This window comes from Chryseobacterium sp. JJR-5R (assembly GCF_034047335.1).
In the GTDB taxonomy this organism is placed as follows: domain Bacteria; phylum Bacteroidota; class Bacteroidia; order Flavobacteriales; family Weeksellaceae; genus Chryseobacterium.
Genome location: NZ_CP139137.1, coordinates 1268767 through 1326437 on the forward strand (window position 1 = coordinate 1268767; position 57671 = coordinate 1326437).

Below are 57671 nucleotides of genomic sequence, written 5' to 3' on the forward strand. Positions count from 1 at the left end.
GGATCCGGACCTGTCGATGACCCTCTGGGAAAACGGGTACACCACTGCTTTTTTTGATACTATTGCGGTCTATCATAAGCGGAGGGTAGATTTCGGGAAATTTTCAAAACAAATCTACCAGTTTGGCTGCGCAAGACCGATCCTTAACCAAAGGCACCCCGAATATGTAAAAATTTCTTTCGCTTTTCCCACGCTGTTCTTTTTAGGCTACCTGATGGGCTTTCTGGAGTATTTTATTATGGGAAGAGGGCTGATCCTTGCTTTTTACGGATTGTATACTTTTATGGTGCTGTTCCATGCTTTGTGGGTTACTAAGAATGTAAGTATTGCAGGAATGGCGGTTATTTCCACTTATATCCAGATGTTTTCCTATGGGTACGGCTTCTTAAAATCATGGATTTTACTGAATGTATTCAGGATGCGGCCGGAAGAAGCATTCCCGACGCATTTCCATAAAAAATAAAAAGCTGTTGAATTTCAACAGCTCCTGAATAATCACGATATAGAGATGGTCTCATGGTTGAGAATGCCTGTTTTGAGCATGCATTCCTTCATCTTTTCATAGGTTCGCCGGATATCATGGTCCAGGCCGATGGAAAACCGGATCAGTCCGTCTGAAATTCCCATCGCGGCACGTTCCTCTTCCGGGATTTCAGAGGATGTGGAACTTCCTGAGCAGGAGAACAGGGTTTTATAAAAGCCCAGGCTTACAGCAAGGTAGCCCAGATTTTCCTGCTGCATCAGTTCCATCAGCTCATTGGCTTTATCCGTAGTTCCGGCATCTAAAGTCAGCAGTCCGCCAAATCCGTATTCTTCATGCATCATGCTTTTCATCAGTTCATGGTTTTTGTGGGACCGTAACCCGGGATAAGAAACTTTTAAACCGTCATTTTCAAATCTCTCCGCCAGATACATGGCATTATGGCTGTGCTGTTTCATCCTGATGTGAAGTGTTCTCAGGTTCTTCAGGATGCTCGAAGAGCGGAGGCTGTCCATGGTAGGGCCTAAGAGCATACAGGCTCCTGTATTTACATTTTTGGTGTCATTGATGAATTCCTGGGTTCCGCAGTATACGCCGCCAACGGTATCGCTGCTCCCATTAATGAATTTTGTTAAGGAGTGGATTACAATATCTGCTCCCAGCAATGCCGGCGAAATGGATAACGGTGAAAAAGTATTGTCTACGATCAGTTTGATATGATGCTTTTTACACAGGGCAGACAGGGTTCTCAGGTCGGCTACTTCAAGAAGCGGATTACTCACGCTTTCACAGTAAATCACTTTGGTATTGGGCTGTATCGCTTTCTCTACCGCTTCAAAATTATTGATATCCAGAAACGTAGTATTGATCTGAAAAGAAGGAAGGAAATTCTTCATAAAAGCATACGTTCCACCGTAGATGGTCCTGCTGGAAACAATATGGTCTCCGCTTTTGCAGACCTGCATCAGAACGGAAGTAATGGCACCCATTCCGGATGCGGTAACATTTGCCGATTCTGTGTTTTCCAATTTTGCCAGAGCTTCGGAAAGGTACAGGTTCATGGGTGATGAATGCCTTGAATACAGATAACATCCTTCCGCATTGCCTTCAAAAGTATCAAACATGGTTTTCGCAGAAAGGAAAGTATACGTGGAACTGTCTGAGATGGAAGGGTTGACTCCTCCGAATTCACCGAAGTACTGTAAATCCTGAATTTCATTGGCTGCACTGAATTCTTTCATAAGCTTTAGATTTTTACAGGGTAAATTTCAATGATCTGCTTATTTTTTACAATATAAATCGTCATTACAGGAATATAAATCTACTATATTTTAATTCAGTAGAAAAAATGTTTTATATATTTGATGATCATTAACTTTTAACAAAAATTTATCTATGAACTTTGATGGGATTGATAAAAAACTGCTGCTTTATTTACAGGAAGATTCAAAACAAACGACAAAAGAGCTGTCCTATAAGCTCGGCCTTTCTGTGACTGCAGTTTACGAACGCATCAGAAAAATGGAAAATGCGGGTGTGATTTCAAAATATGTGGCACTTTTGGACCGTCAGAAAATCAACAGGGATTTTATTGTGCTGTGCCATGTAAAACTTACACAGCATAAGAAACAGCATGTACTTCAGTTTGAAAGGGAAATTATGACCCTGGATGAAGTTACGGAATGTTTCCATGTAAGCGGGGACTACGACTACATTTTAAAAATCGGAGTTAAAGATATGCCGGATTACCGTAACTTTATGCTGACCAAGCTCACTACATTAGAGCATATTGCCAGTACCCACAGTTCGTTTATGATCTCGGAAGTTAAAAATACCACGGCAATTGTTTTGTAATTATACCAGAACCCCGTTTTTAGAGGCAATCGGGTCAGGAAGATCAGTTTCGCCGGTCATCTGCAGAAGATCGATTTCAATGGTCCGGCAAATGGAAAGCATCGGAACATCGAACATTAATCCGGCAAAAGGGTTTTCAGAATAATCCCCTACAAGTTCCATGATAATGTAGATCCATCCGACAACGATACAGAATGGTATGCTTATCCAGATTCCCCAGTCGCCAAGCTTAGCAAATTCACTTATCAGTCCTAGCGGAAGCAGGGTAATGAACAGGATATTGAATATAAATGCCGTACTGGCAAACTGCCTTGGCGAAGGGAACTTTTTAATCCTTTCCGCCTGGCCCTGATAGCCGTAGAATTCATTCAGGCAGGTCTGTAACTGAAGCTGGTTAAATTCTGAAATTATTTCATCATTCTTCAGCTCATTGATATCTTTGGCCTGCTGGGAAATGAGATAGGTTGCGAAATTTTTATAAGTACCTTGTAGCTCAACCTCTTCTTCAGAAAGGTATTTATTAAGGAAAATCGGTGTTCTTGTATAATCCGGAAATCCTGCTTTGATCAGCCGGTTCCGTTTATGGTCGATATTTTTAAACTGGTCAGTTTCCTCGGCTTTGATATGTTCCCATTCGGTGGGAACCAGAAGCTGCTCGCGGAAGGCATAGAGCCATGCAATATGCCGGCAAATGATTTTTCTCCTTCTGCTTTCCAGATCGGCTGGGTCTAGTTCTTCATGATCTGTGCTGAAGGCATAGACCATAGCGGCAAAAGACCGGCTGGAATTAACGATTCCGCCCCATATTTTCCGTGCTTCCCATAACCGGTCATAGGCCTGATTGTTTTTAAAACCCACCAGGAATGCTTCTGCAGTACCGATAAGTGCCACCGGAACCCAGGGAATAATCATCCATTGCCAGTCCAGGAAATAAAAAACCAGCGCAATGAGTGTACACCAGATCGTTATAATGATAAGATGCTTGCCTGATAGATTCAGGATCTGCTTGGCATTGATGTATCTCGTTGTAATCATGAATAGGCTGTGACGGCTAAGGTCAACGAATGGATAAGCAAAATAAATACCAAGACAGGATGGGATATCAAAATAGATAAATATACGTTAATAAAACAAGGTGTAAAAAACAGCCTCCGGGTTATCCGGAGGCTGTTATATTGATTACTGTGTAAGTATTTCTTCAATTTTCTTCGCAAGCTTTTCAGCATTCGGAAGCATTTCTTTTTCCAGTATCAGGTTGATCGGGACGGCCGGGGTATCAAGCGACCCTATGGTCTCAACCGGAAGATCAAGGTACCGGAAGCAGTTCTTGGAAATTCTGTGGGCAAACGCTTCGGCAAAAGAATTGTTCAGCTGTTCTTCCGTCAGGACGATACATTTGCCGTGGACTTTCACCCTTTCGAAAACGAGTTCTTCATCCAAAGGTATTATGGTCCTCAAATCAATGACTTCAACTCTTCCGTTAAAGTTTTTCGCGGCTTCTTTTGCCCAGTAAACGCCCATTCCGTAAGTTACTACCAATAAAGTCCTGCCTTTTTCGGTTTCTTCTTTATCTGCTTCGATAATTACTTTTCCTTTTCCGAACGGTAAAATATAATCTTCCGCAGGCTCTATGGTTTTGGCATCTTCAGTTCCCGGAACTTTGCTCCAGTACAGGCCTTTATGTTCCAGCATCACCACCGGGTTAGGATCATAGTAAGCTGCCTTTAACAGGCCTTTGAAATCTGCTGCGTTGCTTGGATAAGCAATTTTGATACCTTTGATATTCGCTAAAATACTTTCAACGCTTCCGCTGTGGTAAGGTCCGCCTCCGCCGTAAGCTCCGATCGGGACACGGATAATATTGCTTACAGGGAATTTCCCCTGGCTTAAATAGCTTGATTTTGAAATTTCCGTAATCAGCTGGTTGATACCCGGGTAAATGTAATCTGCAAACTGTACTTCAACGATCGGTTTTAAGCCCACTGCACTCATGCCTGTCGTAGAACCAATGATGTAGGCTTCCTGAATGGCTGTATTGAATACCCTTTTGCTTCCGAATTTCTTCCCTAAAGTCACTGTTTCACGGAACACCCCGCCGATTCTTTCCCCTACGTCCTGTCCGTAAAGCAATGCTTCCGGATGTTTCCACATAATCTCCTGAATCGCATGAATGGCGGCATCTACCATTACAATTTTTTCTCCGCCTTCCGGTTCCCGGGTTCCCGTTTCCTCTGTAATGGGAGTAGGTGCAAAGATATGCTGCATGACCGTTTCAGGTTTCGGGTCTTCCGCTTTCTGTGCTCTTTCAAATGCTTCTTCGGCCTCCAGACGGGCTTTTTTGGTGATCTGTTTCAGAAGTTGCTCATCAGTGCCGGCATCAAGCAGGTAATTCCTGAGGATTTCCCCAGGGTCTTTAGCCCTGTGTTTGGTTAAGTCTTCTTCATCCCTGTAGAATTCCCTCCGGACTCCGGAAGTGTGATGGCCGATCAGTACCGTTTTGGCACAGACTACCAGAGGCTTTCTTTCGCTGCGTACAAAATCAACCGCCTTTTTCATCACCTCAAAACTTTCCACGAAATCGGTACCGTCCACTCTCATTCTGCTTAATCCGGTAAATCCGGCTACGAAATCATAGGCATCGCATGTCCTGGCTTCATCCTTTGTTACAGAAATTCCCCATTCGTTATCCTGAACCAGGAAAATAATCGGAAGCTGATGCAGAGCTGCAAACTGAAGTGCTTCACTCACTTCACCCTCGGTTACGGAATTGTCTCCAAGGCTGCATACCACAACAGGGTTGTTTTCAAAATCCTGTAACTCAAAATCTTGGATATATTTGATTCCCTGTGCAACACCCGTTGTCGGGATGGTCTGCATTCCAGTTGCGGAACTCTGGTGAATAATTTTAGGTTTGTTCTCATCCCTGCTGGAAGGATGGGAATAGTAAGATCTTCCTCCTGAAAAAGGGTCGTCGGCTTTTGCAAGCAGCTGCAGCATCAGTTGATAAGGCTCAAAACCTATTCCTAAAAGAATGCTTTCATCCCGGTAATAAGGGGAAACCCAGTCTTCTTTTTTCAACTGGTATGCGGTAGCCAGCTGAATGGCCTCATGGCCTCTTGAAGTACTATGAACGTATTTGGTAATATTTCTGTTTTCTTCGTAAATGTCTGCCATTGCTTTGGCAAGCATCATGTGGTTGTAAGCTTTAAGTAAAATATCCTGTGAAACTTTTTCGTGAAGTGTATTTTCCATAGAAAGCAAAGATAAACATATTTTGGATTTTTAAAAATTATTGCCTAACAATTGATAGGTTGTTTTGTTTTAATGCAGAATTTCTCAATGAAATGTGCAAGTAAAATAAGGATAAAGCTTAAAAATGCAGTCTGAAGTATTTCATTTTTATATCCTGTATATCCTGATAGTAAGCGCAGTAACTTAATTCTGCCAGCGCTCAAAATACTGGCAGAATTGTAAGGTTACAGTTGGTATCATGTAATCGTTTAATTCCAAGTTATTGTTTGATGTATATATTTTTTTATTAAAATTTGGTTTTCCTTTTTGAGAGTGACTTTTTTAGTTTTAACAGTAAAGTTATCAGAAAATAAAATGTCATACCCAATACAATGGTCGTCGGAATAAACCAGTTTCCAAGTATTTCATACTGTTGAATATTTTTATTGGTCAAAAACCCGCCGTATTGAATGATTTCTCCTCTTTTATAATAAAATCCGACATGATCCGGAAAGAATATTTTGCCAAATATCAAGGCCACAAACGAAAAAAGAAATAGATACAAAATGAAGAATATAAAATAAATTATTCCGTAAGAAAAATTTAGAATGAGTGCCTGAAAAATATGGACCGGATTGAATGTTTTCGTTGCCTGGTTTAATTTCTTTTCAGCAATTAAAGGTTTTAAAACCTCGTTTGGAATACCAATTTTGCTCAATGTATTTGTGAGGTTTTTCACTTCGTCACGATGATCACCTGATTGATTTAAACTTTCATAAATATGGCTGTTCAATTCCATCAGAATGTCATTTTGATCTGCTTTGCTGAGTGTTTTTGTGGCTGACTGAATTTGCCTGAGGTATTCCTCATATATTTTTTTTGCAGCAGTATCGTTGAATTGTATTTTTTTGAATTCCATTTTTTTAAATTAATTTGTTTAATGTTTTTTGTAAGCCAGTCCATTGAATTTTCATTTCTCCAAGAGTTTTTTGTCCTGTTTCTGTAAGGAAATAATATTTTCTTGGGATCCCGGTTTCTTGTTCCACCCATTTTGATTCCAGCAGATTTTCATTTTTTAACCTGTTCATTAACGGGTATAAGGTGCCTTCGGCAATTTCAATATGGGTAAGCAGTTTTATTTTCTCTATCAGTTCATATCCGTAAAGCTCAGTTTCTTTCAGTACAAGCAGAACAATGAATGATAAAGTTCCTTTCTTAACCTGTGACTGCCATTTTTCTATAAATTCTTCGTTCATATGGCAAATGTAAAACAAAATACATAGTATAACAAAGTATTTTGTTTTGATTTTTTAAAAATTTTCGGATGGTGTTTTAAAATCTGATGATGAATCTGTTCAGGTGAGTCTGGCTGTGATATAATATATGAATGAATATTTCTTTTTTTTCTTTTTTAATGCGGGTTAAATTATTGATTTTGTAGATTTTTAATACTCCCATTTTCATTCAAAACAATTTCAAAACAGAAAAATTTACCCTAACTTTACATTCTTTTTTAAACAAAAGTCAGACAGGATTTATGTATTTAGTTTTTGACACAGAAACCACAGGGTTACCGAAGAATTTCAATGCTCCGCTTTCAGATTCAGACAACTGGCCGAGAATGGTACAGATTGCTTGGCAGCTGCATGATGACAACGGATCATTAATTGAAAATCAGGATTATATTATAAAGCCGGAAGGGTATGACATCCCCTTTAACGCAGCTAGAATTCACGGGATCACTACGAAGATTGCCAATGAAGAAGGGCGTGACCTTGAAGAAATTTTAAATGAATTTGCCAAAGTATTAGAGAAGGTAAGAGTTGTCTCAGGACACAATGTTGAATTTGATTACAATATTGTCGGTGCGGAATTCTACCGTAAAAATATAAAAGACCATCTTCAGGAGAAACCGAAAGCCGATACCATGATCTTAGGGACGGATTACTGCCAGCTGGGAGGTGGCCGCGGCGGAAGGTATAAATCTCCGAAGCTTGAGGAGCTGTACGAAAAACTGTACGGCCATAAATTCGATGAAGCCCACAATGCGGCGGCGGACGTGAATGCCACTGCCCAGGTTTTCTTTGAAATGATGAGAATCGGGATTATTCCTGCCGAGGTTTTGAAAACTTCGGAAGATCAGCTGGCGTATTTCAAAACGCTGCATCCGGATCCGATAAAGCCGTTCAACATTGTTGTCAGAAGGCAGGTGGCGGATTTCAACAGCAAGAAAAAGCAGGTCGATGCAGGAAATATTGACGATATTGATCTCGGAAGATATTTCAATTTTAATAACCACAGTGTTTTTTCAACTTTATCCGCTACTTCAAGCATTAATGACCTGATTAAAAAAGCATCGGAAGACCGTTTCCCTGCCGTCGGAATGGTAGACCTCGGAAATATGATGGGCGCCTTCAAGTTTGTGTCTGCAGTAGAGGGTGCCAACAGTGACCGGGTAAAAAAACACAAGGAATATCTATCCAAAAAACAGGAAGCTGAGGAAAAAGGGGAGCCGTTCAGTGAACAGGAACCGGTTTCAGAACCTTTGATTCCCGTGGTAGGCTGTGAATTTTATATTTCAGACCGTTACGAGCAGAAACAGTTTACCAAAGACGATCCCGACAGAAGGACACAGGTGGTTTTGCTGGCGAAAGATTTCAACGGATATAAGAACCTGGCAAAGCTTTCAAGTATCGGGTTCTTAAAAGGCTTCTACTTCGGTGTTCCGAGGATAAGCCGCGACGTGATTGCCCAGTATAAGGAAGGGATTATTGCATTGACGTCAGGAATCCACGGGGATATCCCGGATGCTGTTTTAAATACCGGTGAGCAGAAAGGGGAGGAGCTTTTCAGATGGTGGAAAGAAACTTTTGAAGATGATTTCTATGTTCAGATACAAAATCATAAGCTTCCTGAAGAAGAACACTTAAATGATGTCCTGCTTCATTTTGCTGATAAGTATAACGTGAAGATCCTGGCGCAGAACGAGACTTTTTATACCAATAAGGATGATTCCAACATACAGGATATTGTAAGCTGTATCAAAGACGGTGAAAAGCTGACAACCCCTGTCGGAAAAGGGTTCGGCAAAAGAAGGGGCCTTGCGACAGGAGAATACTATATTAAAAGTTCAGATGAGATAAAAGAGACGTTTTTAGCATATCCTGACGCCTTTGAAGCCTATGATGAATTTACGGCGAAATTTAAACCATATACGTTAAAGCGGGATGTTTTGCTTCCTAAGTTTGATATTCCGGAAGAATTTATCCATGCTGAAGATGATGCTGACGGCGGGAAACGCGGCGAAATGGCCTATCTTACCTATCTTACGTACGAAGGTGCGAAAAAAAGATATGTTGCTACCGGGATTACCGCAGAAATTAAAGAACGTCTTGATTTTGAACTGGAAGTTATTGCCAATACAGGATACCCGGGGTACTTCCTCATTGTTCAGGATTTCTGTAACGAAGCCCGGAAAATGGGAGTCTGGGTAGGTCCCGGAAGGGGTTCTGCCGCAGGTTCCGCAGTAGCTTACTGTATCGGGATTACCAATGTAGACCCGATTAAATATGATCTCCTTTTTGAGCGGTTCCTGAATCCGGAAAGGGTTTCCATGCCCGATATTGATATCGACTTTGACGATGAAGGAAGGGATAAGATTATTAAATGGGTAGTGGATAAATATGGTAAAAACCAGGTAGCGCAGATTATAACGTACTCTGTACTGGGTGGAAAATCTGCCATTAAAGACGCCGGAAGGGTTCTCGACCTCCCGATTCCTGACACAAACAATATTGCCAAGCTGATTCCTTCCACACCGGGAATGAATATTGCGAAAGCACTGTCGAAATACGATAAATTGAGGCCGGAAGACCAGATGCTGGTCGACGAAATGAGATCGGTGCTCGACAGTCCTTCAGATCCCCGTCATGACGTTCTGGCAAGTGCGAAGAAAATGGAAGGCTGCATCCGGAATACCGGGATCCACGCCTGCGGGGTTATTATTACGCCCGAAGATGTGAGTAACCTGGTTCCCGTAACCATCGCAGCAAAAGATGCAGATATCCTTGTTTCGCAGTTTGATAACTCAGTGGCGGAAAGTGCCGGTCTCCTTAAAATGGATTTCCTGGGGCTAAGGACGCTGACCATCATTAAGGATGCACTGAAACTGGTTAAACAAAGACACGGAATTGATATTGACCCTGATGAAATAGGGCTTGAAGATACGAAGACCTATCAGCTGTTTAAGGAGGGAAGGACCATCGGGATTTTCCAGTATGAAAGTCCGGGAATGCAGAAATACATGAGAGAGCTTAAACCAACTGTTTTTGCCGATCTTATTGCCATGAATGCACTGTACCGTCCGGGCCCGATTAAATACATCCCTAACTTTATCAACAGGAAACACGGGATTGAGGAAATTGTATACGATTTGCCGGAAACCGAGGAATACTTAAAAGAAACCTACGGAATTACCGTTTATCAGGAGCAGGTAATGCTTCTTTCCCAGAAGCTGGCCAACTTTACAAAAGGGGAAGCCGATACGCTTAGAAAAGCGATGGGGAAAAAGCAGATTGACGTTCTGAATAAAATGTACCCTAAATTTATTGAAGGAGGACGGAAAAATAACCTGAACGAAGAACGACTAGAAAAAATCTGGAATGACTGGAAAGCCTTTGCAGAATATGCTTTCAACAAATCACACTCCACCTGTTATGCGCTGATTGCATATCAGACCGCTTTCCTGAAAGCCAATTATCCGGCAGAATATATGGCCAGTGTAATGAGCAACAACATTAACAATACCGAATCCATCACCATGTTTATGGAAGACTGTAAAAGTATCGGGGTGGATGTTCTGGGACCGGATGTGAACGAGTCCCAATATAAATTCTCCGTAAATGAAAAAGGACAGATCCGTTTCGGCCTCGGGGCTATTAAAGGAATCGGAGAGGGCCCGAGTGAAGCGATTACCCGGGAAAGGGCGAACGGAAGGTTTAAAAATATTTATGATTTCTTTGAGCGCATTCTGCCTTCACAGATGAATAAGAGGGTGGCGGAAAGTTTGGTACTGGCAGGCGCTTTTGATGAACTTGATAAATTCCACAGAGGCCAGTATTTTGATATTGACATGGCGGGAAGAACCAATCTGGAACGGCTCATCAGATACGGGCAGAGCTTTCAGGAAAGCAGGCATGAGATGGAAAATTCGCTCTTCGCAGACTTTGCGGATGAGGTTCAGATCGAACAGCCGAAGTTACCCCCTTGCCCGGAATGGCCCAATATGCAAAAGCTGAATAAAGAAAAAGAAATTATTGGGTTTTATCTTTCTGCACATCCGCTGGATGAATTCAGGTATCATTTCAGGTTTATGCAGGGGCAGCTTTCTAAAAAGTCAGTCCTTGAGAAAGAAGAAGAAGTAAAGCCCGTAACGGATGAAGCGCCGGTTCTTGAGCAGGAAACGCCTGAAGATGCAGCAGACCTGGTGGAAATTGTTTCCGATGAATTGCTGACGGGTGAGGAAATCATTGAAGAAGTAACCAAAAAAGCAGAGCCGAAAGGCGTGTTCCAGTTCCTGAACCTGGATGAGGTGGATGCCTATAAAGAGCAGGCTTTTGCCAATAAGCAGGAAGAGCTTTTTGAGGAAAAGAAAAAAGACTGGAAAACCATACAGAAAGAACGTGAAAACGGCGGTGGCGGAAAAGAATACACCGTTGCCGGCCTGATTACGGAATACGTAGTGAAAGACGGTTTCAGAAGCGGTGAGAAAGTAGCTTTTGTAACCCTGGAAGACTATTCCGGGTCTTATTCTTTCAGGTTGGGGGACCGGGATTATATGAAGCTGAAGGAAAAGCTTGAAGTCCAGCGGTTCGTTATTTTTAAGATCAAGTTTGCCCAGGTAAAAGACGGTCGGGTTTTCGTAAATGTGAACGAAGTAATTGAACTTCAGGAAGCATTTGAAAGATTTGCAAAAAGCATCTCTCTGGTAATGGACGTGATGGATTTCAGGCCGGAAGACCTTGGCTTTTTCAGGAAAGTTCTGGAGAAAAATCAGGGGAACCAGAAAATAAAATTCTATATCAAACATATGGATGATGATTCTCAGGTTGAGCACCTGGAAGTCCAGTCGATGAAACATTCGGTTGATCTCAATGGAGACCTTATCAAAGAGATTCAGCTGCTCAACAAATATGAGTTCTACCTGAATTAAAAAGAATTGAATTATTAAAGTGGCTACGGCCACTTTTTTATTTTCAGGACTTAAATATCTTATGCTTGAATACATAAGTTTATATTGTTTCGCACCGCCGCTTAACAGGATAACATATCAATAATGGCAAAACAGTGAAAGATCGTTAATTATTTATAAATATAATCATCATTATTTTAAAATTAATATTATGTTAAATAGAATAACTCTACTAAATCCTATTTGAGTGATAAATATGTAATGTATTGATTGTTAAATTTTTGTAAAATAAATTTTAATTATGTTTTTATCAATGATATCAAATGATTGTTTGATTTTTGTAATTAGTTTTAGCATAATTAATGGTTTTGTAGTAAAAATTATATCTTTTTAACATTTTAACTGTTATTTATTCTATCTTTACAGTCCTAATTAATTTTGCTATTATTATGACGAAAAACTACAGGATTTTGAATAATCGGGAATACCCGGTTTTCAATACCCAGGATAGCCGGGCAATAAAGGATACGCCGGGAGCTACGGGTACGAGACAAAAAAGCTGGCTTAAAGGCATGCTTGTGGCTGCAGCTTTACTGGCAACAGGCAGCAGTGCGCTGGCACAGACCAACGTTGCAGCCTATTCTTTTGCCAAAGGCACAGGAGCACCTTATACTTCAATTACAGGAGGAACGAAAGTATTTCCTACAGGAACCGGAACTTCCTATGATAATGAAGTTTCAGCTGCTATTGCCTTGCCTTCACCTTTTACTTTTGGCGGGGTTGCAGTTAGCAGTATCTACATAAGCGCAAATGGATATATAGCATTTGGTGTCGCACCTGCTGGAACGAATTATACACCGCTGTCTACTTTGGGGAGTACCACGGGAGCTGTTGCTGCTTTCGGACAGGATGGGGCTTCGTCTACAGTTGCCGGGGCAGCTCCGGAAGTCAGGTACCAGGATCTGGGAACTGAATTTGTTGTCCAGTATCAGGATCACGCTGATTATTCTAATAGAAGTAATGAAAAATTAAATTTTCAGATCCGATTGGTTTATGCTACCGGTGAGGTAAAAATTGTATATGGAGCCTGTACAGATCCTGGTACTAGTTTATCCACGTATAGCCCTCAAGTAGGAATAAGAGGGAACAGTGTAGTTTATGCAACCAATGTAAGTCCGTTAATGATTGGCAATGTACCGGCAGGAACGACTTGTGATTGGTCTAAAGCCGTAACAGGAAATGCGAATTCAAGCACAATGCTTTTCACTGCTGCCACCAACGTAAATGTTAAAATTCCAAACGGACTAACATACATATGGACTCCAGGTACCCAGCTGCCGGTAAGGACTTTCGCTGCTACCAATGCAATCACCAATACAGCAGCAACGGTAAGCTGGACAGCACCGACAGGAGCAACGGTTTACAATGTTCAGTACAGGGCGCTTGGAAGCTGTGACTGGACTGACTTCAGCGGGAATCCTGTATCTGCAACTACGGCTTCACTTACCGGTCTGATCCAAAATACAACCTATCAGGTCCAGGTTCAGGCTTTAAATGGTAATGCGGTGTCAACATATTCCCACATTCCAAACTTGGCAGGGACAGGTAACGGATATACTACCGCAGGTTCCTTTACAACACAGGCTAACTGTGCCAGTACGGTGACAGGGCTTACTTCTTCGGCATTGACTCCGGATACGGCAACCATCAGCTGGACTGCTTCTACAACGGCACCGGGTAACGGATATGAATATTATTACAGTACCTCGTCTACAGCACCTTTAAATACCACAACTCCTTCAGGGGCAACTGCTGCCGGTGTGGTTACGGCTAACTTAACAGGATTGACTCCGTCCACTACTTATTATTATTGGGTACGAGGAAACTGTAACGGAACTGATAAAGGGGTTTGGTCCAGTTCTGCTAATTTTGCGACACTTTCCACATGTCCTACCGTATCACTTCCTGCAGCAAACGCTACAGGTGTGAGCACAACGCCAACAATAACATGGACAGCGGTTAACGGAGTTACCGGATACAGACTGAGAGTAGGAACTACAGCGGGCGGAACAGATATTGCGAACAATATTGATCTTGGGAATGTAACCTCTTACACTTTCCCTTCTGCACTTAATACATCCACCAAATACTATTATGCAGTTAGCGGATATACTTCAAACGTATCTTCAGTGGCTTGCAGCGAAAGAAACTTCACTACCGTTTGCGGGGTAGAAAATGCACCAACGATGGTCCAGGCTTTTTCTTCCTTCCTGCCGGTATGCTGGACTGCAGCTAAAGGAGATGTAGCTGCTTCATCCACATTAGTATACGGTACCAGTAAATGGTCTGCTGAAGCAGGTTTTGGAAATACCGGAACTAACGCTGCAGTAAGAATCAACCTGTACGGAACAAATACAGGTGACTGGTTGGTTTCTCAGCCAATAAACCTGGGAAGTACTCCAGGTGCATACAGAGTGAAGTATAGAATGGCTGTAACAGGTTATTTGTCTACTACTTCACAAACTACGCTAGGAACGCACCTTCTCAGAATAATTATTTCTACGGACGGAGGAACGACATGGAGTAATGCAAATGTATTGAAAACATACACCGGTGCAGGAACATATTCCAATACAGGACAGACCGAGACGATAAATCTTACAGGATATTCAGGAAATATTAAAATAGCTTTTGTAGGAACTACAAGTTCTACTTCGCCTGATATCGATTTCCATATTGATGATTTTTCCGTGGAAGCGATTCCTTCATGTGCAGAGCCTACTGCATTGGCAGCTGGTAATGTAACAACCACCAGTGCCGATATTGCATGGACTGCTCCTGTAACCGCACCGGGTAATGGATATGAACTGTATTACAGTACCTCAAATACAGCTCCTGCAAGTTCTACTACTCCGACTATAACGGGTATCACAGCAACTTCACAGTCATTAAGCGGTCTTTCTCCTGCATCAACATATTATGTATGGGTAAGATCAAAATGTAGTACTACAGAGACAAGTGCCTGGTCAAATGCATTTAGTTTTGCTACAGCGTGCGGTTCGTTAACTACATTAAATGAAAACTTTGATTCATCCAATGTAGGAAGTCTTCCTGCCTGCTGGACCAGTATCGGAACTACCGCAAGTTACGGAGCAATTAATGCAAGTACGGCTATCAGCTCACCAAATGCATTATACATCTATACCAGCGGAACTTCTACCGGAATGGTGGCTACACCGGAAATCTCCAACTTACAATCCGGCAACTATACCCTTAAATTCAAGGGAAGAGCTAATTTTACTGCCGGAGGAATCGTACAGATCGGATATTTAACAAATCCTTCTGATACTTCAACGTTTGTGGTTTTAGGAACTTATACTTCTACGAGTACAACTGTCATTGATAACTACTCATTGGATATTACAGGAGTTCCTGCGGGAGTAAATAAACTGGTATTCAAACATACCGGAACACCTTCCAACAGTGTTTTGATTGATGATGTAAGCTATGCGCTGAATCAGTCATTATCAACAACTGAAACTTCTGTTACCAGAAACAGTATAAAAGTATACCCTAACCCATTCTCTGATGTATTGAACATTTCAGATATCAGCAATGTTAAAAATGTATTGGTAACTGACATTTCAGGAAGATTGGTTAAAACAATTGCAGCTCCTTCTTCGGCTCTTCATTTGGAAGAACTTAAGCAGGGAATGTATTTAGTGACTTTAGAAATGAAAGACGGTTCAAGACAGACTGTTAAGGTAATTAAAAAGTAAAACTTTTAATAAAATAAGTTAAATAGCGGCTGATTTTCAGCCGCTATTTTTTGTTTTAAACATAACCCAGGTTATTTTTCATAAAAAATTTATTATGTTAAGTTTTATACCATGTTATTTCCCTGTATTATGACTAAAATATAAAACACTGATTGTCTATATTTTATAATTAGTCACTGTTTTGAGTTATTTCTAAAAAATTAAATGATTGTTTGTTTTAATGATAAATATTAGAGTTATTTGATTGTTTAATCTATATAATTTGGCTTTTTTTAGTATTTAAAATAAATTTATTAATATATTTAAGTTTTAAAATTATGTTGAAAGCGTGAAGCATTTTCCCTGTATTTATAATGGTTTTTAAATTTTAACTCTACTTTAATTAAAGTAAGTAAACGGGTGCTTTATCTATTCATTTTATCCGACTGCTAACGCGGTGATCTTATTGTTAATCTAATTTAATTTAATATAAAAATTTTAAGAATGAAAAAAATTTTATCAGTTGGTCTTTTTTCTTTAGCACTTTCAGCATATGCACAGTCTTACTGTGTTCCTGAGTTTGCCAGCGGCTGTGCCTACGGGGACCAGATTAACAGTTTTACTATTCCGGGAGCTGGGTTCAGTCATCTGGATACAGGCTGTTCTTCCGGATCATACGGTGATTATACTTCGCAGACCATCAATCTGAATGCAGGTGTTAACTATCCGTTTACCGTAACACATAATTTTTCAACCCAGAATGTAAAGATGTGGATTGATTTCAATAATGACGGAACCTTCGATGAAACTACCGAATTGGTAGCATCCGGCAGCAGCGTTTCCGGGTCTGTAATCGCTACGGATGGTACAATTACAATTCCTGCAACCGCACCGTTAGGTGTACACAGGATGCGTTTGGCAGACAGGTACAGTTCACAGCCCATCCCGTGTAACACAGACGGATATGGGGAAGCCCATGATTATACCGTGAATATCGGTGCGGTACCCAGCTGCCTGGCGCCGACCGGCGTGTCAGTTACAGGCGTAGCGGATACCACCGCTACCTTATCATGGACAGCTCCTTCGGTTGCCGTAGGGACAGGATATGAATATTATCTTTCCACCAGCAATACGTCACCGGTAAGTACTACTGCAGCTACAGGGTCTGTAGCAAGTCCTGCGGTCAGCAAGTCGCTCACCGGTTTATCACCTATTACTACGTATTATGTATGGGTAAGATCGGTATGTACCGCAACTGATAAAAGTGGATGGTCTTCTTCTGCAACATTTACCACATCGTGTTCTGTCATAGTACCTAGCTATACTTTTGATTTTGCTGACGGTACCAACGATTGCTGGAGCAGAGCTGACAGCGGCACGCCTGCTACAACACCTTCGGGAACAACTTCCAACTGGAATGATGACGGGTTTTTAAATAACGGGTATGACGGGGCTGTTAAACTGAATATTTATACAAGCATTTTCTCTCCTACTGCTTTCAATGCATGGCTGATTACACCTGCTTTTAATCTTTCTGCAGGAGGATACCGTGTGAAATTCGACTATGGCCTTACTGAATATGGCAATACAACACCGGGCAACCTGGGGTCAGATGACCTGGTTCAGTTTGTGGTTTCACAGGATGGCGGAACTACATGGACGGTCCTTCAGACCTGGGATACCAATACATCGCCTTCAAACAATTCAAACCAATATGTATTCAATCTTACAGGATATAACAGTGCCAACACCAGGTTTGGATTTTACGGGACAAACGGCAACGTTGCCGATGCAAGCGATGTAGAATTCTTTGTAGACAATTTTGTAGTTGAACAGAATGTTTTATCGACAAATGAAACCGTAGCAGCTAAAAACTCTGTTAAAGTATATCCAAATCCATTCTCTGACGTATTGAATATTTCTGATGCAGCAGATGTGAAAAATGTTCTGGTAACGGATGTTTCCGGCAGATTGATCAAAACACTTGCAAATCCGGGCTCAGCAATTCAGCTTGGAGACCTGAAACAAGGGATCTACCTGATCACTTTAGAAATGAAAAACGGGTCAAGGCAAACGGTAAAATCAATCAAAAAATAAACTTTAATACTTTTTATCGATTATATAAGCAGCTATTCATATTAGCTGCTTTTTTTATTAAAATAATGTAATTATTAATACAGATTTAACAATTTTATGACTAATTTAGCATATAACGAATAAAAATATCGATTATGACAAGATTTTTACTTTCATGCCTGTTGTGCATAAGTATGGCGCTCAGTGCCCAGGTCAGTTTAGGGGCCGGAAGTACAGAGGTAGGCGTTGCTCCTATCAGTACGTATTATGGATATTCCTATACCCAGCAGATTTTCACGAAACAGGAGATCAATGCCAATGCAGCGGGGAATATTACAGGGCTTAAGTTTTATATGGATCCTTCCATGTCTATCGCCAGTTCTTCAGAATGGGTAGTTTATCTGGGGCAGACTGCAAAAACATCATTCGCATCAGATGCAGACTGGATTCCTGCTACCCAGCTTACACAGGTTTTTTCAGGAACCGTTACCCTCGTAAACGGTGTTATTGAGGTTGTGTTTCCAACACCTTTCCCTTATAATAACACCTCTAATCTGGTAGTTGCTGCCGAAGAGAATTCTGCCGGTTACGATAATAATGATTATGAAGAAGCCATGTATGTATACACGGGAGCTGCCAACTCCACCATATACTATAAAAACGATTATACCAATCCGGATCCCTTTGCTCCGCCGGCAAGCGGAAATCTGGAAAATTACAAATCGGTAATCACAATAGACGGATTGGCGCCAAACCCTATTCCGGCATGCCCGCTGATTACATATCCGGCTAATAATGCTACATTTATTCCTCTATCACCTGTTATTACATGGAACAATTCTTCAGGAGCCACAGGGTACAAAGTATCTATCGGGACCACTCCCGGAGGAACGAATGTTGTAAATCAGGCTGCAGTAGCAATAAACAGCTTCACGCCTTCCGCACCTCTTACCCCCAATACAAATTATTATCTCAGGATAACAGCAGTAGGTGCCGGAGGCGAATCTACAGGATGTACGGATGTCATGTTTAAATCAGCGCCGCCTGTACCTTCAAATGACGAATGTGCAACAGCACTAACTTTAACCGTTAACCCGGATACTAACTGTGGTACGGTAACTGCCGGATATACAATCGGAGCGACAGATTCCGGAACGGATCCGGATCCTTGTTACGGAACGGCCGACGACGACGTATGGTTTAAATTTGTAGCCACAGCATCTACTCATAAAATTTCCCTTCTCAACGTCCAGTCTGTAGGAAGTACTTCCGATACGGATACCTATTTCCAGGTATTCAGCGGAGGATGCGGGGCACTTCTCAATGTACTGTGTTCAGACCCGAATTCAGGGGTAGCAACAGGCCTTACAGCAGGACAGACCTATTGGGTAAGGGTATACAGCTACAGCGGTGCAGGGAGCAATCAGAGTTTTGATATCTGCGTGGGAACATTCCCGCCGCCGCCTGCCAATGATGATTGCGGCGGTGCATTATCGGCAACGGCTTTTCCTTATACCTATGTTCAGAGTGACGGCAGCGGAGCTACAAACGGAGGCGGAATGGTAACTGCATGCAGCAGTAATGACATGAATGACGGAACCTGGTTTAAATTTGTAGGAGATGGAGATACTTTCAATATTACGGTTACCCCGCCTGCAGGAAGCGATTTTGATTCCCAGATCGGAGTATACAGCGGGAACTGTTCGGCTTTATCATGTGAAAATACGGTAGATAGCACCGGTGAAGGGATGGCGGAAGCAATTTCGATCCCTACAATGTCAGGAAATACCTATTACGTAAACGTGGGCCATTACAGCGGCTGGTCAGATGAACCGGAAGGAGCATTTACCATTACCATAACCAAAGGTGTACTGGCAACTTCTGAAGTAAAAGCTGATAAAAATAAGATCAGGCTATATCCGAACCCGTTTACTGATGTGCTGAATATTTCAGATGCAGCCAATGTAAAGTCGGTTTCTGTATCTGATGCTGCAGGAAGGCTGGTAAGGGTAATTGATAATCCAGGAGCAGCCATTCATTTGGAAGAACTGAAACAAGGCATGTATATGGTGACATTGCATATGAAAGACGGTTCTAAACAGACGGTTAAAACGATTAAAAAATAGTCTGTCGCTGAGTGAAAATCAGCGTGTAGTATTTTACAATGCAGGATTTATTCTTAATGATCCTGTAAACCAATAAGAAAGGCGGCCGTTAATTCGGCCGCCTTTTTATATTCAGTATTGCTTTTTAAAATGGTAGTAATTTTCTCATAATGTACCTGTTTTACCTGTCATTTACCGGCTGGATTTCAGAAGTGTTAAGGCCGGAAAAAACGGCCGGGAAAAACATCACAAGGATAAGGTAGCCAATTACCATCAATGCAATTAGAGAAAACAGGATAACAATGGAGATGTGCGGTTTATTTTTTTTTGTCGGTTCCATGATTTTGCAGTATTTATTAATAGATTATAAATTATGTTGATAGTTTTACTAAGCTAATTTCTTGCCACACTGTTTACAGTACCGCGCGTCGTCATCAATATCCTCATTTCCGCAACGCTCACAGATTTTTTCCAGGTTCTGTCTTTTGTTGCGCATTTCAGCAGTTACAATACCCGTAGGTACGGCAATGATGGAGTAACCTGCCAGCATCAGGATTACGGCAAAGAATTTCCCCATCGGCGTAATCGGCGATACATCACCGTAACCTACCGTGGTAACGGTAACCACGGCCCAGTAAATGGCCTGCGGAATCGTTTCAAAACCCGGCCTCCCGCCTTCCACCATAAACATAAGGGAGCCTACAATTACGGAGAAGATAATCAGGAACAGAAGGAAAATATAGATCTTTCTTGAGCTGTTTTTCAAAGCCCTTACAATCACCGTGCCGTCGTTCATGAAATCCAGAAGATTAAACACCCTGAATACCCTCAGCATCCTCAGCATCCTGAAAATGAGGAAGTATTTGGTTACCGGGATAAAAAAGCTCAGGTAAAAAGGAACCAGTGCCAGGAAATCAATAATCCCGAAAAAACTGAAGATGTAGTTTTTCTTATTTTTGATCACTGCAATCCTGGACCAGTATTCAGCAGTAAAAAACACGGAAATAACCCATTCTAAAATGATAAACGTATAATGGAACCGCTTATCAAGCTTCGGAACACTTTCCATCATTATAATAAACGTGCTGATGAGAATCAGGGATAGCAATGTAATATCGAACAGTTTCCCTAACTTCGTGTCCGAGCGGTAAATAATCCTGTAGAGATGTCTTTTCCAGAGCGCATCCCCGGGAATAAGATTGTGCTCTTTTTCCATGATAAATCTTTTTTTAAAATTAATAAATTATCCCTACTTTCGTAAGCAAACATACAGAATAAAATGAAAATTAGAGAAGTTATTTCAAAGATTGAAAAGCGGATTCCTCTACAGCAGGCAGAAGATTTTGATAATGTGGGGCTGCTGTGCGGGTCCTGGGATCGTAATGTAAGCGGAATCCTGATCTGCCACGATGCCCTTGAAAATGTGGTGGATGAGGCCATTCAGAAAAACTGCAACCTGATTGTATGTTTCCACCCGATTATTTTTTCAGGGCTGAAATCATTAACCGGAAAAAACTATGTGGAAAGGGCGGTTTTGAAGGCCATTGAAAATAAAGTTGCCATCTATGCCATCCATACCGCCTTTGATAATGATTTCTTCGGGGTCAATTACGGAATCTGTAACCGGCTGGGATTGAAAAACCTTAAAATTCTTCAGCCTAAGAAAAACAGTTTAAAGCAGCTGACGGTCTTTGTGCCTAAAGAGCATGCGGAAAAAGTAAGAGAGGCACTGTTTGCAGTAGGGGCGGGAAGTATCGGGTTCTATGACGAATGCAGCTTTACGGTTAACGGGGACGGGACTTTCAGGCCGGTTGAAGGGTCAAACCCATTTTCAGGCCAGCAGGATGTCAGGGAAAATGCAGATGAAGACATGATCTCGGTAATTTTTGAAGATTATAAGCAGGGGCAGGTGGTTTCGGCTATGAAAAATGCACATCCGTATGAAGAAGTTGCCCATCAGGTGTACAGCCTGGATAATACCAACCAATACGCAGGCCTCGGGATGTACGGTGATTTTGAAGAACCGTTGGATGAAAAGGATTTCCTGAGAATGGTTAAGGAAAAATTTAATCTGGAAGTCATCAGGCATTCGGATTTTAATCATAAAAAAATCAAAAGGGTAGGGGTACTGGGAGGTTCAGGAGCAGGCGGGATCCGGTCTGCCGTGTCTAAAAAATGCGATGCCTACCTTACGGGAGACGTAAAATACCATGATTTTTTCCTGGCAGAATCAAAAATGCTGATCTGCGACATCGGGCATTTCGAGTCAGAACAATTTGTAACTCAACAATTATTTGAAATTTTTTCACAAAAATTCACTACCTTTGCAATCTCAAAATCTATTGAGAAAACAAACCCGGTAAATTATTTTATTTAAAAATATGGCAAAAACCAACGATATTTCAGTTGAAGAAAAGTTAAGAGCTTTATACGATTTGCAGATCATTGATTCTAGATTGGACGAAATCCGAAATACAAGAGGAGAATTGCCAATCGAAGTAGAGGATCTTGAGATTGAAATCGAAGGTCTTGAAAAGAGAGCTGAAAAATTCCATGCAGATATCAAAGAGCAGGATGACCAGATCAAAACGAAGCATGAAGTTATCAGTCATGCAAAAACTTTAATTGAAAAGTATAAGTCTCAGCAGGATAATGTAAGAAACAATAAAGAGTTTGAAGCATTAAGCAAAGAGGTTGAATATCAGGAACTTGAAATTCAGCTTGCTGAAAAAAGAATCAAGGAGTTCGGGGCTAAGATCGGTCACAAAAATGAAACGCTGGATGAGCTGAATGAAAAGATCGATGATCTTAAGAATCACCTTAAATTCAAAAAAGAAGAACTGGAAGGCCTGGTCTCCGAAACGCAGAAAGAAGAGGAATACCTTATCGAGCAGTCTAAGGAATATGCATCCAAAATCGATGAAAGACTACTGGCTTCTTACAACAGGATCAGAACCAATTCTCCGAACGGACTTGCCGTAGTAGGGTTGGAAAGAGGGGCTCCTAAAGGGTCATTCTTTACCATTCCGCCTCAGAAGCAGATGGAAATCGCCCAGAGAAAGAAAATCATTATTGATGAGCATTCAGGTAAAATCCTTGTTGATGATGAGTTGGTAATGGAAGAAAACGAAAGAATGAAATCTGTAATTAAGTTTTAGTATCAATTAATTACGGTTTTAAAATACAGAAGCTGTCTCTATTTATTTGAGACAGCTTTTTTTATGACCGAGGGGGAAGGAAAAACCGCTCCGGTCTGTATGAAGCGGTTATCTTTTTTACCCGTGATGCTCATACATATGATTGTACAGATCAATAAACTTTTCTTTAATCGCTTTTCTTTTGAGCTTCAAGGTCGGGGTAAGCAGCCCCGCGTCAATACTCCATACTTCCGGGGTCAGCTCGATCTTTTTGATCTGTTCCCAGTTTCCGAGGTGTTCATTCATGCTGTCGATTTCTTTTTTTATCCGCTCCTTTAGTTCAGGGCTCTTTGCAATTTCCTGCGGGGTAGAACCGATAGTAAGGTTGTTTCTCATAGCCCAGTTTTTAGCAAACTCAAAATCAGGCTGAACAAAGGCGCACGGCATTTTTTCACCGTCTCCCACCACCATGATCTGCTCAATAAATTTGGAGGCCTTGGCTAAATTTTCTATGGTCTGCGGCGCGATATATTTTCCGCCGGAGGTCTTGAACATTTCTTTTTTCCGGTCGGTGATCTGTAAAAATCCGTCACTGTCAACATGCCCGATATCGCCGGTCCTGAAATAGCCGTCTTCAGTAAAAACCTCCTGGGTCATCTGTTCATTTTTAAAATACCCTTTAAAAACAGAAGGGCCTTTCACGGTAATTTCACCGTCTTCCTGAATTTTTACTTTCAGGTTGTCCAGTGGCAGGCCAACCGTTCCCACTTTCATTTTACCGAAGGTATTAACGGAAATTACCGGCGATGTTTCCGTCAGTCCATAACCTTCCAGGATAGGGATCCCGGCATTCTGGAACATCAGGTTAAGCCTTGTGGACAAAGCGGCGGAACCTGAAACCAGGGTGACAATTTCACCGCCCAGGCCTTCTCTCCACTTTTTGAACACCAGTTTGTCAGCAATAATTTCCTGTAGTCCGGACGGCCTGGAAACCGTTTTTTTCCTGGAGATCAGGTCAAGTGCCCAGAAGAATATTTTTTGTTTTAAGCCTCCTGCAGACGAACCGGTGGCATAAATTTTATCATATACTTTCTCTACCAGCCTCGGTACAACGCTCATGTAGTGTGGTTTCACTTCTTTCACGTTTTCTCCCATTTTATCAATGCTCTCCGCAAAATAAATTGAAAAACCGTTGTACTGGAAAAGGTAGAACAGCATTCTCTCAAAAATATGGCAGATCGGAAGGAAGCTTAAGACCCGTGTGTCTTTGTAATCCAGGCTTTTCTTTTTCGGGATCCTTGGGATAGACCCCAGGACATTTGAAACAATGTTGTGGTGCGTCAGCATCACCCCCTTCGGTTTGCCTGTAGTACCCGATGTGTAAATAACCGTTGCCAGATCCTCAGGATTAATGGCATTGGACAGGTCTTCCACTTCAATCTGGGTAGAATCATCTTCACCGAGATCCAGGATTTCCTTCCAGTAGGCGGCACCGCTGATCTGGTCAAAAGTGAAGATACCCTGGAGGGATGCAATATTGTGTTTTACCTTCATCACCTTCTGGAGAAGATCTTTATCCGAAACAAAACAGTATTTAATTTCGGCATTGGTAAAAATAAATTCATAATCTTCCGGTGAAATACTTGGGTATACCGGCACGGAAACCACGCCGATCTGTGAAAGCCCCAGATCCATAATAGCCCATTCCGTACGGGAGTTGGTGGTAATCAAAGCAATTTTATCACCCGGTTTGATGCCAAGCTTCAAAAGACCTCTTGATATTTTGTTGGCTTCATTTATGAATTCCTGGGTAGAGGTCTTTTTCCATTCGCCCTGATGCTTCGTAACGAACATATCCGATTTCGGATATTGATCTAAAGCATAATGAGGTATATCGAATAATCTTTTAATAGTCATGATTTTTTAAAATACGGGTTAGGATTTTAAATATAAGCATTTTTTTTAATTGTCCGGATGAAAACTGAAAATTAGCATTTACAGCCTTATGCGCAAAAGATTAAAGATGCTTCCCAATATGATGAACTATATTTTAACAATACTTTAATTTATTAAATAATATGTTGAATTTTATTTAATGGATAATTTTTGGATTTTACTGACGAATCTTTAATTCTGTTTTCAGGTTTCATCAAAAAGTGTAAATTAGCGACCATCTAATTATTCGATTTTTATGGACTTTAATTTATCAGAAGAACAGCTGATGATTCAGCAGGCGGCAAGGGATTTTGCACAAAACGAACTGTTACCCGGTGTAATAGAAAGGGACCGCGATCAGAAATTCCCTACAGAGCAGGTAAAGAAAATGGGGGAAATGGGACTGTTGGGAATGATGGTAGACCCTAAATACGGAGGAGCAGGGATGGACAGCGTGTCTTATGTTCTTGCGATGGAGGAGATTGCAAAAATAGATGCTTCTGCGGCTGTTGTAATGTCTGTAAACAATTCATTGGTATGTGCAGGTCTTGAAAAATTTGCTTCCGAAGAGCAGAAAGTTAAATACCTTACCCCTCTGGCCAGCGGGCAGGTAATCGGGGCATTTGCACTGTCTGAGCCTGAAGCGGGTTCTGATGCCACTTCCCAGAAAACCACTGCTGAAGACAAAGGCGACTATTACCTGCTGAACGGGATCAAAAACTGGATCACCAACGGCGGAACCGCAAGTTATTATATCGTTATCGCACAAACCGACCCTGAGAAAAAACACAAAGGAATCAATGCATTCATCGTGGAGAGAAGCTGGGAAGGTTTTGAAATCGGATTGAAAGAAGACAAACTGGGAATCAGAGGCAGCGATACGCATTCTCTGCTCTTCAACAATGTAAAAGTACCTAAGGAAAACAGAATCGGTGAAGACGGTTTCGGGTTTAATTTTGCGATGGCTGTATTGAACGGAGGAAGGATCGGTATTGCGTCTCAGGCACTGGGTATTGCTTCAGGGGCCTATGAACTGGCTTTGAAGTATGCAAAAACAAGAAAAGCGTTCAAGACGGAGATCATCAACCACCAGGTAATTGCATTTAAGCTGGCGGATATGGCAACCCAGATCACGGCGGCAAGAATGCTTTGCTATAAGGCGGCGGTAGAAAAAGATGCCGGAAAAGACATTTCCGAAAGCGGGGCGATGGCAAAATTATACGCTTCCCAGGTGGCAATGGATACCACCATCGAGGCAGTGCAGATCCACGGCGGATACGGATATGTGAAAGAATACCATGTGGAAAGAATGATGAGGGATGCAAAAATCACCCAGATTTATGAAGGAACTTCTGAAATCCAGAAGATCGTTATCTCAAGAAGCATTGCAAAGTAATTGCTTAATCATATATGAAATAGTAAAAGGCCCTCATTTCTGAGAGCCTTTTTACTTCACACGAACCACAAAATATTAATAATATGTTTTTATTTTATCTTAAACAATCACTTCTGTCTATTGGATAGGATTTTCTGCTTTTGGTTAAATTGTTTTCTGAAATTGCTGGGATAAAATTAGCAATAATAACTTTTCATGAAACGGGATTTTTATTAAAATATTATTAAAAACAGTTAAACAGTTTAAAATGTAAATGAAGATCAAACATTTAGGCCCCAGCGGTTTTGGATTTTATTCCGGCAGATTATCGTAATCATGCATATTTTGATTGAATTTAATTTTCCGGATCTGAAAAACAGATTTAAGTTATTTTTAAAATAAATTTAAACAGATTATCAGTGAACATAGATATCGGTTCCGGATTCCTTTAATATCATTAAAAATTAAAATCAGTTCCGGTCATGATCTGCTGTTTTTCTGTTTCTTTTCTTGTAAAAATAATAGCCGATCCCTGCGATCGCGAACAAAGGCCATAGCGGCAGGATAAAAAGAAAAACAGAAGTAATCACATTCCATCCTGAAGAGACGGCGGCAAAAGACCTTTCACTGAACGTTTCAGGTTTTTCATCATTTTCTGCGTAGGTTCCTTCCTTTCCATAAAGGGTGATATCAACTTCACACATGGTATTCTGCATAAAATCCTGTCCGGAAATCTCCACACTTTTATTTTCCACTTTTCCGAGGTTCCGGCTGAGGTCCTCCATCAGGTAGTCGAATTTCTGAATCGGGATCTTAATTTTCAGGTAGGCTGTTTTCTTGTCATCGTTATTCAGTGAAATATTTTCGCTCCTTATCATTCCGTCATATTTGGCAACTTCTTCCTTTACGGTTTCTTTTGCCATTTCGGCGTCATCTACGGTCAGTTCAAGGATGCCTGTCTTTACGAGTTTGTTTTTAACTGCATTCAGTTCATAATTTTCTTTCCTGGGCTGGTTTTTGTAAACGATTTTGGTTTCCCTGATCACTTTCGGCGCCGGAACGTTCACCACAATTTTTTCATCTTTTTTTAACGAATCTTTTTTCTCCGCTTTGGTTTCCAGTTTTACTGATGAAATCTTTTCAGATAAGGAATCTACCATTTTTGAGGTGCTTTCAATCCTGTCTTTAATGCCATTCTTTGTATCCTCAAACTCTTTGATTTTTACATTGGCAGAATCGAGTGCCGCATTGGCCCGGTCACTCACGTGGCTGATCTTTTCAGAGGTTGCGGAAACCGTGCTGTCTGCAGATTTCAGCGTATCTCCCAATCCGGATGTGGCGGCTTCTCCTTTTTTACACATGATCAATGAGCCTGATACTGCTGCAAGTAATATGAATTTTTTCATAATGTTGATTTTTTGATGAAGTAAAATTAGGAGGGAAGGCTTTGTAAAGGTTGTAAATAGGATGTATTCTGGCCGTAAAATAATAATCCGTTTAAAATCAAAAGGTTAGGGTTATTTTACAAAGATTTTACAAAACCTTTCAGGCCGTTTACGGGAGATTGAGCCTCACGGTTGGTGAAAATTCATATCGATCCAGCCGGGCTTTGCCATGTCGGTTTCAGGATTGAAAGTTATAGGCTGCTTAAGAATGATAATTTTACATTTTTTAAAGCGGATTTTATCTTTTGTATTAATGCATGCTCACAGATTGAGCGGATTCAGCAGATTTTCCGTTGTATTTGAATCTGTGTAATCGCCGTAATTTGCCGTAAATCATGCTTTCCGGCCAAATTTAAACAGGCTCTTAGGCATAAAAAATCCGCTGAAAAACTTTCAGCGGATTTTATGTAGGGTCTATTCTATTCTATTCTATTCTATCCTATTGCTTTCATTAAGCATTCTGAAACTCACTGATAAAATGCAGTTTGATATTCGGGAATTTTTCCTGCGTCATGTGAATCGTAAAAGAAGAATCTGCCAGGAAAACCAGTTGGTTGTATTTATCTCTGGCCATGAACCGCTGCTTTAATCTTGCAAACTCTTTGAATTCTTCTGATTTCTCATCTGCTTCAACCCAGCAGGCCTTGTGCATGGAAAGCGGCTCATATGTACATTTTGCACCGTACTCATGTTCCAGGCGGTACTGGATTACCTCATACTGAAGCGCACCCACTGTACCGATAATTTTCCTGTTGTTCATTTCCAGCGTAAACAATTGCGCAACCCCTTCGTCCATCAGTTGGTCAATACCTTTAGCAAGCTGTTTCGCTTTCAAAGGATCATTGTTGTTGATATACCTGAAATGCTCCGGGGAGAAGCTAGGGATGCCTTTAAAGCTCAGTTTTTCACCGCCCGTCAGCGTATCGCCGATCCTGAAACTTCCGGTGTCATGAAGGCCTACAATATCTCCCGGGAAGCTTTCGTCCACTACTTCCTTTTTATCCGCAAAGAATGCATTCGGGGAAGAAAACTTCATTTTCTTTCCTTCCCTTACCAGCAGATAATTTTCGTTCCTCTTGAAAGTCCCGGAAACAATTTTTACGAAGGCCAGGCGGTCCCTGTGCTTCGGGTCCATATTCGCGTGGATTTTGAAGACAAATCCGGTAAAAGTATTTTCTTCAGGCTTTACCAGGCGGGTATCGCTTTCTTTCGGCTGCGGCATCGGGGCAATGTCAATAAAAGCATCCAGCAATTCTCTTACTCCGAAATTATTTAAAGCAGAACCGAAGAATACCGGCTGCAGGTCGCCCTTCATATAATCGTCACGGTTAAACTCCGGGTAAACTGACTGTACCAAGTCCAGCTCTTCCCTTAATGTACCAGCTGCTTTTTCACCGATCAGTTCATCAATCGAAGGATCATTGATATCGTCAAATTTAACCGCTTCCCCGACTTTCTGTTTCTTTTCCTCCAAGAATAACTGGATATTGTCTTCCCAGATATTGTAAATCCCCTGGAAATCGCTTCCCATCCCGATAGGCAGGGAAAGCGGACAGACGGTCAAGCCTAATTTCTGTTCAACTTCATCCAGGAGATCGAAGGCATCCTTCCCTTCGCGGTCCAGCTTATTGATGAAAACAAGCATCGGGATATTTCTCATCCTGCATACCTTAACCAGTTTTTCTGTCTGTTCTTCAACCCCTTTTGCCACGTCAATTACCACAATTACCGAATCAACGGCCGTCAACGTACGGTAGGTATCTTCTGCAAAATCCTTGTGGCCCGGGGTATCCAGGATATTGATTTTATGGTCTCTGTATTCAAACGCAAGTACGGAAGTCGCTACGGAGATCCCTCTCTGCCTTTCAATTTCCATGAAATCCGAGGTAGCCCCTTTTTTTATTTTATTGGATTTTACCGCGCCGGCTTCCTGGATTGCCCCCCCGAACAGCAGCAGCTTTTCCGTAAGGGTGGTTTTCCCGGCATCGGGGTGGGAGATGATCCCGAAAGTTTTTCTTTTCTCTATTTCTTTGATTAAGTCTGACATATCCTGTTTTGAAGTTGCAAAAATCGTGAATTTTGTCGAATCCTGAAAATAGATTTTGGTTTAACCCCAAAGTTGCGAAAGATTTAGATGTGCTTATCGGAGTTTATGATGCAACAGGCAAAGTATCCATCCGGATTTTGAATTTTTGATTTTTACCTCATCTGTTCCAGATATGATTTTCTTTTCAACAGATAAGCCAGCCCCAGCCCGATAAACACCATCCCGGCGCTGAACGGGAAAATATACCTCATCCCGTAAACATCCGCCACCCCGCCGATCAGAGGGCCTGCAACACCCAGGGAAAGATCAATGAAAAGCCCGTACCCGGCTAATGCGGACCCCTGATTTGAAGCAGGGACGCTTTTGATGGCTACCACGCCCAAAGCCGGGAAAATCAATGAAAATCCTAATCCCGTAACCCCTGCCCCGACGAGAGCCGTTTCAGCATTCGTCCCGAATGCAATAATCAGAAGCCCGATGGTTTCTACCAGCAGGCAGGCAATAGCCACTCTTATTCCGCCATAATTTTTGATCACATTGCTGAAAATCAGCCGCCCCGCAACAAATAGCCCGCCGAAAATGCTCAGGCACAGCGCTCCGTTGTTCCAGTGAAAATAATTATAATACAGGGTGATGAAAGTCGATATGCTGGCAAAGCCGAGCCCTCCCAATGCAAGACAGATTCCGAAAGGAGCAACTTTTCCCAGAACCTTCCAGAAAGACTGGGGCTCCTGGGTGTTGGTGTTTGTTTTATTTTCTTTGGTCCGTGCGTATAAGAATCCTGCGATTCCCATGAAGATGGAAAGGATACCGATACCGTACAGGCTGAAATCCTGCTCAATGGTAATGCCCAGAGAAGCCCCGATGGCTAATGCCCCGTAAGAGGCAACGCCGTTATACGAAATGATTTTTGCGGTATGTTCTTCGCCGGCCGCCATAATGGCCCAGTTGATCGGGCTTGCACCGACCAGCCCTTCTGCACAGCCCGTAAGCAGGCGCGTCACGATCAGGAATATCAGGCTGAGGTAGGGTGAAAATTTAAAATAATAGGCCACAATCAGGAAAATACCGGTAAGCGAAAAGCCCAGCATGCTGTACAGGATGGCCGGCTTAGGGCCTTTTCCGTCAATTATCTTCCCCGAATATGCCCTCAGGAAAAACGTGGAAACATACTGCAGGCTGATGACCAGACCCGCCACCACTAGGCTGAATCCCAGGCTTTTATTGATAAAAATAGGAAGAACAGCGAGCGACAAGCCGATGATAAAATATCCCGCAAAAGTAAAACATACATATGAAAGCAGGGATAAGCTGACATTCTCCGGCCGGTTGATTAATCGATCCATATTAAAAAATTAAGCGGCAAAGTTACTTCATATAAAACAGATGGCATGATGATGTGACTTAATAAATAATGTGTCTGGTTTTACAGGCAATTCTTCTGCCGGAATTCTCTTTTCCCATAATTTCATTTATCTTTGTTTGAAATTAAATCATCGATGATATATGGAAAATAAATATCCGAAGTATACATTTACATGGATCGGAGGCCTGTTGCTGCTGGCGGGATTATTTGCAGGTACTATGGTCACCTCTTTTTTTAATGTCTTCTGGATGTTTACTTTTAAGGAAAACCTTCAGTATAAAGACTGGTTTTTCATGCTATCCAATGCCGCCGGATTCCTTACGGCCATCGCTTTCTTTGATTTTTTTGTGGTAAGAAGAACGACAGGGAAAAAGCTGAATTTCAATTTTTCACCGACAAACCTTTATACTTTTCTCCTGATCTTTCCGATGATGGTCGGGATGATGTTCATTGCGGAATTTATTACTTCACAGATTCCTACAACAGGGCCTTTTTTCGGGAAATACTATGAATTTTTCACACAGCTGATGGAGCAGCTGACCGATGATCCTGTGGTTATGGTTATCACTGCTGTAATCTGTGCCCCGATTTTTGAGGAGATTATTTTCAGGGGGATTATCCAGAAAGGACTGATTAATAAAGGTGTAAAGCCCTGGAAAGCCATACTCTCCGCTTCTGTTATTTTCGGGCTGGTGCACGGAAATCCGTGGCAGTTTGTCGGGGCGGTTTTGTTAGGCAGCGTTTTAGGGCTGGTGTACCACAAAACCCAATCCCTGCTGCTGCCGATGCTGCTTCACGGCTTTAACAATTTATGCTCAACCTTATTAATTGCCTATACGAAAAATGAAAGTTTTGCAGACGCGCTTAAAGTGTCGGAATGGGCAATACTGGCGGCGGGCATTGTCCTTTTTTCAACGTTTTACTATCTGTTTACAGTGAAAAATAAAATACAATATATTACAAATAAAGAGGTCTGAAGCCAGGACTTCTGGATTCGGTCAACATAAAATTAAAAATGAATATACCTATGGAATTACTGGTAGCAACCCACAACATACATAAAAAAGAAGAAATCCAGCAGATCTTGGAAGATGATTTTGTGGTGAAAAGCCTTACGGATTATAATATTCATGAAGAAATTGTAGAGGATGGGGATTCCTTCAATGCCAATGCTTTGATCAAAGCAAAATATTGTTTCGGGAAAACAGGCATTCCCAGCCTTGGGGACGACAGCGGCCTGGTGGTTGAGGCCCTGGACGGAAGGCCCGGCATTTTTTCCGCCCGGTACGCCGGTGACCATGATTTTGCAAAAAATATTGAAAAGGTTTTGGGAGAAATGAAAGATGTGGAAAACCGCAGAGCATATTTCATTACCGTTTTATGCTACTATGATGAAAACGGGCCTAAATATTTTGACGGAAGGGTTCACGGGAATTTGTTATCTGAAAATAAGGGGTTCCAGGGTTTCGGCTATGACCCTGTTTTTGTTCCTGAAGGGCATGAAATGACTTTTGCGGAAATGAATCCTGAAGATAAGAATAAAATCAGCCACAGAAAACAGGCACTGGATCTTTTCCTTGATTTTTTGAAGGTGAACGATTGATTGATCGGTTATCCGTAAAGTGGCCGGAGATTTGGATGGTGTTACTTTCCAACCGGATAAAGTATAAAAAAGTCGTGCATTCAAGTTCAGATTTTCTGTCGTACATTTGTCCTTTAATAAACCATTGATTTGAGTACTTATTTAACGATATTAGGCTTTAATTCAGCAATTCCCACCATCAATTCTTCTCCTACCGCACAGTTTCTGGAAATGGAAGAGAGGTCATTTCTTATTGACTGCGGGGAAGGCACGCAGGTTCAGCTGAGAAAAGCAAAAGCAAAATTTTCCAAAATCAATCATATTTTTATTTCCCATCTGCACGGGGACCATTGTTTCGGCCTGCCGGGGCTGATTGCTTCTTTCAGACTGCTCGGAAGGGATAACCCGCTGCATGTATATGGCCCGAAAGGCATTAAGAAAATGCTGGAAACCATTTTTACCATTACGGAAACCCACCGTGGTTTTGAAGTGGTCTATCATGAGCTGGACAAAAAAGAATCTGAAAAAATTTATGAAGACAATAGGGTAGAGGTTTATACCATCCCGCTGGACCACAGGATTTACTGTAACGGGTATCTGTTTAAGGAAAAACCCAAAGACAGGCACCTGAATATGAAGGAGATTGCTAAATACGACGAAATAGAAACCTGTGATTACCATCATATCAAAGCAGGAAAGGACTTTGTTTTGAGTGACGGATATGTCCTGAAGAATGAAATCCTTACTATTGAGCCGGCTGCTCCCGTTTCTTATGCATTCTGCAGTGATACGAGATATCTGGAAAGTGTTATTCCCATTATTAAAAATGTAAACGTGCTTTATCATGAATCTACATTTTTACATGATCTGAAAGAAATGGCGGATTATACCGGGCATACAACCGCTTTAGAGGCTGCAGCGATTGCACAGAAAGCCCAGGTCGGGAAACTCATCCTGGGGCATTTTTCCAACCGGTATGCAGATTTAACGGTATTTACGGATGAAGCCAGAACTGTTTTCTCCAACACTTTTTTACCGAAGGCACTGGAGTCTGTAAAAATTTAGAAAATGATGCTGAAAATTGAAGAATTGAAAATATTCCTGGATGAAAAAGCAGATCAGTACAACCGTCCCGATTTCATAGAACATGACCCGATACAGATTCCGCACCGTTTTTGCCTGAAGCAGGATATCGAAATTGCGGGTTTCCTGGCGGCTACCATTTCGTGGGGAAACCGTAAAGCAATCATCAGGTCAGCAGAAAAAATGCTGGAGATTATGGGGAATTCACCCTATGATTTTGTCATGAATTATTCTGAAAGAGATCTGCAGGAAATTCAGGGAAAAAGTATCCACAGAACTTTTAACGGTGAAGATTTTGCCTATTTCATACAGCAGTTCAACAAGATCTACAAGGAAAATGAAAGCCTGGAAAGTTTATTCATGGTAAATGATCCGGAAACCAATTTTCTTCATGCCATTGAAAGGTTCAGGAGCCGGTTTTTAGGCATTGAAAAGCACCGGAGCCATAAGCATGTAAGCTCGCCGTATAAAAATTCTTCCACCAAAAGAATCATCATGTTCCTCCGGTGGATGGTGCGCAAAGACAGGCGAGGGGTAGATTTCGGCATCTGGGAAAATATAGACCAGAAACATCTTTCCATTCCGCTGGATGTACACACAGGAAATATCTCCAGGAAACTGGGCCTGATTTCAAGGACACAGAATGACTGGAAAACGGTAGAAGAACTGGATCTGGTCATCAGGAAACTGGATAAAATGGATCCCGCGAAATATGATTTTGCCCTGTTCGGATTAGGGGTAACAAAAGAAATAACATAAAAACAAGACACAAATGAAGAACCAGGAAGACAAATCAGAATTTTTAGAGAAAATAGCCAACGGGATTACCTGGTGGATCGGTTCCATTCCGTCATTAATTGTCCATACCCTTTTTTTTATCATTTCGTTTCTGCTCCCCCTTCTTCATCTTGTGGAATTTGATAAAATGCTGCTGATCCTTACAACAGTTGTTTCCCTGGAAGCCATTTACCTTGCCATTTTTATCCAGATGTCCGTAAACAAAAGCCATGAAAAAATTGAGGATATCCAGGAGGATATTGAAGATATCCAGGAAGACATCGAAGAGATAAGCGAGGACATCGAGGAAATCAGTGAAGACATTGAAGAGATTACCGAGGATATCGAAGACATTCAGGAAGATATCGAAGAAATCAACGAAGAGGAAGATGATGAAGTACACAGCGAAAGGGCAAAAAATGTGATGCTTAAAAGTAATGTCAACTCAAACAAAAACGAAATAAAAGCGCTGAAAGATAAAATTGAAGAACTTCAGAACAAAATTGAACAGCTTAAAAACGAGAATTAACTGCTCATTCAGGTTAAATTAACAGATAATTCACAATTGGGGTTATTTTTTTACCGGCTTTTTATTTTACGCAGATATATTATCTGTTATTCGTAAATATTCAGAATAAATTAAATTTTTCATATAATTAACGTTTAATTTTATACAATTCTAATCTAAAATTTAGTATTTTTGAACAAACAATAAAAAAATGTTAAATTATAGACTAAAAAACTATCTCTTTTTTTTAGTATTACTTCTAATTTCGGGATCAGCACTGGCACAGAATGCATCCAGAAAAAACAGTAAAGTAAAACTGACATCTGAAAGCATGAAAGCCGGAGCATTTATTGATGTAAATACTACAGCATATCCGGAATCTGCCTTTACCATGCAGCAGCTTGTACAGCAGGTCCTTATTAACGGACAGTCCAGCTGCGGAACGCCGGATGTGACCAATGTAGTTGTGACGCCCAATCACCTGGCAACGGATAACAACCGGTTTTGGGGCTATTTCAATAAAGCAACCACAAGTTTCCCTTTTGCCGACGGAATTGTTTTAACAACAGGTTATGCAAGAGAAGCCGGAAACTCAGCAATCACAGGAAGCCTCCAGGGTAGTATTTCAACAAGCGGGGATGCAGACCTTGCAGCAGCCACCAGTACCAATATCAACAATCAACGTGATGCCGTAGCATTGGAGTTTGATTTTGTACCGAATTCCAATCAGATTAAATTTAATTATATATTTGCCTCAGAAGAATATACGGGAAGTTTCCCGTGCAGTTATTCAGATGCATTTGCCTTATTGATCAGGCCGGCAGCCGGCGGCCCGTATACCAATGTTGCTATCCTTCCCGGAACAGCCGGTCCGGTAAGTGTTACCAATATACGCCCTGCTACCCAGTTCGGCGGCGGTACGCTTTCATGCGGAGCGCTGAACCCAACTTATTTTGCAGGATACAACACAATGAGTATCGAAACCAATTTTAACGGAAGGGTAATCCCTTTAACGGCAATTGCCGACGTAACGCCCGGAGTGGCCTATCATTTTAAGATGGTTCTGGCGGATTATAATGACCAGACGCTAGATTCTGCCGTATTCCTTGAAGGAGGATCCTTTGATATCGGAATTAAAATCGTAGACGCCAACGGCGTGGTTTTGCCGGATACGTTAAATATATGTGACAATACCCCACAGGTTCTAACGGCATTGCTTACAGCTGCTCCGGGAATGACTTTCCAGTGGTATAAAGACGGGGTAATGATCAACGGTGCAACCAATATTTCCTATACAGCAACCTCTCCGGGAGCCTATGAAGTGAAAGTTTCCGTTCCGGGGAACCAGTGTCCTGCATCAGCAGTAATTACCATTGTAGGCGGAACAACGCCGCCTGCGCAGAATGCTACCCTGAAACTATGTACAACGCCTTCTGTTTCTACATTTAACCTCAATAATGCTACCCCTTTAATTACCACTTCTACAACGGCGGTTGTACGTTATTATGTTAATCAGGCCGATGCAGTGGCGCAAAATGCAAATTTTATTGCTCCTGCACAACTAGGCAGTTATAACGGTACAGACGGACAGGTATTGCATGTTGTTGTTTCCAACGGGGCTTTCTGCAGCAAAACGGTTACATTGACCTTAAGAAAAGAAGCTACACCGGTAGCACAGCTTACGGCAACCAAAGTAAGGATCTGCGTAGGCGAATCCACTACTCTAACTGCTGCCAACGGAGTGACATACGAATGGGTAGGCATGCCGTTGACCGGTGCTACACAGACCGTATCCCCGACACAGACCACTACTTATTCGGTATTTGCCATCGGGGCACAGGGGTGTAAGTCTTTACAGCCTGCTACCTTAACTGTGGAAGTAGTGCCTGCCATTACTTCATCCCTTTCCGGAGGAATGATCTGCCAGGGCGACGTAATTACCCTGGATGCCGGGGCAGGCCCGAGCTATAATTACCTGTGGAGTACGGGAGATACCTCCCAGACTATTTCCGTAGCAACGCCCGGAGCCTATTCGGTAACGATTAACAACGGGGTTTGTCAGAAACAATTTACCACACAGGTTATTCAGGCCATTATCCCTGAAATCATTAACGTGAACTATAATGAAAACGGAACCATGATTATCACGGCAAGCAACCCAAGCAACGGACCGCTGGAATATTCAATTGATAACGGGGTAACATGGCAGAATTCAAATACATTTTCAAACATACCGAGAAACATCGTTGTATCCATCAGGGTAAGGGTAAAAAAGACCAGCTGTGTAGGGTTTCTGGAATATTTCACGTTTATTATGCAGAATGTGATCACACCGAACGGAGATAACATCAATGACCTGATTGATTTCAGAGGAATTATCAAGAACAAGGATTTCAAAGCTTCTGTTTTTGACCGTTACGGAAAAGAAGTATATACAGCCACCAGTCTTCAGCCGTATTGGGACGGATACTTCCAGGGGAAAAAACTGCCGACGGCATCTTACTGGTATCAGATAACTTTTGAAGATCCGGCCAGTAAAAAGCCTACCATAAAAACAGGCTGGATATTGCTGAAGAATATAGAATAAGAAAATTTATAGACCCTTAAAAGAGGCCGGCAATCTGCCGGCCTCTTTTATTTTTAATACAGCTGAATCCTGTATTTTTATAACGGAATGGATTGTATACGTGATATTGTAATAATTCAATCAAAAAAAATAGTATTTTTGTTTAAAATAATATAAAATGTTAAACACGAGGACAAAAAGTTTATTTTTGGCTTTATTCTTAGTTTTTGCAGGATGCCTTATTTTTGCTCAGGACAGGCAGAGCAAGGGCGTTGTAAGAAAACCTTCTGCTGAAAGTATGAAAGCCGGTGCTTTTATTGATGTCAATGCCGCAGGATACCCGGAATCAAGCTTTAGTATTACGCAGTTGGTTAAAGATGTACTCATTAGCGGTGGATCTACCTGTTCCGCAGCCAACGTAACCAATGTTGTGGTTTCCCCTGATTTAGCAGTTACCGATCAGAACAGAAGCTGGGGGTATTTTAATAAAGCTACTACCAATTTCCCTTTTGCCAAAGGGATTGTCCTTACTACCGGTTATGCCCGAAAAACAGGGAATACCCTGCAGGGAACCCTTAGTGATGCGCTTCCTTCTACTTCCGGAGACGTTGACCTGGCAACAGCACTAAGTGTTAATAATGCAAACCTGCGGGATGCCACCTATATTGAATTTGATTTTGTACCGGCTTCTACCAAAGTTTCATTCCGGTATCTGTTTGCCTCCAAAGAATACCAGAGTAATTTTACCTGTAATATTTCCGACGGTTTCGCCTTATTACTAAAGAAGGTAGGGGATCCTACCTATACCAACCTTGCTCTTCTTCCGGGCGGGGCAGGGTCTGTAAGCGTTACCAATATCATCCCTGCCAACCTGCCGTGCGGACCTAAAAACGTGCAGTATTTTGCAGGCATCAATAATCCTCAGATAGAAACTAATTTTGACGGACGTACAATTCCTCTTACGGCAACGGCAACCGTAATCCCGGGACAGACCTACCATTTTAAAATGGTGCTGGCAGATTACCAGGATTCTAACTTTGATTCTGCCGTTTTTCTTGAAGCCGGTTCCTTTGATATCGGAGTTCAGCTTTTGAATCCTGCCGGAGTAGCGTTACCTTCATCCATCAATGTATGTGACAATACACCTCAGACCTTCACTGCATCTGTACAGGGTGTAGGAGCTACTTACCAGTGGTTATTGGGAACGACGCCTATCCCGGGAGCTACCAATGCTTCTTATACGGCGACTCAGCCGGGTGTTTATACCGTTCAGGTATTTTTACCAGGCAATACATGTCCGGGAACAGCTTCAGTGACCATTGTAGGCGGAACTTTCCCTACGGTGCAGAATGCTACGCTCACAGCCTGTTATACCGCGGGGAATGCCACTTTTAACCTGACGTCTGCACAGGCTTCCATCAGCACAACTCCGGGAGCCACATTTGCTTATTACATCAGCCAGGCAGATGCCCTTGCCGGAAATGCCAATACCATTGCTGCTCCAACAGCTTTTCAAAGTGCAGGACAGACCATTTACGTCTTGGTTAAAACCGGGTTCTGTTCAAAAGTTGCGGAATTACAACTGGTGAAAGCCCCTCAGATCACGGCAACTGCTGCACCGCCTGCTACGCTGACCTGTACCAATTCACAGATCACCTTAGACGGTTCTGCATCCGTTTATCCTGCCGGAGCTACTTTTGCATGGACTACGGCAAACGGAAACATTGTATCGGGAGCCAATACATTAAACCCGGTAATCAATACGGCAGGAACCTATACTCTAACGATTTCAAATATCTATCAACCCGGAAACTTAACCTGTACGGCAACCACAAATGTTACGGTTACAGGAAACAGTGCGCCGCCAAATACCACTTTAACGGCATCAAAAATACTGATCTGTTCAGGGGAATCGGTGACGCTGACCGCTTCCGGTGGTGCCACCTATAATTGGGCCGGCTTAACGGGAACGGGAAATACCCAGACAGTTTCACCGACTGCTACCACAACCTATACAGTGAGTGCAGTAGGGTCGAACGGATGTGTGTCCCAGACACCGGCAACCATTACCATTGAAGTTTCCCAGCCGATTACGGTACAGAATGCAACTTTGTTTAAATGTTACCAGACAGGAGGTATTAATTATAACCTGACGGAAGCCCAGCCACAGATGACTTCTGCAACGGGTGTTACTTTTGCCTATTATTTAAATCTGGCTGATGCAAATGCCGGAAATGCCAATACCATTGCTGCACCCGCATCGTTCAACAGTGCAGGCGGACAGACCATTTATGTCCTGGTTTCAAACGGCGGATGCAAATACGTAGTAAACTTACAGTTACTGTCAACACCGGCAACTACGCTAACCATTGCTCCCCCACAGCAGATTACGTGTAACACGGCAAATGTTACCTTGAATGCTTCCGCATCCGTAATTCCTGCAGGTTCTTCCGTTGCATGGACAACCATCGGGGGAACCATTGTATCCGGAGCCAATACGCTAACGCCTGTTGTGAATGCAGGAGGTGTCTATACGCTGACTGTAACCAACGTCAACCAGCCCGGCAACTTAAATTGTTCCTATACGGCAAACGTTACGGTAACCCAGAATACCACACTTCCGGTAGCAGCACTAACGGCTACTGTTTTACAAATCTGTCCGGGAGAATCCGTTACGCTGACCGCTTCCGGCGGCGTGAGCTACAACTGGGGCGGCGGCCTTCCTGGAAATGGAAATACACAGGTAGTCTCCCCGACGCAGAATACAACATATTCAGTATACGCAGTAGGGGCAAACGGATGTGTTTCGGCTAATCAGGCTACCGTTACCATCGTTGTAGGGCCTCCGGTAGCGGTTCTGGCCGCATCAAAATCTAAAATCTGTGCAGGAGAATCGGTGACATTAACTGCATCAGGCGGTGTCACCTATGAATGGGTGGGCTTACCCGGGAATGGAAATACACAAGTTGTGACTCCACCAGTCGGTATGATAGTTTATTCTGTTTTTGCTTTAGGCGGAAACGGATGTAAAGTAGATGACCCGACTTCCATCACCATCGAAGTGGTGCCTGCCATTGAGTCTACCTTGCAGGATGTATATGCCTGTGCAGGAGATGCCGGGATCCTGGATGCCGGTGCAGGAACAAATTATACCTATGTATGGAGTACAGGAGCGACCACACAGACCATTTCTGTAAATACACCCGGAATCTATTCCGTAACCATCAGCAACGGGACCTGTTCCAAAGTATTTTCTGCCCAGTTGATCAATCCTGCACTGCCGCAGTTTACCAACGTAGTATATGACAACCATGTTCTTACCATATCTGCAACCAACCCAACCAACGGAACGCTGGAGTATTCCATAAACGGCGGTGTTGTATGGCAGTCTTCCAATATATTCTATAATATTCTGGACAATACAAACTACAATCTTCTGGTAAGAGTGAAAGATGCCAAATGCAACAATTCATTATCGTTCTTTACCTTTATTGTAATCAATGCCATAACGCCTAATTCAGACGGTAAAAATGATACGGTAGACTTCACGGGAATCAGCAAATACAATAATTTTGCAGCTTCTGTTTTCGACAGATACGGCCAGGAAGTATTCAAGGCAAGTAAGAATGAAACGTCTTGGGACGGCCTGCTCAGGGGAGGTATCATACTTCCGACCGCCACCTACTGGTACAGGGTACAGTGGGAAAACCCGGCAAGTAAAAAACTCGAACTCAGAAACGGCTGGATCTTGTTAAAAAATATAAATTAAGCATATCTCACTAAAACCTCCCAATCCGGGAGGTTTTTTACTTTACGATACAAAAAGTCTAAATATTTATATGGTATTTGCAAAAAACAGTTAAATTTGTTGAAACAAAAATATTATGAAGAGATATCTACTATTGTTTTCCTTATTAATGGCCTCCTCGCCGAGTCTCTTTTACGCACAGAAAATCACTCCCCGAAAACTTCAGAAAGAAAAACCTTCATCCTTAACAATGAAGGCAGGTGCTTTTATTGATGTCAATGCAGTAGGTTATGCACCATCCGCTTATGATCCTTTACAGCTGGTCAAGGATGTATTGATTTCATCGGGAACCAATTCATGTGTTACGCCCAATGTATCAAACGTACAGGTAAGCCCGAATCTTCCGGTAACCAACGCCAACAGGTCATGGGGGTATTTCCATAAAGGAACTTCCAATTTTCCGTTTACGGATGGGATCGTACTTTCAACGGGATATGTAAATAAAGCAGGGAACAGTTATATCAGTACAACGCTGGGTGATGATTTGCCTACAGGAAGCGACCCTGATCTTGTGGCTGCTACCAGCCCTTCAGGAACGCTTAATGATGCCGTTATCCTGGAATTCGATTTTATACCGACGTCTTCCCAGGTTAAATTTAATTACCTGTTTGCGTCTGAAGAATATACAGGTTCATTCCCATGCAGCTTCTCCGATGCATTTGCATTGCTGTTAAAGCCTACAGCCGGCGGACCTTATGTGAATATGGCCATTTTGCCGGCGCCCGGTACAGGCCCTGTAAGTGTCACCAATATCCACCCTCAAAACAGTGATTCCGGATTTGATATGGGATGCGGTGCACCTAATGTATCCTTTTTCTCAGGATATAATTCAGCAGCCATCGAAACCAATTTCAACGGACGGACAATTCCTTTACAGGCTACGGCTACCGTAGTTCCGGGGCAGTCCTATCATTTTAAAATGGTTCTGGCAGATGCCCTGGACAGCAGTTTTGACTCTGCCGTATTCTTAGAAGGAGGATCATTCAACATCGGTGTAGAACTGTTGAATCCTTCAGGCGGAACGCTGCCGGAGGAAATTAATGTCTGTGATAATGTACCTCAGGTAATTACCGCTTCCGTAAGCGACCCTAATATGAATTACCAATGGTATTTCAACGGGGTGGCCATTCCGGGAGCAACAACGCCTACCATTACAGCTACCCAACCCGGTAATTATGAAATCCAGGTATCATTTCCGGGGAATCCCTGTCCGGGAAAAGCAAATATCAAGATCAACGGAGGAACAACGCCTGCGGCTGTGGATGCTTCATTACTGCTGTGTACAACACCGGACATCACATGGTTTGATCTGAGTACTGCAATGGCATCAATCAGTACTACTCCGGGAGCTGTTTTCCATTTTTATGAAGATCAGGCAGATGCGGTTGCCCAGAATAATGATTTTATTCAGGATATTCTGCATTACAACGGAAATGACGGCCAGACCCTGTATGTTGTTGTGTCAAACGGAGGCTTCTGCAGCAAGATGGTAGAACTGGATTTACTGAAAGAAGCTACCCCTGTAGCAAGTCTTGTGGCTTCAGAAATAAAAGTGTGTCCGGGAGAAACGGTAAATTTTACTGCTACCGGAGGAACAACGTACGAATGGGCTAATTTTTCAGGTACCGGAGGCGCGCAGTCAGCTACCGTTTATAATACCACTACTTTTTCAGTATATGCTTTGGGGCCTAAAGGATGCAGATCATCGCTGCCTGCTAAAATTACCGTGGAAGTTGTTCCTGAGCTTACTTCTCCGTTAAGCGATGTGGAAATGTGCGAAGGAGACCGTGTAACCCTTGATGCGGGAGCAGGACCTAATTATACCTACTTGTGGAGTACCGGTGCTGTTACCCAGACAATTAATGTAAACCAATGGGGAATTTATACGGTAACGATCAACAACGGATACTGTGAAAGGACATTTACGGCTAAGGTGATGGCAGCAGCATCTCCGTTTGTTACTGATGTAGATTACAGCAACAATACATTAACGATAACGGCAGAAGTCCCTATGATCAACAATATTCCGCAGACGGTAGAATATTCTGTTGACGGCGGTATATCCTGGCAGCAGTCTAATGTATTTCCGGGTCTTCTGAATAACGCCACTTATCAGATTCAGGTAAGGACAGTAGGGACAAGCTGTGTGGGAGCATTGGAATTTTTTACCTTGCATTTAGCCAATATCATCACTCCAAACCAGGATGGTATTAATGATACCTTGGATCTTACATCTCTGGGAGCATTCAATAATTTTACAGGATCAGTTTATGACCGGTATGGCTCGGAAATCTTCAGGTTTTCAAAAGACAAGCCGATCTGGGACGGAACTTTGGTAGGGAAGCGGTTGCCGACGGCTACTTACTGGTATAAATTCAATTTCCAGTATCCTAAATCAAAAGCGAATATGAGCCAGTCCGGATGGATCATGCTTAAGAACAGAGAATAAATAATCAGCAATAGATAATATAATGCAAGTTAAAAGCCCTTCAGTTTTCTGAAGGGCTTTTATTTTCATTTGAATATCAGCTTTGAATTTAAATGCTCAGAACTTTTAACCTCTTACTCAATAAACAAGAATATTTTCCAAATATTCCGGCTGATTACTGATGTTCTTTCCAAAGTCGCGTAAAGGAAATAAAGTCTGCGACACTCAGCTCTTCCGCTCTTTTATCCATGAATTCGTGGTCTTTTAATGCTTCGGGGATCTGCAGAATCTTTAAGGCGTTGGACAGTTTCTTTCTTCTCTGGTTAAACCCGGCCTTTACAATCTGTTTGAATAACACTTCATTTCCTGCCAGTCCCTCTTTCGGATTCCTGGTAAGCCTGATGACCCCGGACTTTACTTTCGGCGGCGGATTAAATACGTTTTCATGAACCGTAAAAAGGTAGGAAGTATCATAATATGCCTGAATCAAAACCGTAAGGATACCGTAATCTTTAGTTCTGGGAACCGCAGCCGTCCTTTCGGCAACTTCCTTCTGGAACATGCCGACCATTTCAGGGATCAGCTCATAATAATCCACGATCTTGAAAAGGATCTGTGAAGAAATATTATACGGGAAATTCCCGATGATGGCAATCTGTTCTCCTTGGGTAAACTGAAAATCCTGTTTAAGAAAATCTCCAGAAAAACTTTCTTCCGTTATTTTGGAATAATTGTTTTTCAAGTATTCAATAGACTCGTTGTCAATTTCTGCGAGGTAGATGTGCTGGTCTTTTTCCAGCAGGTATTTGGTCAGGACACCCATCCCGGGGCCTACTTCCATGGTATTGCGGTAGCCTTCAAAACTCAGGCCTTCCACAATGTTTTTTGCGATGTTTTCATCCGTCAGAAAGTGCTGACCAAGATGCTTTTTTGCTTTTACACTCAATATCTTTATGATTTTATTAACAGTGATTTTCTCTTTTTCGTTCCCAAATTTCGGAAGTTTTTTTCTATTTTAGCCAAAAATTTTAATATTAATGGCTAAATCTGTAGATGAGTTTAATAAGAAAAGGCTTAGGTCCAGCAATATTACAGTAGTGATAAGTATTGCCTTAGTGTTATTTCTGTTAGGATTAATGGGACTTATCCTGATTAACGCTCAGAAATATTCTGATTATATCAAGGAACAGCTGGTTGTCAATGCATATTTTGATGAAAACTATGATGCAAAAGACTCTGTAAAGATTGCTAAAATGGAAGCTGAGGTATACAAGGAAATCCAGACCCTGGCTCCTGTAAAGAAAGCTACGTATATCACCAGGGAAATGGCATCGCAGGAAGCTAAAAAAAGCATGGGAATCGATACGGATGCGCTTTTCGAAGAAAATATCTTTCCTTCATCTATAGAAATTGCCTTGAAACCGGAATATGTAGACCCTGCAAAAATTGATGCAGCCTTAAAGGTGATCAAAGCGGTTCCAGGAATCATTGATGTAAAGAATGACAGTACCTTGATGGTAGATGTATACAATAACCTGAGCAGAATCCTTAAGTGGATCTTAGGGTTTTCCGTATTGTTTTTAATCCTGGCGGTGGTGCTGATCAACAATTCCATCCGTCTGAAAATATTCTCCAAAAGATTTATCATTAAAACCATGCAGCTGGTGGGGGCGAAGAGAAGGTTTATCCTTAAGCCGTTCATCATAGAAGCGGTCATTCTGGGGGCTATCGGTTCTGTGATAGGGCTCTTGGCCTTATTCGGGGTATGGTATTATTTTACAAGCCAGATCGGCTCTGCCTTCGTGCAGGATACCAATCAGTATTTCTGGCTGGTGTTACTGGTGATCGGAGTAGGTGTTCTTATTACCGTGCTCAGTACGATTGTGGCTACCTGGAGATTCCTGAGATCAAATGTTGACGACTTATATTATTCTTAACAATGAGCAAAAAAACAAATAAATTTTCGGCTGACAGCTTCGGTAAGCAAACTACTGAAGCTCCGAAAGAAAACACTTTCTATTTTGGAAAACAAAACTTTAAGTGGATGCTGATCGGTTTTGCCTGTATCGTGGTAGGCTTCCTTCTGATGATGGGCCCCGATGCCAATACCGTAGACGGGAAATATGATCCGAATTCATGGAATGACGGTATCTTTTCCATCCGCAGGATCAGAATTGCGCCGATGTTCGTGGTTGTCGGTTTTGTCATTGAAGTGTACGCGATTTTAAAAAGAAAATAATAATTAATACAATTTTTTAGAGATTAAAAAATTCGGGAATTCAGAACGTAATGTTTGGATTTCTCAATTTCTTAATCTCTATTTTTATACATCATTATGGATTTATTCAAAGCAGTACTCATTGCCATTATCGAGGGCCTTACAGAATATCTTCCCATTTCTTCCACTGCACACATGGGGTTTACGGCCAGCCTTTTAGGACTGCCGGAAGATGAATTTCTGAAGATGTTCCAGGTTTCAATTCAGTTTGGGGCCATACTTTCCGTGGTCGTAGCCTACTGGAAAAAGTTCTTTGATCTGAAAAACCTGCAGTTTTATGTAAAGCTGGCTTTCGCTGTTATTCCGGCTTTGGTACTGGGGTATCTGTTTGATGATGCCATTGAAGCCGTTCTGGGAAACCAGATTGCTATTTCTGCTGTCCTGGTTCTTGGCGGGGTCATTTTGTTATTTGCAGACGAATGGTTTAAAAATCCTAAGATTGATGATGAAAAAGGCATTACCGTAAAAAAAGCAGTCACCATCGGCTTCTGGCAGTGCCTTGCCATGATGCCCGGAACAAGCAGGAGCGCCGCATCCATTATCGGAGGTATGTCACAGGGTCTCACAAGAAAGGCAGCTGCAGAGTTTTCATTTTTCCTGGCCGTTCCTACGATGCTGGCCGTTACGGTATATTCGGTTTTTGTGAAAACCTGGGGAAAGGAAACTGCAATGCCGCAGAAAGGGTATGAGATGATCATGGCATCACAGGAGCACATCACTGTTTTTATTATAGGCAATGTGGTGGCATTTATTGTCGCATTGATTGCGATTAAAGCATTTATCGGAGTTCTTAATAAATATGGTTTCAAACCATGGGGATGGTACCGTATCTTCGTAGGTGTGGCTTTACTGATCTATTTTCAATTTTTTAAATAGAAAACAACAGTAAGTTTTAAAATTTACCATTACCTCTTACCCATTATTTATAAATCAATGACAGCTGAAGAACTACAGTCGGGACATATATTTTTATTGGACAAGCCTTTGGATTGGACCTCTTTTCAGGCGGTCAATAAAATGAAATACAAGCTCAGGAGAGAATTTAACCTTCCTAAGAAATTCAAAATCGGGCATGCCGGGACGCTTGATCCCAGGGCAACCGGGCTTTTAATTGTCTGTTGCGGAAAATTCACCAAAAAGATCCCTGAAATCCAGGATGCTCCAAAAGAATACCGGACAGAAATCAAGATCGGGGTACAGACCGAGTCTTACGATACTGAAAAGCCGGAAATCCTGCACCAGGATATTTCGCATATCACAGAAGATCAGATTAAAGCAGCGATTGAAAAATTTACCGGAGAAATTGATCAGACACCGCCTGTTTTTTCTGCCATTAAAATTGACGGAAAAAGAGCCTATGACCTGGCACGGGCCGGAGCTGAAGTGGAAATGAAATCCCGCAAAACCACGATTTTATACATTCAGGATATAAACATAGACATGCCTTTGGTGAGTTTTACGGTAGGCTGCTCAAAGGGGACCTATATCCGCAGCCTGGCACATGATATAGGACAGGAACTGGGCGTAGGTGCTTACCTTACCCAGTTAAGAAGGACAAAAATAGGGGATTATACTATTGAAAATGCAACTTGTGATTTCCTGAATAATGATTTCAGGTTTGAAAACGATAAAAATTAATACATGAAAAATATATTTTTACTGATTTGTTTCTGCAGTTCCCTGCTGTTTTTCTCTCAGGAAAGAACATCAAAACCGGTCATGGGGTTTTACTTTAATCCATCGGTACATGTCGGATTCAATTTAGCCAGAGAAAAAGAAATTCCGAATACAACCCAGTATATCGAATCCCAGCCCCCTAAAAAGCTTACCTATGGAGTAACAGCTATCGGCGGGTACCATTTTCTGCCCAACCTTGCTTTGGGCGGCGGCCTCAGATACAGCTTTATAGGGGATAATTATCATTTGGTCTATGTTGTCATACAGCCTAAGATTATTTTTAACCCGGGAGACCGTCCGTTTTTTATTGAGCTGAATTACGGTAAACAGCTTAATAATGCGGTTGTTTCCGATTCTGAGTTCTGGGGAGCCAGGCTGGGGATACAGGTTTCTTATTCCAAAAGATTAAGCCAGGAAGGCGGCGTGGTTCTGGAAGGCCATAGATTAAATGGTGTCAATCCGTTTTTTATCGGATTGAGTTATGGAATTACCATTTTCAGCAATAAAAATTATACCGGTTACGGAGAAGATTAATGGAAAAAACACGGATCAATAAATACTTATCAGAAGCAGGATACTGCTCAAGAAGGGCAGCCGACAAGCTACTGGAAGAGGGAAGGATTACAGTCAACGGGACGGTTCCGGAAATGGGGACGAAAGTTTCCGATGAAGATGTCATAGAGGTAGACGGAAAGCCTATCCGCGATCCTGAAGAAAAACATGTGTACATTGCCTTCAACAAACCTGTAGGCATTGTGTGTACTACCGATACCAAACGTGAACAGAATAATATCATCGAATATATTAACCATCCTAAAAGGATCTTTCCGGTCGGCCGGCTGGATAAGCCGAGTGAAGGCCTGATCCTGCTGACCAGCGACGGTGATATCGTCAACAAGATTCTGCGCTCAAGGAACAACCACGGGAAAGAATACATCGTGAGGGTAGATAAACCGCTTACGCCGAAGTTCCTTGATAAAATGCGCAACGGCGTTCCGATCCTGGATACGGTCACCAAAAAATGCGAAGTGGAAAAAATCGATGAGATGAATTTCCGCATTGTACTGACCCAGGGACTGAACCGCCAGATCCGCAGGATGTGCGAATACCTCGGCTACGAAGTAAAAAAACTGAAACGCATCCGGGTTTTGAATATCAAGCTCGACCTTCCTGTCGGGAAGTGGAGGGACCTTACCGAAGAAGAACTTGCCGCATTAAATAAAATGCTGGAAGGGTCCAGCAAGACATTTGATTGACAGGAGTAACCTTGTCAGGGTTCAAAACCCTGACGAGGTTATTTTCATTTTAAATACAGTTTCATTCTTGCTTCATATTCCGGTTTCGCTTTCAGGAGTTTCCAGATTTTCCGCTCATCCTTTTCGCTGATCCGGTAAAAAATAATTTTATCGGCAGAATATTTAAAATAAGGATGGTTTTTCAGCCATTCTTCCGGGGCATCTGTTAAAGTATATCTTGGGACATCGGCTGTATTCAGCGGTGCTGTGGAAAGAAGTTTTTTTACCAGTTCCGTATCAATATTGTAAGTCGTAAGGATTTGCTCTTTGTTCATAAATCCGCCCAGTTTCCTCCTGAACCCGATGATGGATCCGGCACTTCTTTCATCCAGCCCGAATTCCAGAAGCTGCTTAAAGGTAATGGCATTGAGATCTGTTTTTGAGAAATCTGTTTTTTCCTGCTGTATTCCGGTTTTCTGAACAGGTTTATTAACCAATGCTGAAGGATTCAGCTGTATAAACGGTTTAAGCTCCGTGAATTTTTCAGCAGAAATCACAAAGCACTTTTCAATATCTTCCAGACTTTTAAAGCTGCCTTTCAGGTTCCTGTCCCTGTAATTGATGATGGTTTGTGCCTGTCTGTCGGAAAAACCGAAAGATTTCCATCCTTCCAGATCTGTTGTATTGGGATCGAAGGGGTGATACTGAGCTTTCATTTTATGGGATCCGGCTGGTTTCGGATAGCGGCTGAAGCTGTAGGGTGTTTTTTCCGGAAGCATCAGATAAGGGGAAAGCACTTTATAGTTTTCTTCATTGATGATAAAACATTCCTTAAACTTTTCCTTGCTCACAAAGCTCCCGCCCAGGAAACTTTTATATTTCAGGATTGCGGCGGCCTGTCTTTCACTAAAACCCATTTCCACCCAGTCATGGGCCGTGTACTCATCAGGATTGAATTTCCCGGAAATATTGATCGAGGTCTTTCCGGAAGCGGTAAAATTCTTTGATTTGACTTCCTTATTCGTCTCCGGAAGCAGAATATAATGATTCAGTTCACCAAATTTTTCTTCCGAAACCGCAAAGCATTTTCTGAACTGTTCTTTGGAAAGAAATCTCCCGCCGACTATTTTTTTATAATTGAGGATGGTGGCCGTCTGCTTTTCGGTAAATCCTAAATTCTGCCACTGTTTTTCATCCAGTTCATTGGGATCAAATTCCGTGAGATTCAGCAAGGCGGAATCAGGATCGGATGTTATAAATTTCACTTCGGGAAAATTTTCTTTTCCCGTACCGGTATAATTCTGAAAGGCAAAGAGAATAATCAGTATCATTCCCATAAAAGCCAGCTTCTGGTAATATATCTTTTTCATGCCTAAACTTAACCATTATAGCAGGCATAAGCAATAAGTCCATAGCAATTGAATTATTTCACGCTATACATTCAGTTTAAATGATTTAAAATATAAACTGCTGAAATAAAACAGATTAAAATTTTTAACTATTCACTGTCTTTTTCTGCCAGGGAATCTTTCAGTTTCAGAAGTTCGGCCTTTACAAATTCAAGCCTGTCGATAAGCGTAATGGTCTCGGAGATCCTGCTGTTGGTGGTAAGGGCAACTTTAGCGCCGTCCAGCGTGTAGCCTTTTTCTTTAACCAGATGGTAGATCATCTGGAGGTTCTTGATATCTTCCGGAGTAAAATACCGGTTGCCTTTTTTGTTTTTCTTAGGTTTAATGATCGGGAATTCCTGTTCCCAATACCGTATCAGTGAAGCATTGACATCAAAGGCCTTGGCCACTTCTCCTATGGAATAATACAGTTTATCGGGTAAATTGATCTTCATTGTCAGAATCTAATCATCAAAGATAAATATTTTTTAAATTTAAGGATCAATACAATACGGAAAAAGTGGGTTTTAACTATCATAAGGTAAATTTTCATACAGACCGGAAAGAACATCCATTATTATTAAAATCAAAGAAATCGGGGATTTTTAAATTGATTGATTGCAGTCCCAAAATAAGAAAAAATCGTAAATTGTATGCTTTAAAATAGAATGAAGTATGAAAAATATCCTGCGTACGGGCTATATTGGTTTGGTTTTCGTATTGGCTAACTGCCAATCATTAAATACCACAAATATGTTTTATGAAGATCGTAAACCGGATAGGGTTTCGGACAAATTCAGTTTTGCAGAAGGCCCGTCTTCGGATAAAGAAGGAAATGTTTATTTTACGGACCAGCCTAATGACAAGATTTATTACTGGGACTGGAAAACCAATACGGTGAATGAGTTTATGAACCGGACAGGCCGGGCCAACGGGATGCATTTTGACAAGGACGGCTACCTTATCACCTGTTCTGACCATAAAGGGGAAATCTGGAAAATTTCAAAAGATAAAAAAACAGAGGTTCTGCTGAACCACTTTGAAGGCAAAAGGCTGAACGGCCCCAACGATATCTGGAATGATGCCCACGGCGGCATGTATTTCACGGATCCGTTATATGAAAGAGACTACTGGGTAGATTTCAAGCAGGAAACGCCGCATAAAAGCCTTTATTACAGGAGCAAGGACGGTGAAGTGAAAAAAATTGAAACATTTACACAGCCTAATGGCATCATAGGAAGCGAAAAATTTAAAAAACTCTATGTTTCTGACATTGAAGCCGGCAAAACCTACGAATATGATATTTTAGAAGAAGGAAAATTGTCTGAAAAAAAGCTGTTCTGTGAAATGGGTTCAGACGGAATGACACTGGATAAGCACGGGAATCTTTATCTGACAGGAGACGGCGTACATGTCTTTAACCGTGAAGGGCAGAAGATCCATCACATTCCTGTCAATGAAGAATGGACTTCCAATGTAACGTTCGGCGGGAAGCATCATGACATACTCTTTATCACGGCTTCAAAATCAGTGTATACCTTACCCACAAAAGTAAAAGGCGTAAGATAAAACGTTCATGATTTTATTATTGATATAATCATAATCAGATAATACAGAAGAAGCGGGCCAATGCCCGCTTTTATGATTAAGTCAAATTAATTGTCAATTGCCAATTGCCAGACAAAATTTAAAGATTGTAATTAATTAGTACGCAACTTCCATTTTTATTTTTTTACCCTTCAGTTTTTCATTGCCCAGCTTTCTTAGCAGCATATTCACTTTATTTCTGGAAACGGCAACATAGGAAGTGGTATCTTTTACCTCTATCAGGCCTATGTCTTCCTTCTGGAGTTCACCTTTTTTAATCAAATAGCCTACGATATCCACCTTATTGACTTTGTCTTTCTTTCCGGCACTGATGTAAACCGTCTGAAACGGCGTTTTCTCCGGAACTTCGGTAAATCCCTCAACACTTTCCTCAGGCGTATTGCTTTTGATAAACGGGAAATTCTCTTCCGCAGTCATGATTAGATAAGCGGAACCTTTGGCATTCATCCTCGCCGTACGCCCGTTCCTGTGGATAAAGGCATCTTCTTTCGGAGGCAGCTGATAATGGACAATCGATTCCACTTCAGGAACATCCAGGCCCCTTGAAGCCAGGTCGGTGGTAATCAGAATCCTTGCAGAATCGTTCCTGAATTTCAGTAAAGCCCGTTCCCTTTCATCCTGTTCCATCCCGCCGTGGAAGGTTTCCCTGTCGATTCCTTTTTCACGCAGAAGTTCGGAAATCCGGTCAACCGCTTCACGGTGGTTGCAGAAAATCAGGGTTCTTTTGTTCCCGATTTTACAGATCAGATTAAATAAAGTATCGAGTTTCTCCTCGGAGATCGTCATTACTTTTCTTAACTGAATATCCGGTTTTACTTCGCTTAGTTTTAAAAAATCAATGGTTTTTTCATTTTTCAGGCCCGTGAACTTTGGAATTTCGTCCATTGCCGTTGCCGACGTTAAAATTCTTTGCGAAAGCCCTTTCAGGGAGTTGGAAATGAACTCCATGTCTTCATGGAAGCCCAGCTCCAGTGCTTTGTCAAACTCATCCAGTACCAGGGTCTGAATGGTTGCCGGGTCAAAATTATTATTTCTTAAATGATAAACCACTCTTCCCGGTGTTCCGATTAAAACTGCCGGAGCTTCAGTTAAATTATTGACTTCAATCTTTTTATCATGGCCTCCGTAACATACGGAAACTTTAAAATCCGTCCCCATGGATTTGAAAACCTGCTCAATCTGCAAAGCCAGTTCCCTTGCCGGAACCAGGATTAGAGCCTGGATCCCTGAAGCCTCTTTTGTAAGGTTCCGGAGCACAGGAAACAAAAAGCCCAGCGTTTTCCCTGAACCGGTAGGCGAGAGCAAAACAACATCCTGATTGTTCTCCGTGGTTTTATAGGTAGATTTCTGCATCTGGTTCATGTCCTGAATCTGCAGTTTCTGATAAATTGATTGTAGTTCCATGGTGCAAAGGTAGTAATTTAGCTTGCAGGTAGAAAATGATAAGTTTCCAGAAGTATGGCTGAATGCATTTCTTTGTCCTGCCCGGTTTTGCTGTTGGGCTAAATAAATATGATAAATTTGTAAATTTAACGGATGAAAATCTACAAAGACTTCACATCTTATAATCAGGAAATTGGTTTGTCAGAACCTCTGGATAATGACATAGATGTTGGCTATTACGACCCTCTGAAAATAACTGTCGCCTGTGAAGCCGTTGTTGTGGATTTTTACAGAATTTCCATTAAAATTAAATACAGGAGAAAATCAACTCCTGACGTTGAGCCGGTTTCAGCCATATTTTTCAATACACCGGATTTGATCATAGAACCTGGATGGGATGCTGAACCTACTTATACGGGAATGTATCTGCAGCTTTCAAAAAAAATTATTGAAGAAAACAGGTTTTTGTTTAAAACGTATTTGGATTACGGACAGCACGAAGCCTTGTATTTAACCGATGACGAGGTGGAAGACGTGAGCACCGTTTTCAGGTTGATGTTAAAATACCATGACAGCGAAAAAACAAATTTCAGTGTTTTGATTTCCTATGTGAATGTGCTGGTGTCATTGGTAGAGGCATTCTACAAAAGACAGTTTTCTACCGACCCGAAACAGTATAATCATATCATTACCGGTTTTCAGCAAAGCTTGGCAGACTATTATAATCAACCTGTAAAACAACTTCCAAGTGTGCAGTATTTTGCAGATAAATTGGGTCTGACCGCCAATTATCTGGGTGACATCGTAAAACATTTCACGCAGAAATCAGCTTTGGAAAATATCCATGATTTTGTAATAAAGAGAGCCAAAGAATTATTGTTGGAAAATCAAAAAATGAATACGGCCGAAATAGCCTACGCACTTGGTTTTGAATATCCGAACTACTTTTCAAAATTCTTTAAGAAGCAAGTTAGTCTTACGCCCAGGGAATTTCGGTTGCAAGCGATGAACAGAAACCCAATATAGAAAAACGCCTTCACAAGAGGCGTTTTTTCGCAATCAGTAATTTGTTTCTTTTTTTGTGGTAATCTGTTTCCGCGGGTCTGCTTTTCTAAAAATACCTTTGTTTAATAATTTAAACATCACAAAATGGAAGACAGTAAAAATAAAAACAACAGCGAAAATTCACGTAGAAAATTTCTTCAGCAAAGTGTAATTGCCGGAGCAGGATTGATGCTTGTGCCTGCTTTGATGTCTGCATCAACAAAAGATTCAGCAAACAATGAAATCAACAATCATAAAAAAGATAAAATGGCTACAAGGAATCTTGGAAAACTGAAAGTGTCAGCATTGGGAGCGGGTTGTATGAGCATCAGTGCTAATTATGGTGCACCTGCAAAAATAGAAGAAGGCATCAAAACCCTCCGGAAAGCATATGAAAATGGCGTTACATTCTTTGATACTGCCGAGGTTTACGGTCCTTATACCAATGAAAAATTGGTGGGGGAAGCATTAAAACCCTTCAGAGATAAAGTTGTGATTGCTACTAAATTTGGTTTTGAAATTGGTGCGGCTAACATCACTTTAAACAGCAGACCCGAACACATTAAAAAAGCAGTTGAAGCATCTTTGAAACGTCTTCAGACCGATCATATCGATCTTTTGTACCAACACAGAGTTGACCCAAATGTACCAGTTGAAGATGTTGCGGGAGCAGTTAAAGATTTAATACAACAAGGAAAAGTGTTGCATTTCGGTTTGTCTGAAGCAAATACTGCAACTATCCGGAAAGCACATTCGGTACAGCCTGTTTCCGCTATCCAGACAGAATATTCTTTTATGGAAAGAAGCGTAGAAAAAAATGGGGTATTGGATTTATGTGAAGAATTGGGAATTGGTTTTGTGCCGTGGGGACCGCTTGGAATGGGATATTTGACAGGGAAACTAAACGCACAAACTCCTTTTGATAATAAACTGGACTTACGTTCAGCCTTCGAAAGATTTACTCCTGAAAACCTGGCTACAAATATGCCGATTGTAAATCTGCTGAATCGTTTTGCATCCGATAAAAATGCAACAACATCACAAATTGCATTAGCTTGGTTAATGGCTAAAAAACCTTTTATCGTTTCCATTACCGGAACCAGAAATATCCCTCATTTAAATGAAAATTTAGGAGCGTACGATGTTCAATTATCTGCATCGGAATTTCAGGAATTGGAAACGGAATTTACAAAATTGACAGTGTACGGCGGTAGAATGAATGCTATGCAAATGACTTTTTGCCAATAACTTCAATACGATGGCTTTCTATTAATTAAATATCAATATAAATTACAATGAATTCAACTAAAAAAGTACTCTTAATCAATACTCATTTAACTTATCCAAATTGGTCAGAAGGTCTTTTAAATGATGCTTTCAATCAAAAAGCTAAAGAATTTTTCTTAGAAAAAGGTTTTGAAGTCGTAGAAACTAAAGTAGAAAATGGGTATGACGCTGATGAAGAAGTAGAAAAACATCTTGAAGCAGATGTCATTATTTTGCAAACACCTGTTAACTGGTTTGGTGCACCATGGATTTATAAAAAATATGTGGACGAAGTTTTCAATAGCGGATTGATGAGTCAAAAATTTCTTACTGATGATGGGCGCACAAGAGAAGATCCGTCTCGACAATATGGAACAGGTGGAAAATTACACGGTAAAAAATTTATGGTTTGTGCCACCTGGAATGCTCCTGAAGATAGTTTTAATAATCCGGATCAAATTTTGTTTCAGGGTAGAAGTACCGCTGATGTCTTTATACATATTACCAGCAACTACAAATTTTGTGGAGTTGAGATTTTGCCAGGATACAATTGTTACGATATTTTTAAAGACGGAGATCCGGTGAAAGATCTGGAAAACTATCCGGGTCATTTGGCAGCGGTTCTGGATTTGTAACATTGATATATGATTTGATAATCAGCTGTTTATATTTAATCTTTTAACCCTTAAATATTGTTGATTGTATTTAAAAATTTCATATCTTTGCACCACTTTTTGTGGGTGAGGTCTGAAAAGGTAAATTATTATAAATTAATTACTTCCGTATTTTTTAAATCCGCATTGATTCAGACCGTTAAAAAAGAAGGAATACAAATTTTATTAGAAAATGTCAAAAGAGACAAATTCAGCAGAGGTTTTATTAAACCAAAACGTAGCACCGGAACAATTTGACTGGGATTCTTTCGAATCTGGTCTTGATGCAGATGCGAGAAAAGAAAAAAGCGATTTAGAAGAAATCTACAACGGATCTCTTAACAACCTGAGCGATAATGACGTTTTGGTTGGAAGAGTAGTAAGATTAACGGATAAAGAAGCAATCGTAGACATCAACTTCAAATCCGAAGGTGTTATTTCTCTTAACGAATTCCGTTACAACCAGGGCCTGAGCGTAGGTGACGAGGTAGAAGTAATGGTTGACAGAAGAGAAGACAAAACCGGACAATTACAGTTGTCTCACAGAAAAGCAAGAACGCTTAAAGCTTGGGACAGGGTAAACGAACTTCACGAAACTGGAGAAATCGTTAACGGTTTTGTAAAATCAAGAACCAAAGGAGGTATGATCGTGGACGTACACGGAATCGAAGCATTCTTACCTGGTTCTCAGATTGATGTTAAGCCAATTAAAGATTACGATCAGTTTGTAGGTAAAACAATGGAGTTCAAAGTTGTGAAAATCAACCCTGAATTCAAAAACGTAGTGGTATCGCACAAAGCATTGATCGAAGCCGATATCGAAGGTCAGAAAAAAGAAATCATCGCGCAGCTTGAAAAAGGTCAGGTTCTTGAAGGTACTGTTAAGAATATTACTTCTTACGGTGTATTCGTAGATCTTGGTGGTGTAGACGGATTGATTCACATTACAGACCTTTCCTGGTCTAGAGTGAACCACCCGTCTGAAATCTTAGAAGACGGACAGACTGTGAAAGTGGTTATCCTTGACTTTGATGACGAGAAAACAAGAATCCAGTTGGGTATGAAGCAATTAGAGGCTCATCCTTGGGATGCTCTTTCTGCTGACATGAAAGTTGGAGATAAGGTAAAAGGAAAAGTAGTGGTTCTTGCTGACTATGGTGCATTCGTAGAAATCGCTCCTGGTGTGGAAGGATTGATCCACGTTTCTGAAATGTCTTGGTCTACGCACTTAAGATCTGCAGGTGACTTTGTAAAAGTAGGTGATGAAGTGGAAGCTGAAGTATTGACTTTAGACAGAGAAGACAGAAAAATTTCTCTTGGTATCAAGCAATTAAACAAAGATCCATGGGAAAATATCGAAGCTAAATATCCAGTAGGATCCAAGCAT

43 protein-coding genes (2 of these 43 only partly in view) are annotated in these 57671 nt (G+C 41.5%); 28 read left to right on the forward strand and 15 right to left on the reverse strand.

The features are described 5' to 3' along the window. Nucleotides 1–463 carry the 3' end of a glycosyltransferase gene (locus tag SD427_RS05915; protein WP_320560355.1) on the forward strand. 542 nt of this gene lie to the left of the window's left edge, so the window shows 463 of its 1005 coding nt (coding positions 543–1005); the start codon falls outside the window, past its left edge; the stop codon is at nucleotides 461–463. 32 nt (nucleotides 464–495) lie between these two features. Here the strand turns inward: SD427_RS05915 and SD427_RS05920 are convergent, their stop codons facing one another. After that, the gene (locus SD427_RS05920) at nucleotides 496–1722 is read right to left on the reverse strand and encodes an aminotransferase class I/II-fold pyridoxal phosphate-dependent enzyme (protein ID WP_320560356.1); all 1227 of its coding nucleotides are present in this window, start codon (nucleotides 1720–1722) and stop codon (nucleotides 496–498) included. 154 nt (nucleotides 1723–1876) lie between these two features. On the opposite strand from SD427_RS05920, the gene SD427_RS05925 reads away from it, so the two are divergent. Beyond that, nucleotides 1877–2335 carry an Lrp/AsnC family transcriptional regulator gene (locus tag SD427_RS05925; protein WP_320560357.1) on the forward strand — a complete coding sequence of 153 codons (459 nt, stop codon included), beginning with the start codon at nucleotides 1877–1879 and terminating at the stop codon, nucleotides 2333–2335. Here the strand turns inward: SD427_RS05925 and SD427_RS05930 are convergent, their stop codons facing one another. The 4 genes from SD427_RS05930 to SD427_RS05945 all read right to left on the reverse strand — a co-directional run bounded on the left by SD427_RS05930 (nucleotide 2336) and on the right by SD427_RS05945 (nucleotide 6822). Then, on the reverse strand, nucleotides 2336–3370 hold the full coding sequence (locus SD427_RS05930) for a bestrophin family protein (RefSeq protein ID WP_320560358.1): 1035 nt from the start codon (nucleotides 3368–3370) through the stop codon (nucleotides 2336–2338). Between the two features lie 144 nt (nucleotides 3371–3514). After that, complete coding sequence (locus SD427_RS05935) at nucleotides 3515–5587, reverse strand: thiamine pyrophosphate-dependent enzyme (protein WP_320560359.1); 2073 nt, start codon at nucleotides 5585–5587, stop codon at nucleotides 3515–3517. A 286-nt stretch (nucleotides 5588–5873) separates the two neighbouring features. After that, the gene (locus SD427_RS05940; RefSeq protein ID WP_320560360.1) at nucleotides 5874–6485 is read right to left on the reverse strand and encodes an HAAS signaling domain-containing protein; all 612 of its coding nucleotides are present in this window, start codon (nucleotides 6483–6485) and stop codon (nucleotides 5874–5876) included. 4 nt (nucleotides 6486–6489) lie between these two features. After that, on the reverse strand, nucleotides 6490–6822 hold the full coding sequence (locus tag SD427_RS05945) for a PadR family transcriptional regulator (protein WP_320560361.1): 333 nt from the start codon (nucleotides 6820–6822) through the stop codon (nucleotides 6490–6492). Nucleotides 6823–7103: 281 nt separating this feature from the next. Between SD427_RS05945 and dnaE the strand changes: the two genes are divergently transcribed. The 4 genes from dnaE (at nucleotide 7104) to SD427_RS05965 (ending at nucleotide 19716) form a co-directional block, all read left to right on the forward strand. Continuing rightward, nucleotides 7104–11777 (forward strand): DNA polymerase III subunit alpha, encoded by a 4674-nt coding sequence (dnaE, locus tag SD427_RS05950; protein ID WP_320560362.1) that lies wholly within the window; start codon nucleotides 7104–7106, stop codon nucleotides 11775–11777. A gap of 428 nt (nucleotides 11778–12205) precedes the next feature. Further along, entirely contained in the window at nucleotides 12206–15535 is a 3330-nt protein-coding gene (locus SD427_RS05955; RefSeq protein ID WP_320560363.1) for a fibronectin type III domain-containing protein, read from the forward strand. Between the two features lie 483 nt (nucleotides 15536–16018). Next, nucleotides 16019–17611: a GEVED domain-containing protein gene (locus SD427_RS05960; RefSeq protein WP_320560364.1), complete on the forward strand. Its 1593-nt coding sequence runs from the start codon at nucleotides 16019–16021 to the stop codon at nucleotides 17609–17611. A 134-nt stretch (nucleotides 17612–17745) separates the two neighbouring features. Continuing rightward, nucleotides 17746–19716, forward strand: coding sequence for a T9SS type A sorting domain-containing protein (locus SD427_RS05965; protein WP_320560365.1), 1971 nt, complete (start codon nucleotides 17746–17748; stop codon nucleotides 19714–19716). 160 nt (nucleotides 19717–19876) lie between these two features. Here SD427_RS05965 and SD427_RS05970 read toward each other — a convergent pair whose 3' ends face one another. Beyond that, a complete protein-coding gene (locus SD427_RS05970; protein ID WP_320560366.1) occupies nucleotides 19877–20035 on the reverse strand; it encodes a hypothetical protein in 159 nt (52 codons plus the stop codon). Between the two features lie 48 nt (nucleotides 20036–20083). After that, a complete protein-coding gene (locus SD427_RS05975) occupies nucleotides 20084–20911 on the reverse strand; it encodes an ion transporter (protein ID WP_320560367.1) in 828 nt (275 codons plus the stop codon). A 63-nt stretch (nucleotides 20912–20974) separates the two neighbouring features. Between SD427_RS05975 and SD427_RS05980 the strand changes: the two genes are divergently transcribed. After that, a complete protein-coding gene (locus tag SD427_RS05980; RefSeq protein WP_320560368.1) occupies nucleotides 20975–22072 on the forward strand; it encodes a Nif3-like dinuclear metal center hexameric protein in 1098 nt (365 codons plus the stop codon). Between the two features lie 4 nt (nucleotides 22073–22076). Then, nucleotides 22077–22853: a zinc ribbon domain-containing protein gene (locus SD427_RS05985; protein WP_056223198.1), complete on the forward strand. Its 777-nt coding sequence runs from the start codon at nucleotides 22077–22079 to the stop codon at nucleotides 22851–22853. A gap of 117 nt (nucleotides 22854–22970) precedes the next feature. Here SD427_RS05985 and SD427_RS05990 read toward each other — a convergent pair whose 3' ends face one another. After that, nucleotides 22971–24749, reverse strand: a complete 1779-nt coding sequence (locus SD427_RS05990) for a long-chain fatty acid--CoA ligase (RefSeq protein ID WP_320560369.1) — start codon at nucleotides 24747–24749, stop codon at nucleotides 22971–22973. 274 nt (nucleotides 24750–25023) lie between these two features. Between SD427_RS05990 and SD427_RS05995 the strand changes: the two genes are divergently transcribed. Beyond that, a complete protein-coding gene (locus SD427_RS05995; RefSeq protein ID WP_320560370.1) occupies nucleotides 25024–26163 on the forward strand; it encodes an acyl-CoA dehydrogenase in 1140 nt (379 codons plus the stop codon). A 449-nt stretch (nucleotides 26164–26612) separates the two neighbouring features. On the opposite strand, the gene SD427_RS06000 is transcribed toward SD427_RS05995, so the two are convergent. The 3 genes from SD427_RS06000 to SD427_RS06010 all read right to left on the reverse strand — a co-directional run bounded on the left by SD427_RS06000 (nucleotide 26613) and on the right by SD427_RS06010 (nucleotide 30980). Next, nucleotides 26613–27548, reverse strand: a complete 936-nt coding sequence (locus tag SD427_RS06000; RefSeq protein WP_320560371.1) for a DUF4349 domain-containing protein — start codon at nucleotides 27546–27548, stop codon at nucleotides 26613–26615. 490 nt (nucleotides 27549–28038) lie between these two features. Beyond that, a complete protein-coding gene (locus SD427_RS06005) occupies nucleotides 28039–29634 on the reverse strand; it encodes a peptide chain release factor 3 (RefSeq protein WP_320560372.1) in 1596 nt (531 codons plus the stop codon). A 152-nt stretch (nucleotides 29635–29786) separates the two neighbouring features. Further along, nucleotides 29787–30980, reverse strand: a complete 1194-nt coding sequence (locus tag SD427_RS06010; RefSeq protein ID WP_320560373.1) for an MFS transporter — start codon at nucleotides 30978–30980, stop codon at nucleotides 29787–29789. 160 nt (nucleotides 30981–31140) lie between these two features. On the opposite strand from SD427_RS06010, the gene SD427_RS06015 reads away from it, so the two are divergent. The 8 genes from SD427_RS06015 (at nucleotide 31141) to SD427_RS06050 (ending at nucleotide 43773) form a co-directional block, all read left to right on the forward strand. Beyond that, nucleotides 31141–31977: a type II CAAX endopeptidase family protein gene (locus SD427_RS06015; RefSeq protein ID WP_320560374.1), complete on the forward strand. Its 837-nt coding sequence runs from the start codon at nucleotides 31141–31143 to the stop codon at nucleotides 31975–31977. Nucleotides 31978–32027: 50 nt separating this feature from the next. Next, nucleotides 32028–32603, forward strand: a complete 576-nt coding sequence (rdgB, locus tag SD427_RS06020) for an RdgB/HAM1 family non-canonical purine NTP pyrophosphatase (RefSeq protein ID WP_414017709.1) — start codon at nucleotides 32028–32030, stop codon at nucleotides 32601–32603. Nucleotides 32604–32732: 129 nt separating this feature from the next. Continuing rightward, the gene (locus SD427_RS06025) at nucleotides 32733–33647 is read left to right on the forward strand and encodes a ribonuclease Z (RefSeq protein WP_320560375.1); all 915 of its coding nucleotides are present in this window, start codon (nucleotides 32733–32735) and stop codon (nucleotides 33645–33647) included. A 6-nt stretch (nucleotides 33648–33653) separates the two neighbouring features. Continuing rightward, entirely contained in the window at nucleotides 33654–34424 is a 771-nt protein-coding gene (locus SD427_RS06030) for a TIGR02757 family protein (protein WP_414017720.1), read from the forward strand. Between the two features lie 13 nt (nucleotides 34425–34437). Further along, nucleotides 34438–34971 carry a DUF1003 domain-containing protein gene (locus SD427_RS06035; RefSeq protein ID WP_320560376.1) on the forward strand — a complete coding sequence of 178 codons (534 nt, stop codon included), beginning with the start codon at nucleotides 34438–34440 and terminating at the stop codon, nucleotides 34969–34971. 190 nt (nucleotides 34972–35161) lie between these two features. Beyond that, nucleotides 35162–37537, forward strand: coding sequence for a choice-of-anchor L domain-containing protein (locus SD427_RS06040; RefSeq protein WP_320560377.1), 2376 nt, complete (start codon nucleotides 35162–35164; stop codon nucleotides 37535–37537). A gap of 187 nt (nucleotides 37538–37724) precedes the next feature. After that, nucleotides 37725–41285: a choice-of-anchor L domain-containing protein gene (locus SD427_RS06045; protein WP_320560378.1), complete on the forward strand. Its 3561-nt coding sequence runs from the start codon at nucleotides 37725–37727 to the stop codon at nucleotides 41283–41285. A gap of 115 nt (nucleotides 41286–41400) precedes the next feature. Then, on the forward strand, nucleotides 41401–43773 hold the full coding sequence (locus SD427_RS06050) for a choice-of-anchor L domain-containing protein (RefSeq protein WP_320560379.1): 2373 nt from the start codon (nucleotides 41401–41403) through the stop codon (nucleotides 43771–43773). A 154-nt stretch (nucleotides 43774–43927) separates the two neighbouring features. Here the strand turns inward: SD427_RS06050 and rsmA are convergent, their stop codons facing one another. Beyond that, complete coding sequence (rsmA, locus tag SD427_RS06055; protein WP_320560380.1) at nucleotides 43928–44698, reverse strand: 16S rRNA (adenine(1518)-N(6)/adenine(1519)-N(6))-dimethyltransferase RsmA; 771 nt, start codon at nucleotides 44696–44698, stop codon at nucleotides 43928–43930. Nucleotides 44699–44789: 91 nt separating this feature from the next. On the opposite strand from rsmA, the gene SD427_RS06060 reads away from it, so the two are divergent. From SD427_RS06060 to rluF, 6 genes are all read left to right on the forward strand, one after another. Beyond that, nucleotides 44790–45689 (forward strand): cell division protein FtsX, encoded by a 900-nt coding sequence (locus SD427_RS06060; protein ID WP_320560381.1) that lies wholly within the window; start codon nucleotides 44790–44792, stop codon nucleotides 45687–45689. Nucleotides 45690–45691: 2 nt separating this feature from the next. Then, the gene (locus SD427_RS06065; protein WP_320560382.1) at nucleotides 45692–45991 is read left to right on the forward strand and encodes a DUF3098 domain-containing protein; all 300 of its coding nucleotides are present in this window, start codon (nucleotides 45692–45694) and stop codon (nucleotides 45989–45991) included. A gap of 96 nt (nucleotides 45992–46087) precedes the next feature. After that, nucleotides 46088–46906: an undecaprenyl-diphosphate phosphatase gene (locus tag SD427_RS06070; protein ID WP_320560383.1), complete on the forward strand. Its 819-nt coding sequence runs from the start codon at nucleotides 46088–46090 to the stop codon at nucleotides 46904–46906. Between the two features lie 57 nt (nucleotides 46907–46963). Beyond that, nucleotides 46964–47668 carry a tRNA pseudouridine(55) synthase TruB gene (truB, locus tag SD427_RS06075; RefSeq protein WP_320560384.1) on the forward strand — a complete coding sequence of 235 codons (705 nt, stop codon included), beginning with the start codon at nucleotides 46964–46966 and terminating at the stop codon, nucleotides 47666–47668. 3 nt (nucleotides 47669–47671) lie between these two features. Continuing rightward, the gene (locus tag SD427_RS06080) at nucleotides 47672–48241 is read left to right on the forward strand and encodes a hypothetical protein (RefSeq protein WP_320560385.1); all 570 of its coding nucleotides are present in this window, start codon (nucleotides 47672–47674) and stop codon (nucleotides 48239–48241) included. Continuing rightward, entirely contained in the window at nucleotides 48241–48963 is a 723-nt protein-coding gene (rluF, locus tag SD427_RS06085; protein WP_320560386.1) for a 23S rRNA pseudouridine(2604) synthase RluF, read from the forward strand. Before SD427_RS06080 ends, rluF begins: the two co-directional genes overlap by 1 nt. A 44-nt stretch (nucleotides 48964–49007) precedes the next feature. Here rluF and SD427_RS06090 read toward each other — a convergent pair whose 3' ends face one another. Both SD427_RS06090 and SD427_RS06095 read right to left on the reverse strand, forming a co-directional pair. After that, a complete protein-coding gene (locus SD427_RS06090; RefSeq protein WP_320560387.1) occupies nucleotides 49008–50312 on the reverse strand; it encodes a helix-hairpin-helix domain-containing protein in 1305 nt (434 codons plus the stop codon). Between the two features lie 128 nt (nucleotides 50313–50440). After that, nucleotides 50441–50785 carry a MerR family transcriptional regulator gene (locus SD427_RS06095; RefSeq protein WP_320560388.1) on the reverse strand — a complete coding sequence of 115 codons (345 nt, stop codon included), beginning with the start codon at nucleotides 50783–50785 and terminating at the stop codon, nucleotides 50441–50443. A gap of 220 nt (nucleotides 50786–51005) precedes the next feature. Between SD427_RS06095 and SD427_RS06100 the strand changes: the two genes are divergently transcribed. Next, nucleotides 51006–51899 (forward strand): SMP-30/gluconolactonase/LRE family protein, encoded by an 894-nt coding sequence (locus SD427_RS06100; RefSeq protein WP_320560389.1) that lies wholly within the window; start codon nucleotides 51006–51008, stop codon nucleotides 51897–51899. Between the two features lie 135 nt (nucleotides 51900–52034). On the opposite strand, the gene SD427_RS06105 is transcribed toward SD427_RS06100, so the two are convergent. Next, on the reverse strand, nucleotides 52035–53342 hold the full coding sequence (locus SD427_RS06105; RefSeq protein ID WP_320560390.1) for a DEAD/DEAH box helicase: 1308 nt from the start codon (nucleotides 53340–53342) through the stop codon (nucleotides 52035–52037). Between the two features lie 132 nt (nucleotides 53343–53474). Between SD427_RS06105 and SD427_RS06110 the strand changes: the two genes are divergently transcribed. The 4 genes from SD427_RS06110 to rpsA all read left to right on the forward strand — a co-directional run. Further along, complete coding sequence (locus tag SD427_RS06110) at nucleotides 53475–54347, forward strand: helix-turn-helix domain-containing protein (RefSeq protein ID WP_320560391.1); 873 nt, start codon at nucleotides 53475–53477, stop codon at nucleotides 54345–54347. 123 nt (nucleotides 54348–54470) lie between these two features. Further along, nucleotides 54471–55613 (forward strand): aldo/keto reductase, encoded by a 1143-nt coding sequence (locus SD427_RS06115; protein ID WP_320560392.1) that lies wholly within the window; start codon nucleotides 54471–54473, stop codon nucleotides 55611–55613. A 47-nt stretch (nucleotides 55614–55660) separates the two neighbouring features. Then, nucleotides 55661–56266, forward strand: a complete 606-nt coding sequence (locus SD427_RS06120; RefSeq protein WP_320560393.1) for an NAD(P)H-dependent oxidoreductase — start codon at nucleotides 55661–55663, stop codon at nucleotides 56264–56266. Nucleotides 56267–56477: 211 nt separating this feature from the next. Next, nucleotides 56478–57671, forward strand: the 5' portion of a protein-coding gene (gene rpsA / locus SD427_RS06125) for a 30S ribosomal protein S1 (RefSeq protein ID WP_320560394.1). 612 nt of this gene lie beyond the right edge of the window; 1194 of the gene's 1806 nt are visible here — the first part of the coding sequence; the start codon lies at nucleotides 56478–56480; the stop codon falls past the right edge of the window.

Excerpts from the sequence above, each read along its gene's own strand:
- SD427_RS06115 (WP_320560392.1), top strand. The coding sequence starts at position 54,471 with ATGGAAGACAGTAAAAATAAAAACAACAGCGAAAATTCACGTAGAAAA.
- rdgB (WP_414017709.1), top strand. The coding sequence starts at position 32,028 with ATGGAATTACTGGTAGCAACCCACAACATACATAAAAAAGAAGAAATC.
- SD427_RS06060 (WP_320560381.1), top strand. The coding sequence starts at position 44,790 with ATGGCTAAATCTGTAGATGAGTTTAATAAGAAAAGGCTTAGGTCCAGC.
- SD427_RS05980 (WP_320560368.1), top strand. The coding sequence starts at position 20,975 with ATGAAAATTAGAGAAGTTATTTCAAAGATTGAAAAGCGGATTCCTCTA.
- rluF (WP_320560386.1), top strand. The coding sequence starts at position 48,241 with ATGGAAAAAACACGGATCAATAAATACTTATCAGAAGCAGGATACTGC.
- SD427_RS05925 (WP_320560357.1), top strand. The coding sequence starts at position 1,877 with ATGAACTTTGATGGGATTGATAAAAAACTGCTGCTTTATTTACAGGAA.
- SD427_RS05990 (WP_320560369.1), bottom strand. The coding sequence starts at position 24,749 with ATGACTATTAAAAGATTATTCGATATACCTCATTATGCTTTAGATCAA.
- SD427_RS06080 (WP_320560385.1), top strand. The coding sequence starts at position 47,672 with ATGAAAAATATATTTTTACTGATTTGTTTCTGCAGTTCCCTGCTGTTT.
- SD427_RS06095 (WP_320560388.1), bottom strand. The coding sequence starts at position 50,785 with ATGAAGATCAATTTACCCGATAAACTGTATTATTCCATAGGAGAAGTG.
- SD427_RS06065 (WP_320560382.1), top strand. The coding sequence starts at position 45,692 with ATGAGCAAAAAAACAAATAAATTTTCGGCTGACAGCTTCGGTAAGCAA.
- SD427_RS06035 (WP_320560376.1), top strand. The coding sequence starts at position 34,438 with ATGAAGAACCAGGAAGACAAATCAGAATTTTTAGAGAAAATAGCCAAC.
- SD427_RS06000 (WP_320560371.1), bottom strand. The coding sequence starts at position 27,548 with ATGAAAAAATTCATATTACTTGCAGCAGTATCAGGCTCATTGATCATG.
- SD427_RS05985 (WP_056223198.1), top strand. The coding sequence starts at position 22,077 with ATGGCAAAAACCAACGATATTTCAGTTGAAGAAAAGTTAAGAGCTTTA.
- SD427_RS06090 (WP_320560387.1), bottom strand. The coding sequence starts at position 50,312 with ATGAAAAAGATATATTACCAGAAGCTGGCTTTTATGGGAATGATACTG.
- SD427_RS06040 (WP_320560377.1), top strand. The coding sequence starts at position 35,162 with ATGTTAAATTATAGACTAAAAAACTATCTCTTTTTTTTAGTATTACTT.
- SD427_RS06105 (WP_320560390.1), bottom strand. The coding sequence starts at position 53,342 with ATGGAACTACAATCAATTTATCAGAAACTGCAGATTCAGGACATGAAC.
- SD427_RS06100 (WP_320560389.1), top strand. The coding sequence starts at position 51,006 with ATGAAAAATATCCTGCGTACGGGCTATATTGGTTTGGTTTTCGTATTG.
- SD427_RS06050 (WP_320560379.1), top strand. The coding sequence starts at position 41,401 with ATGAAGAGATATCTACTATTGTTTTCCTTATTAATGGCCTCCTCGCCG.
- SD427_RS06005 (WP_320560372.1), bottom strand. The coding sequence starts at position 29,634 with ATGTCAGACTTAATCAAAGAAATAGAGAAAAGAAAAACTTTCGGGATC.
- SD427_RS06110 (WP_320560391.1), top strand. The coding sequence starts at position 53,475 with ATGAAAATCTACAAAGACTTCACATCTTATAATCAGGAAATTGGTTTG.
- SD427_RS05995 (WP_320560370.1), top strand. The coding sequence starts at position 25,024 with ATGGACTTTAATTTATCAGAAGAACAGCTGATGATTCAGCAGGCGGCA.
- SD427_RS05970 (WP_320560366.1), bottom strand. The coding sequence starts at position 20,035 with ATGGAACCGACAAAAAAAAATAAACCGCACATCTCCATTGTTATCCTG.
- SD427_RS05930 (WP_320560358.1), bottom strand. The coding sequence starts at position 3,370 with ATGATTACAACGAGATACATCAATGCCAAGCAGATCCTGAATCTATCA.
- SD427_RS05965 (WP_320560365.1), top strand. The coding sequence starts at position 17,746 with ATGACAAGATTTTTACTTTCATGCCTGTTGTGCATAAGTATGGCGCTC.
- SD427_RS05960 (WP_320560364.1), top strand. The coding sequence starts at position 16,019 with ATGAAAAAAATTTTATCAGTTGGTCTTTTTTCTTTAGCACTTTCAGCA.
- SD427_RS05975 (WP_320560367.1), bottom strand. The coding sequence starts at position 20,911 with ATGGAAAAAGAGCACAATCTTATTCCCGGGGATGCGCTCTGGAAAAGA.
- SD427_RS06120 (WP_320560393.1), top strand. The coding sequence starts at position 55,661 with ATGAATTCAACTAAAAAAGTACTCTTAATCAATACTCATTTAACTTAT.
- SD427_RS05920 (WP_320560356.1), bottom strand. The coding sequence starts at position 1,722 with ATGAAAGAATTCAGTGCAGCCAATGAAATTCAGGATTTACAGTACTTC.
- SD427_RS06010 (WP_320560373.1), bottom strand. The coding sequence starts at position 30,980 with ATGGATCGATTAATCAACCGGCCGGAGAATGTCAGCTTATCCCTGCTT.
- SD427_RS06015 (WP_320560374.1), top strand. The coding sequence starts at position 31,141 with ATGGAAAATAAATATCCGAAGTATACATTTACATGGATCGGAGGCCTG.
- SD427_RS06070 (WP_320560383.1), top strand. The coding sequence starts at position 46,088 with ATGGATTTATTCAAAGCAGTACTCATTGCCATTATCGAGGGCCTTACA.
- truB (WP_320560384.1), top strand. The coding sequence starts at position 46,964 with ATGACAGCTGAAGAACTACAGTCGGGACATATATTTTTATTGGACAAG.
- SD427_RS05935 (WP_320560359.1), bottom strand. The coding sequence starts at position 5,587 with ATGGAAAATACACTTCACGAAAAAGTTTCACAGGATATTTTACTTAAA.
- SD427_RS05940 (WP_320560360.1), bottom strand. The coding sequence starts at position 6,485 with ATGGAATTCAAAAAAATACAATTCAACGATACTGCTGCAAAAAAAATA.
- SD427_RS06030 (WP_414017720.1), top strand. The coding sequence starts at position 33,654 with ATGCTGAAAATTGAAGAATTGAAAATATTCCTGGATGAAAAAGCAGAT.
- dnaE (WP_320560362.1), top strand. The coding sequence starts at position 7,104 with ATGTATTTAGTTTTTGACACAGAAACCACAGGGTTACCGAAGAATTTC.
- SD427_RS05955 (WP_320560363.1), top strand. The coding sequence starts at position 12,206 with ATGACGAAAAACTACAGGATTTTGAATAATCGGGAATACCCGGTTTTC.
- SD427_RS05945 (WP_320560361.1), bottom strand. The coding sequence starts at position 6,822 with ATGAACGAAGAATTTATAGAAAAATGGCAGTCACAGGTTAAGAAAGGA.